We start from the raw sequence: 49,640 nt of genomic DNA on the forward strand, positions 1-49,640 counted from the left end.
CCACTGTCTGGGATCAGGGTGTCCGGTCCACAGGGGCAACCTCAGACGACCCGTTTAAGCCGCTTTGCGAGGCAGCTACAACGAACTAGCCAAGGACGAGAAGCAACTTCAGGCGAAGATCACCGCACTGGACGAGGCGGACTCGGCAACACCTCGGGGCCGGACAGCCGATGAACTGCCACTGATCGACGCGCTTCCCTTTGAGGACCACGGCTGCAAGAGCGGCCTGGTCTTCGAAGTCACGTTCCCGGGCCGGATGGCAGGTCGTTCAGCGTCTTGACGCGACTGGTTGAGGTATGGCGGCCTGCCGCCACCACGCCGACGTCCGGTCGGTTCGTGGGCGGCGGATGACGTTGGTGCCGCAGTGGATCGAGCCCAGTCGGATGTGGTAGTACCAGGCATCCACCCACTGGACGGTGAGCCCGAGTGACCTGGCCACTGCATCGGTCCACGCCTCGAACACGTCGACGGTGCCCTCCGGGATGGACAGTTTTCGCCAGCCTGATCGCAGGTTTCCGTTGGGGAAGAACGCGCCGGGGTTCGCCCTGATGATGCGCTTGCGCACCTCTTCCTGCGCAACGCCGGGAAAGCCGTCGGCAAAGGCGTCCGCCAGTGACGCCGCATGGTTGCCGCCGTTGCCGAGGATGAACGCGTCGCGTACCCAGATGTAGGTGCGGTCCAGGCGGCGGGTACGGAGGTCCTTATCGGTGAACGCGCTGGCCTCCACGTCACGGTGGGTCGCCGCGACGTCACGGAGCACCGCCACCGCGTCGGGCACCCGGGCGCGGGGGCCGTACGGGCGCGGCACCAGCAGCCGGTCCCCGACGACTTGCAGGTTCGCCAGGTCCGGAGTGAACGCCTTGGTCGTTCCGGTGGCCTTGTCGAGATTGTCGAAGATCACCGGCAGGCGGAGGATCGGCACGTTGCCGAACGCGTCGGTGAGCCGTTGCTCGATCTCGGTGAGTTGGTTCTCCTCCAGGTCGGCGTTGGTGCCGTCGTCGAAATGCGGCAACTCGAAGATGCTGATGTCCGCCGGGAACGGGCCGAAGCTCTCCCGCTGGGGCGGGTGTGGCAGCGGTATGCGGTGTGCCGAGATCTGGAATGCCGCGTCCGCCTTGGCCAGCTCGGTGTAGATCAACGGCGGCTCGATAGGGTTCATCAGGTCCGGCGAATCGTCGTGCAGCCATTCCTGGCCACGCATGAGCATGGTGACCGGGCTTGTGCCCTTGTCGGTCCGGCGCGGCAGGACCGCCGAGTAGCGGTACGGGTTCGGATACTGCGACCGTTCCAGGATGGACAGCCCGTCCCAGAACCGGTTCGCCAGCGCGTCGATCAGTGCGAACGCCACCGTCGGCGATGCACGCAGCGTGGCGGTGCCGAACCGGTTGCTCTGGGTCGGCACAAACGCCAGCACTTCGTCGACATGACCGACGTCCAACCAGCTGGTGTCGATCTCGACCAGCGGCTGCCCGCCATGCGCCTGGCCGCGCAGGAACGCGAGCAGGTGCGGGTCCATGTCGGTGACCGTCTGCCCCGCCTCGGTGCGGGTCACGTTGCCGACGACGACCTTGCCGAGCGGCGCGTCCCGGGTGGCAGGGCCCACCTCGATGTTGCCGCCGAAGTTGTGCGACGAGTGCAAGGTGCGCAGTCGCTGCGCGAGCCGGTCGGCTTCGGCGGCGGACAGGTCGATGTCGCGTCCCGGGCGATTCGCGGTGACGGGCAGGCGCAGCCGCACGGCAGGTGGCGCCGCCTGGACCACGACCGCCTGGGTGGCCGCGGTGACCTCGGCCTTGGCCAGCGTCTTGACCTGACTCAGCCCGGCCCGGTTGTTCTGCCACAACTGGCTGGTAGCCATCTCGTCGGCGGTTCGCTCCAGCTGGGTCAGCAGGCGTGGCAGGTGGTTGCGTGCGGTGAAGAAGTCCGAGCTGACGCCTGGCAGTTGTTCGTTGCGTGCCGCCGCGGCGGGACCCGTGAGGACGTACCGGATCAGCCTGAGGAGCTTGCGCTCGGCCAGGAAGACCCGCGTCATCACCGTCAATACCCGGTCCGAGTCGGAGAACGCGATCCGGCTCGTCGTGCCGTTCGCGGCGCGCACCTCCAGGTCACGGTGCCAGAACGCGTCGTACACGCCGACGTCGCGGGCCGGGAAGTGGCTGGTGACCAGCGTGCTGAGGTTCTGGTCGCGCAACGCGAGGCTGGTGTCGGCGCGGGTGCGCGGCAGGTGCAGGACCACATACATCCACCCGGCCGGCCCGTGCAGGTAGCCGAGTTGGTACTGGTCCTGGATCCATGCGTCGCCGCCGTGGACGTCGGTGGGCACAGTGACCAGCGGTACTCCGAGCGGGCGCAGGGCAGCGGCGACGTCCCGCACCGCCGGGGTGTTCTCGTGCAGGTGCGGCGCCGCTACCCGAGCGTCGGCGACCTCGCAGATGTACACCCGTCGGGTCTGCCCGCCGTTGTCCATGAACAGCAGCGGCGCGAGCGTGAACTGTCCGGCATCCTGCGGCCCGGCCGCGGAGTCGCAGTCCAGCCGCACCTCGATACCCGGCCCGGGCGGAGCGGCCTGACTCGGGGTGAGCCCGGACAGCGCGGGTGGCGCGCCTGCCAGGTCGGTCGCCTCGAACCGGAGCGCGCCGGGCCCGGTCAGCGGGAACCGGGCCTCACCGCCCGCGCTCGCCGGTGTTACCCGGTGGCTGCCTTCCCACACTGCGAGCCGGGCTGCGTCGGCTGCGTTCATCTTCAGCACGAGCGGACACGGACCACCGGCCGGCGCAGTCTCGACGACCCGAACGTCGCTCGGCTCGTTGTCGGTCGCTGCCTTGCTGGTGCGCGCGGCGTCCACCGTCACCGGTTGCCCAGGGCGCACCACTGTGGGCAGCATCCGGGCATCCACATCCAGGTTGGCCACGAGGATCGCGCCGCGCCCGGTGAGCCGCAGGTCGTGCTCGTCCGGGCGTCCGCTCACCCGCCCGTCACGGTCGTAGTCCGCGTCGAGCCGGTAGGTCACCACTGCACTACTCCTCGGTGGTGGCGTCGGTCGCCGCCAGGTTCACCTGCTTGTTCGACAGCGCGTCCCGCAGCGGCGGCACCTCGTCGACGTTCTGGACCAGCACCAGGTCTGTCGGCATGTTGACCTCCCACGGTTTCGAGCCCGCCGGGTAGGGCACGCCGTTGTCGAGCTTGCCGAGATTCTCGGTGATCTCCTTGACGATCGGCAGGTACAGCGGGTCGTTGACGCTGGGGACGTCGTTGCCGTCCCAGATCACCCCGGTCTGCGCGTAGTAGGCGACGGCCGCCTCGAAGCCCGGCCGGACCGGCACCTGTACCCGTGCGGCGCCGGCCCGCAGGAACGCCGCGAAGTCGGGATCCGGGTCGCTGAGGTTCAACGCGTTGATCCAGCGGGCTCGCCTGCCCCAGAGGTGCGGGTAGCAGATATAGAGGATGTTGTGCCACTCGAAGGCGTTCTCGAAGAACCGGATGAACTTGCCGTTGTCGTAGGCCGCCGGCAGGTTCAGCCTCGGGTCGGTGCCGGGGACCGAGGGCTGGAACGAGTCGAGGTTGAGGTCTGCGTTGCCGGTCAGCATCATGATCAGCCAGCGCTTCAGCTCATCGCGCACGATCCTGACGTTCACCAGCGGGTTGTTGCCGAAAGCCTTGGTGCCCTGTTGCAACTCCGTCTGCGCCTGCCGGTCCTGGTACTCGGCGAGCTGTTGCTGGTAGGCCTGGATGACCGCGTCGTAAACCTGGTGCTGCCACCTCGCGAAGCCCTCGTCGGTCAGCGTGCACTGGACGTCGATACCGATCGCGAACGCCCGGACGTGCAACAGTTTGAAGGCGATCGACAGCTCCTTCTGGTGGGCGTTGAGGGTCTTGCCCTCCGCCCCCCAGAACTCGGTCCGGTCGAAGGAACTGCCACCGACCACGACCCGGAAGGTGTGGCTCTCACCGTCCACCGGGAAGACGTAGTCGGTCTGCACGGTGGCATGGAACGTCTGGTACCCGGCGGGGACGTCCAGCTTGCCTGCCCGGCCGATGTTGACGGTGGCGTCGCTGCCGTCCTGCTTCTCGAAGAAGGCCACGGTCTGGAACTGGGGCGGCGGGGCTGGCACGTTCGCGACCCGGTAGCGGGCCACGTAGTCGTGGTAGTTGGTCCGGGTCAGGTGTGACGGTTTGAGGGCCTGCCCGAAGAAGTCCGGTGGCTGCGGCTTGACCAGGTCGCTGTTCTTCGGCGGGTTCTCCACCAGGGCGTGGAGGAAGTACGCGGCGGGCTCCGGCACGACGAAGTCGAACATCATCCGCTGGCCGTAGTTGAACACCTGGGCGTCGTAGACCTTGTTGAGCCAGCGGTAGATGCCCCGGATGTGCTTGAGCGGGTTGGAGTTGGCGAACGCGTGCCCGTTGGTCTCCTCGAACTCCTCCAGGGTCCGCAGGCGCACCAGACTGCGCACGCTCTCCCTGACCTTCTCCACGGTGCGCTGGGTGACCTCCTGGGAAAACGACGACGCCTTGCGCTGCGCTTCCTCGGTTGAGGACGAGAAGCCGGCCTTCAGGCTGGCAGTGAAGGAGACGGCTGGTCCGTACGACCCGGTCACCTGCAGACCTGCCTCGATCTCGGTTGAGGACTTGACGGTCTTCTGCGCCTCGTTCTGTAGCTCGTTGCGCTGGGTGCTGGAGAGGTCGCGTTCCTTCTCGGTTTCCGACTCCGACTCGGTCTCGGTGACCTGTTCTCTCTGGGAAAGCCGCCTGGTGTTGCGTTCCCGGGTCTCGCCCGACATCACGTTCTCGATGTGCGCGAACTCGCCGAGCTCGTACGCCTTGATCTTCTGCCGCAGGACCAACAGGTCGGCCACCCCGGCCTGGAAGCTGCCGGTGGGTGGGACAGCCTGGACCGCCATTGACTGCTTGAACTCCGCGACGTCCACCATCCCGCCGGTGAAGCTTACGACCGGACCTGTCGTGCGGGTACTTGCGGACTGGATCTCGGCCTCGATCAGTGCGATCGCGCGCACCGGATCCAGTACGTCTCGGGCGAGGCCGAGCCGCTCGGCCACCTCGCGCGTCGACTGGCTCAGTCCGGTCAGTGCATCGGGTGTCAACCGGAGTCCCGGCGTCGACGAGCGGCGTGTCGGCGAGCCAGGGGTGTCGGGTCCGTGGTCCGCCTCGGGTGCGGCGGCCTGATATCGGTCGTCCAGGACGAGTGCCGCGATCTCGCGGTGCGCGGTGTCCAGCGCCGAGAGCCAGTCCCGCTCCGGCTCAGCTCGGACCGTGGGAGGCGACACGGGGATCGGAGCGCGGCGAACCAGGTCGGGCAGCATGACCGGAGTCCGGGCGAGGTACTCCCGCACCGGCTCGCCGGGGGCCTGACCTTCGGTGACGGCCCGCGCCAGCGCGATCGCCTTGAGCGCGCGGGTGTCCGACTCGGCGCCCGGCTCACCGAGCAGCGCGCCGGCCACCAGCGCGTCCGCCGCCCGGGTCTCAGCGGCCCGGAACTCGTCGCTGGTCACCAGGTCGGCCAGCGACCTCCCGTAGACCTCCTGCGCGGTCGCATCGAGGTCGACGTCGGCCACCGTCCGGTCCTCGGCTTCGTCCAGCCTGGCGAGCAGCGGGCTCACGTCCACTTCGTCCGCCGGGTGTTCCGTGCCGTGCTCACGCGCCAACTGTGCCAACGACTCCCGGTCCTGGCCCGCGTCGGCGGCCTCCCTGAGCCGCTGGAACAACGGTGACTCCACGCCCGTCTCGCCGACCACCACACCCGCGGCCGTCGGCGGCGGAAGTTTCGCCGGCCGGACCATCACAAAGCGAAGAACACCCTCAGCAGCCACTTCGTCCTCCCTCAATCAGGGTGGGGCTCCGAACTCACGGTAAATCTGTGGTGATGGCGTGGACATGGCCAAAGGGGCGACCAGATGGGCAGGCTGAGCCGCCCCGAAGCTTCCGGACAGTGGATCGACCGAGGCCCACCCGCACTTCCCTAAGTGGCTGCAAACATCGCGGCCACAACTCTGCGAGACTGACAATCTATGAAAACATTCGATGTCTGGGTGAGAGCGCCATGAGCGCCCTAGTGGCACGTTTCTATAGTGGTGGCGTTTTTTAATTACCACTTCACCAAGGCGCTCAACGGCGAAGCCGACCCGCAGCCGCCACCAGCCTATTGCGGGAGCGCAATGCCTGCTACCGAACTCACATCGAGGCAGAAACGTTTTGCCTAAGAGATCGACGCCGACAAGTCACGCCCCGAATATCAGCGCTTACTCAAACGGCGATCAGGGCGAACTGGGAGCGAGAAGTATTTCGTCGAACTCCTCCCGAGAACGATCAGCGCGGCCGCAAACCCAGTTCGCCCTGCGCTGAATAGGCTCGACACCCACTGTCCGGTGTGGCCTGCGCCTCTTGTCCTCGATCTGACACGGGCAGCCCACATTCCACCTGATCCACTCTGGTGCGGGCGCCGGAGACTGACGCTAACGGCGAGATCCACCGGCGTCGCGACTCGGCTACCACGGCACAGCCGCGCCAAGCGCCTCACCACCACAGCAAGGCCGCTTCAACCTGGGCCCAGACCGGGCTTCCTCTGCGTGGTAGGGGTTCGCGTATGGCGCTGGTGCCCCATCGGTCCAGCGGCCAGTCATACCGCGTCAATTGAGGCGGTGGCCTGCACCACCCTCAACAACCGGCCCATAGCCATCACCGCCAGCTTGGACAGTACCGCCCAGGTGAGGGACCTCGTCACCGGCGAAAACGTCACCACCTTCACCCGCCACAACAATGCCGCAGCCGTTGCTTGCGGCATCCTCAACGACCAACCCATCGCCATCACCAGCGGATTGGATGACAGGGTAAGGTCTGGGACCCTGCCACCGGGCACGACATCGCCACCTTTGACTTCCGCGCAACCCGCGCCGCAGCTGTTGGGCCGTGCGGCGAACTCCTGTGTACAACGGGCTAGGATCTCGTCGTGTTCGACCGCATTGCACGATCCTGGTCGTCATAGTCGCCACAGAGGTACAACAAGTCATAGCTACCACCGCCGCCGAAGCCTGGAAGATTCAAAGTGGAGCCTTCGCTCCAACAGTCAGCCCTGGCCTCCGGTGCTCCGGTAATCGACTGCTTCTAGACAAACCTGCACGAGATCATGATCCGGCTCGGTCTCGGCGAGGTCGTCAGTCGCCAAACGCGCGAGGGCGAGCACCAGATAGCAGAGGACAAGTCGATCTCAGAAGTTCAGGCCATCGTGTCGTCGTGCTCGTCCCCGACCGGGAACGGCTGGGCAGACTCGACCCCAGACTGATCCGGGTACATGACCGCCGACACTGCGGTTTCGTAGGCATCGTTGAGGCTGGCTCCGCTTGTCCCCAGGATGGCTTCCCAGTCGAATCCCATGGCGGCAACTCTATCCGTACTCGTCCAGGATCCGAGCGACACGGGCGTTCACCTCATCCGCCCGGGCGAGGATGGCTGCCTCCTCGTCAGCCGTGATACCGCGTTGTCTGCCGACCGACTCTGACTCGGCGCGGCGATGCGGCGTGTCGCGACTCGCGATCAGAGTCACCATCGCCCGCACCAGGCCTGACAGCGACGACGGGTGCATTGAGCCGTACGGGTCGACGTAGCCCCACTGGTCGATCGCCGGCAGAAGATTCGCCTGTTCAGGCCAGGCCAGGCCAACCAGTCCGGGCTCGGATCGTCGAGCTCGTGACGGTGACGTTCCCCCGCCGGCGTGTCCCGCCGTTGCCCCAGCTCCCGGAGCGCCCCCTGCGACCAGCCGTTGTTCGTACCGATGATGTCCAGCCACGACCACACGGCACACGCCGGGCACGACGCTTCCTCGTCAGCCCGCCCGATATCCGGGCGCAGTTCGCGCAGCCGCTGTGCGGTGAGGTCGCGGACCTGGCCCCGGCTCAGCCCCAGGCCGCCCTGGTCCGGCGGCGCCAGCAGCACCGCGGAGAACAACAACCTGCGCAACCGCAGCCGCGCGATCCAGCCGGTGTCCGGATCGTTGATCCGGCTTGTGCCTCCGTGCACAAGCCGCTCGAGTGCGAACGCGTCGTCCCGCAGGGCGGGCGGCCAGGTCGGCGCGGCCGCCGGGGACCTCAGCGCGCTGAGCAGCTTTTGTGACGGCGCGGCCTGCCGGGCGAACTCCTCAAGTACAGCCTCGTCCCGAATGTCGACTCGGTTGCCGGTGACCACACACCAGTCGAGCCACAGATCAGGCAGCGCCGCGTCGGTCATCGTTCCAGCCTGCCAGCAGCCGGAACCTCGTAGTTCGATCTTGTGAGCGTTCCCGACCAGTCGTCAGGTTCGCCGACGAACAGGCCATTCAGGGCGCCGGATGGCACTCCCAAGCCGAATCCGACCTGGTCGCCGTCCCTGGCCCCGACGCACCGCCCGTATAAGAAGGGTGTCGCCCAGGCCGACGGCGACCCGGAGCTGCTGACATCACCCGACCCTGTGGCCGTTCGTGCTGGTCTTCCACATCGACAGCTCGCCGCGGACCGTCTCCTGCAGGTCGAGTCTATTCGAGATATCGCCTCTGGACTCGCCGACGGGGGTAGATCTGGCTGAGATTTACCCAGACCGAACGAGGAGGCCGGAAGCCCCGGAAGGTCTTCTCACCCAGCGCCCGTGGACTCGACATGGAGCCGGACGCGTCCTATGAACAACCGGTGCTCCTCGGCCAGATAGCGGTCCAGTTGATCGAAGTCGTCACCGGTCCACGGGTCCATCCCGCACGTGACCATGATGAATCCCTGTTCGACGGCCGCAGCTACCCATTCGGAGCCGACTGGGCGGTAGAGGTCACCGGACCCGCCGTAGAGCACATGCGCCACGTCGCCGACGAGTACAAGGCGCGTGAGGTGCTCCGCCACTGCGGGCGGCGAGCCGGGAAGATCAGCAACGGCCACCAGGCCCAGCGCCTCGGCGACTAGCGGTATCGCCTCACTGGTCGCGATGGTGGCGGGCGACAGGAGCAAATGTCCGACGTCGCGGTGATTGGTCGGGTGTGCGGCAACCCAAGGAGTGAGGTTCAGGCCGCGAGGATCTGCCGGAGGAAGGTCAGGGTGAGATCGATGCCCTCGACCTCACCAAGCCACGCTTCGTGCTGCGCGCGGGGGCGGCGAGCCAGCAGGTCATCCTCGATCTCATCCAGCCGAGGCAGCATTTTCGGTTTGATGTTGAGGAGCTCCCACCGCTCGTCTTCGCCCAGCCATGCCGATGAGCGGATAAGAAGCTGCGTAAAGAGGGCCCCGCGCGTAGGTTCATCGGGCTCGGTCGATCCGGTGGCAGGCGGAGCCTCAGCCCGACTGGCAGTTGGAGAAGGGTGACCGTGTGTCGGACGACGACCTATCAGCGCTGTGGCAGCAGCAGTGGCCCGGGTGCCCTCCCTTGTCCCACATGTTGAACCGCGCCTTCCCTGATCGGTGGGTACGTTTCCACAGCCTGCCGGAGTCCAAGCGTTATCCCGACCACGACGCCGAGTACGACGTCGTACTGCATCGCCACAACTCGATCCTCGACGAGCTGTTCCAAGGGCAAGACATACGAATCATCACCACCCACTGGTCCGACGATCCGGAGCCGCAGGCGATGTCGCCACGGCGCGCACGTCAGCTTCCAGGCGCTCGCCACTGGAGATCCCTGCTCGACGACGAAGACGACACCGACCCCCGCTACGCCCATCTGTACGTCGACCGCACGACCTGGCAGCCCGGTTTGCTGGATGACCTGCTCCGCGACGTGGCCGACGAAGTTGTCGCCGATGTGATGATCACCAATCTGTCCGTCGACCGGATACACGCACCCTACGACGGAGGCGCCGACGTCCTGCTGCCCACGACCGCCGAACGTGACATCGTGAAACGCCGACACATCGATTGGCTCTCCGTTCATTCCCACGGCTACTGACGGCCCGACGTCGGGAGTCGCGCTTCCCGCTGCGGTGGGGGTCGTCCTCGGCAGGTGTCCAGGAGGAGCGGCCGTACATCGGGCCTGCGCCGCTGTCATCGGCTGTCGTGTTCCATTTCCGGTATCCGGTCGGATCGTCGCTCATCGGCGTCCGGGCCAACTATTCGGTGCGTTCGTGAGGGGCTCGCCCTGGTTGTGGGTCACGCTGATCCGGTAGATGGTCACCTGCCCGTGGTTGCGGTCCGCGCATGGTGCCGAGTTGGTGCAGTTGGCCTGCGTGTACGCGCCCGCCTTGAAATAGCCGCCGGCGAACGCGGCGGGAAAACTCGCTTGCAGTGTCCCGTTGTAGTAGGCGTTGATCCGGTCGCCACGCACCACGTACTTCGCCTGGAAACGGGTGCCCAGCAGATAGTTCGCGGTGATGAGCCGGTAGTGCGGGTCGTCGCCCCTGGTGAGGTAGAGGTCGGTGCCCTCGAGCCGGAACGCGGAGAGGTCGTCGTCCGCGTCGTGGATCTGCGCGCCGACCACGTGGGGCTTGTCCGCGGGGAGACGGTCGAACGATTCGTCGACGGTCAGCGTATGTGTGCCTGTGGTGGACGACCAAGAGGCGGGCGTGGTGCCGCCGGTCATCTCGCGCAGTTCCGATCGGCCGTATCTGCTGTTGGGCGTGGTCGTCGCGGTGACGGCGCTGCGGAACCGGACGCCGCGGCACGCGGGTGTGGGGACGAACCATTCGTGGAGCCGGTAGGTGTTCAGCGCGGGCTGGGTGACGTCCAGCGGCTGGGTGCCGGGCTGGGCGGGGTCGTCGACCGGGACGGTGATCTTCCAGTTCTCCAGGTCCAGCACTTGGGCCGGATACACACAGCGGCCGGACGGGCTCGCGGCGGCGGTTCCCGGCGCGGCGACCGAGCCTGCCAAAACGACCAGCGCGGCGAGTACGCGGATTCGCCTCATGGCTTCACTCCAAGGGGCTTTGAGGGACGCTCGGCCCCTCGGACCGCGCGGTAGGAAACGGTGATGGTTCACGGCTCATGGGTCACGGTCAAACCGTAGACGATGGCCTCGCCGTAGTTGCCGGGATCGCAAGGCAAAGAGTCGCGGCAGTTCGCGAGTGTCTTGGCACCGGCGCGGAAATGCCCGGCGGTGAACTCCGCCGGGATCGTGTCCCACAGGTTTTCGTTGTAGTGTGCCTTGATCGTTCCGCCGCCGACCACGAACTTCAGCCGGAACCGGGTGCCGAGGCGGTAGTTGTCGGTGACGAGCTTGTACTTGGAATTGTCACCTCTGGTCAGGAAGAGCCTGGTGCCTTTCAACTGGAACGAGGTCAGGTCACCGTTGACGTCGTTGACCTGACCGGTGACCACGGCTTCCTTCGAGTTGGGCAGGTGGGTCACCGCCACGTCCATCGTCAGGGTGTGGGTTCCCGAGCCGGACGACCATGCGGCGGGTGCCTTTCCGTCGGCCGTCATCTCGTAGAGCTGTGACCTCGGGTGCTTGCTGGTGATGGGTTCCGGCACCCCGTCGACCGCGCTGCGGAACCGGAGGCCGTCGCACGCGGCGGTGGGGCCGAACCACCGATCGGTGTAGCCGTCGAGCGCGGGCTGGGTGATCTCGTTCGCCCGCTTGTCGGGGGTGCCGGGATCGGCGGTGGGCAGGACGAGTTTCCAGTTGGCGAGACCCAGCACCTTCCCGGGTGTGCACGGCGTGCTGCCGTGGACGTCGGCCTCGGTGAGGGAGTTCCACTCGTTCTCGTCGTTGCCGTGCCCGACGATGCGGACGTAGCGGGCTTGGACCTGCGAGATGAAGTACGGCAGTTGGCCCGGTTCGAGACGGCTCCGCACCCTGGCGGCCGCGGTGACCCAGCCGGTGCCGTCCATGGAGGTCTGGATGTCGAAGGTCGTGACCCGTGATTCGCCGAGAAGCCAGGCGATGCTCACCGCGGTGACGGTCTGCGGCGAGCCGAGGTCGTAGGTGATCGACTGCTGGTCGCCGGGTGCCGCCCACCTGGTGTCCGGATTGTCGTCGATGCTGTCGCCCGGCTGGTTCGTCCCGTCGCTGGTGGTCGCTCGCACGGCTTTCACCGCGAGGTTCGCCGCCGTCACGGCCGGGGTGGCAGGTGCCTCCGGTGTGTCCGGCGTCGTGGTCAGCGCCGCCACCGTGCCGGCGCCTGCCGCCAGAATCGCCACCGTGCCGAGAGTGGCGAGCTTGACCGCGTGCCGGGGCAGCGCGCGTTTCCCGTTCGCCTCTTTTCGCAGCCAGGCGGCGGTTTCCGAGGCGGACGGCCGGCAGGTCGGATCAAGGGCGGTCAGCTTGGCCAGTATGGCGGCGAATCGGTCGTCACCGCCGCGGACGGTTTCGCGCAGGGTGGCACCCAGTGAGTAGATGTCGGAGGCGGGGGAAACGGGAATCCCGTCCGCCAGTTCCGGTGCGAAGTACGCCGGTGTGCCCGCCACGTTTTCCGATCCGGTCACCGTGAGTCTCGACCACACCGCGACGCCCAGGTCGGCGAGTTTCGCGTTTCCGTCCTCGGTCACCAGGATGTTCCCCGGCTTGATGTCGCGGTGCACGATCGCCTTGGCGTGCATGGCCGCAAGCCCTGTCGCGACCTGCGCGCCGATATGGGCGGCGGCGCGTGGGGACAGCCTGCCGTCTTCGGTGAGGATCCTGGCCAGGCTCCGCGACGGCAGGTATTCCATGACCAGCCAGTGCTCACCGTCTTCGGAGATGACGTCGAAGACGGTCACCACGTTCGGATGCTGAAGGCCTGCCCCGATGCGCGCTTCGCGGCTCATCTGTTCACCGTCGCCCGTACTGGTCTGTTTCAGCGCGACCGTGCGGCGCAGTTCGAGATCGGCAGCGCGCCAGACGATGCCCATGCCGCCCGCGCCCACGTCTTCTTCGAGCCGGTACCTGCCGCCGATCACATCCCCACCCCGCATGACGATAACTCTATCGGTGATTGGGGCAGTGAATCGCAGGATACGACATTCGTGAAAGAACAACGGATTAGGCCAAATGTGTCAGGAAGAGCGACCGGTCGTCGATGGACGCGATCGCCAATGCCGGGGGCAGTCGGAAAGGATCGGTGGGTTCGCTGTGCGAGCACGCCGTTGGTAGCGCTGGTCCAGTGGGAAACTGGGTTGGCCCCGATGGTCTTCGTCTCGCTGGCCGACAGGCGGGTCGTATGTCGATTCCTCATTCTCGCCGCGGCTTCCTTAGAATGAGGTCCGCGGCCACCGCCGGTGCGGCGTCCCTCGGCATCGCGGGCACCGCACAAGCCGCCGAGCCGACGCGGATCAACCGGTGCGGAACCCCGCCCCCGCCGGGACCGCCGCCGGCTACCGGGCGGTGGCCGATTCCCAGGTTCTTTGATCTCTGTCGAGAACATCGCCGACCATGAGCCGAGCCGGTTGCTGATCATGCCGCCCGGACACTATTCCTTGAGCTGTACACGACACACGGACTTCGTCGTATCCCGGTGGTGTCGCCGCGGCCCAGTCGAGTGGGTCCCGATCACGGAGTGGCCGCGCGGCCGTCGGGCAGAGAGGTCGTCACAGTGGTCAAGATGGGCTGGGGCTGGTTGTCGCGCTGGCTGACGACGGCCCTGCAGCGAAGGCAAGCCACACGCCGCAACGACCCCGTTACCTTCTTCGTAGCTCCTGATCAAGGAGTTCGTGGTCGCCAGGCCCGGCATGACTTAAGTCCCCCTGTCGATTCCATGATCCGGGGGGTGGTGTCACCGGGTTTGGTGGCATCGAGGGACCGCTGATAGGGACACGGCCGCCCGTTGGGTAGGTCTCGTCGTAACGTGGCTGCCGGCTTTTGATGCTCGACTGGCGAACCACGCGCGACGATACGGAAGACACTTCACGTGAACTACAGCTACAGCGTGTTCCTCGGGCTCGACGTCGGCAAAGGTGAGTATCACGCCGTCGGCCTGGACCCCGCCGGCAAGCGGCTGCACGACGCGCCGCTGCCCAACACCGAACCCAAACTGCGGGCGATGTTCGACAAACTCGCCGCTCACGGGCCGATCCTGGTCGTCGTCGACCAGCCCGCGACCAACGGCGCCCTGCCAGTCGCGGTCGCCCGCGCCTGCGGCCACGACGTGGCTACCTGCCAGGATTGGCGATGCGCCGCATCGCCGACCTCTACCCTGGCAACGCCAAAACCGACGCCCGCGACGCCTACGTCATCGCCGACGCCGCGCGCACCCTGCCGCACACGCTGCGCCACCTCAACGTCGATGACGACGCACTGGCCGAGCTGGATGTGCTCATCGGCTACGACGATGATCTCGCCGCCGAGGCGACCCGGATCAGCAACCGCATCCGCGGGCTGCTCACCGGCATCCACCCCGCCCTCGAACGCGTCCTCGGCCCGAAAGTCAGCCACCCGGCCGTGCTGGAGATCCTGATCCGCTGCGGCGGGCCGATCGGGATCCGCAAGGCCGGGCGCCGCAAACTGGCCTCCATCGCGACCAAGAACGCCCCGCGCATGGGCGCCACACTGGTCGAGAACATCCTCGCCGCGCTGGACGAGCAGACCGTCACCGTCGCCGGAACCACCGCAGCGGACAAGATCCTCCCGCGTCTGGCTGAAAGCCTCAAAACCGTTCTGACACAACGAAAGAACGTCGCCAGCGAGGTCGAGGAGATCCTCGATGCGCACCCTCTCGCCCAGGTCCTGACCTCGATGCCCGGCATCGGAGTCAGGACCTCCGCCCGCATCCTGCTCGAGATCGGCGACGCCTCCGGCTTCAAATCCTCCGGACACCTCGCCGCCTACGCCGGGATCGCGCCGGTCACTCACCGATCTGGCAGCAGCATCCGCGGCGAACACCCGGCCAGAACAGGCAACCGCAAGCTCAAACGCGCGTTCTTCCTCGCCGCCTTCGCCGCCTTGTCCGACCCCACCAGCCGGGCCTACTACGACCACAAAAGAGCCGAAGGCAAGAAACACAACGCCGCCCTCATCTGCCTCGCCCGACGACGCTGCGACGTGCTATTCGCCATGCTCCACAACAAGACCCACTACCAGCACCCCGAACCCCAAGCGGCTTGACAACTTCCATAGGGACACCCCCCGGACCAGCGGAACGCCGTCCAGATCTGCATCCCGCAGGTCCTCACCAGCCACGTTGGTGAGCAGCGCGCACCCGATCGATCCCAACGACGAACCGCTCACGCTCCTCCGGGCCCGAAGAAGGCACCGGGACTGCCTGCGGCGCCGAAGCCAGCGCGGTACTGAGGGCACGAGAGAACTGGCTGATCACGTTGTTAACAAACGGCATGCCACTGACGGTTTCCAGGAGTCGGGAGACCGCGAACAGGCGTGCGTCGGCCTCCTCGCGAACACGCGTGCCGCGCGCCGCCAGCGCGTCGAGGTCGGCGAGACCAGGCCGAACTTCCAATCCACGACGCAACTCCGCGATCGGGCCCAGGTCAACTCTCATACGGAAGCCCAGCTCAGTTGCACGACGTGGGGCAGCGCGTGCCGCCACCAGGTGCCTGAACGCGGTCCATGCCTCCCGATAGAGACTGCTGGCCAGATCCCGCAGGAAGTCGATACCCTCCCTCGCCCTGATCCAGGTGCCCAGTCACAGCAGCCACTTGGAGCCTCTCATCCAATTCAGCCGCCGTCCGGTACACCGCCGCGGCCGCGTGCAGCGGGTCCAGCACACGGTCAGGCAGGAAACGACGGACTCCTAAGCGCTGCTTGGGCAGAAGACGTCAACTCGATGACCGTTCTCCGTTCCGGGCCGATGAACCGGTTCGTGCCGTTGGGTAACAGCTCTGGCCACGGCCTGGAGTTCGACGTCGAACCTGCGATAATGGTGCGCCTTCAGGGGAGGTGGCAGGTGCTTGCTTCGACGTGGGCCACTGTCGAGCTGCTCAGCCTGCCGCTCGTGACGCCGTCCGGTGCGGGACGGGGCACCGGATTCTTCGTGGCCCCAGGCCTGCTTCTCACCAGTGGAGATGTCATCGCGGAGGGACTCCCCCTGGTCGATGACGACCTCTTCCTGCGGACCGTGCCCCAAGCCACCGACTTCGACCTCATCAGCGATCCCGCTGATGAGGAGTTCGCGCTACTGCGTGCTTCTGACCGGCAGAGCGGACCGTACGCGGCGCTGTCGGACGACGTCGCCGTCGGCGACACTCTTCAGGTCTTCGGCTTCGCCGTCGGCGATCCCAGGAAGCTCCTCACCGCGTCTCTCCGATTGTCCGAGCCTTCCCAGTTCACCGTGGTGGACGGGAGGATCGAAGCAGGCTTCAGCGGCGGACCGGTGGTGAACGGGCGAACAGGTGCCGTATGCGGCGTGGCGCGGTACGAGAGCGGTACCGCCAGGGTGATGCCGATCAGCGATATGCTCCAGCGCTTCCCCGGCTTTTGTCCTGCTCCGCGCTTTTCCCATCGATGGCTGGAACTGCTCGACGACGAACAGCGTGAGGCTCTACGAAGCCGACGCCCCGGCGCGTCTCGGTTGGCTGAGTATCAAACAGCGATCGCGGGGTCTGGCGCGAGACCGTTGCTCGGAGACATGCTCGGGGTGACCGCTCCAGCCATCAAGATCCGGCTGCGCTCCGATGACCGACGGGATCCCGTGGTCACCGAGATCCAGCAGGACCACCTGATTCTCCATCCGGACGCCCAGCTCGTCGGCGGCAAGGGAGCGGGAAAATCCAGCATGCTCCGGCAACTCACAGTCATGCTGGCAGGTCAGCGAATCCGCGGTGAAGGCGAACTCGTGCCCGTTCCGGTAAAGGCCAAGGCACTGGCGACCCACGGCACGGTGCCCGAGCTTCTCGCCAAAGGGGTGGCCGACGGTGCCGATCTCGATCTGAGCCTGGACGCGCTGACCGCCTTGTTCGCGGAACCACCCTTCGACGGCGGCCGATGGTTCGTGCTCGTCGACGGATTCTCGGAGGTGCGCGACCCCCAATGGTCGAAGATGGTGCTGCAGCGGATCCGGCGAGAGCGCGACGACGGCAAGTACGCTTTCCTTCTGGCGGCGGATTCGCTGAGCCGGCACGAGCTGGACGCCATCTCCCGCGACGGGCGAGATCCGACGTACGCGCTCGGCGCTCTCGGCGATGGAGAGCTCTTGTCACTGGCCGAGAAGTGGCTGCGCGAGCTCGACGTACCCCGCGGAGCGGCCTCGGCGACAGGATTCCTCGAACGCGTCGCCGAAGCCAGGGCCAGTGAGCTGGCCGCGCTGCCGTTACCCGCGACCATGTTCGCCGTCCTGTACACGGCGGAGCCGGGCCGAGCCTTGCCACAGAACAAAGCTGCACTCTACGGCGCGTTCATCGGCCTACTCCTCGAACGCCGGCTGCCTGGACGGGAGTACCTGCTCGAGCCCATCGTCGAGGTGCTCAAGGAACTCGCCTGCGCGGGCCCAGAACCGGGTCGTCTGTCCGTTCCGGCCAACGACGATTTCGACCAGAACGCCCTGTCCACGAGACGGTGGCCGCACCTCGTGCACGACCTTCTGACCGGCAGCGGACTTATTGCCGACGTTCAAAACGAGTTCCTGGTCGATCGCCAGGCAGGCAGCGTGGTCTTCACCGACGAGACGGTCCGTGACTACCTGATGGCTTGCCGCCTCGCGGATCAGCACCCGAATCCGAGTCGTCTCAAGGCAAGCCGAGTCCTGGAGCCGTCGGGCGGCCTCGACACGGTCAAGGCGTTCCTTGTCGGCATCTGGGCCGCTGAAGAGAAGAACATTGCCAGACCCCTGCTGCGTCTGCTCAAACGCCGGAACCCGGTCGCGGCCTATCGATTCGTCGCCGATCTCCCCAGCCAGGGAATATCCCTTCCACCCACCGTTCGCAAGACCTTGAGCAAACGGCTTTCCGAGCGAGTCGCCAGTGTGCGCGCGGTGCATACCGAGCGGAGAGAAGCGGGAGCGATACTCCGCCGGTTGGACAAAAGCGCCGCCATCCGAGTGTACGAGACGCTCGCGAGATTGCAGCCAGAGGACGCGCGTGCCTACGAAGCGATCGATATCCTGCTGGAGCACGCCCCTTCCCTGGCTGTCTCGAGCCTGCTCTCCAAGTGCAAAGACCGCAGGATAAACGCCTGGCAGAAGCTGCTTTTCGCCAGGATGCTGTATGACGCGAACGCCGCACAAGGAATGCATTGGCTGACGCTTCTCGTGCGCAATGGCCCGGATGACGTCTGGCCCGAGGCCGTCCAGGTGGTCAGCACCTTCGATCGCGAGCACGGTATTCTTCTTCTGCAGGAGAAGATCGCCACGGCCGTCCGGGACTCGCAACGACTACAGGCAGCCCAGTTACTGATGTCTTTCGATCCTGACCTGGGCACCGCGGAGCTGTCTCAGCTCGCTCGGGGTCAAGGCATCGAGCCACAGGTGCGGTTGGCGGCGGCCGTCGTGGCCATGCCCCGCCTCCCGGACAATGGAGCCGGGCTCTTCGCCCATCTTGCCGGCGAAGACCGGCTGGACCCGGAAATCCGGATCAAAGCGTGCGAGCACTTGGGCGATGACGATCGAGCCGTCCGCGTGCTCGGCATCTTGGCGACGGACAGCACTGTCGAAGCCGCCATCCGCTGCACGGCCGCCGAGCTTCACTTCCGGCTCAGACCGGACAGTGGACTTCCGATGCTGCTGGATCTCATCGCCGATCCGCGACTGGGTCACAGCCGGATCGCGGCGGCACGAGCGGTGGGCCGCCAAGAGCGGGACCACGCAGCCGGTCTACTGGCCGGACTCGCCGCTGATCAGGCGAACGACGTGACACTACGGCGAGGTGCCGGGCTGGCCTTGGTGGAATTCGACAAGGCGGCCGCGGCGGCAGTGCTGACACGCTTGGCCAAGGCCGGGGGCGGAACTCACCGTCTCGCGACGGCGGTCGCGCTGGCCGGGGTCGACCAGCAGGCAGGCATCGACGTGCTCTGGGCGATCATCCGCAGCTTCGCTCAGCTCGAGACAAGGGAAAAGGCGGCCGCGGAACTCACCAAACTCGATCGCGGCGACGGGCAGGCGGCATACGGCTTGCTGGTGGACGACCTGCGGCTCCCCGTCGACACGAGGATTCGGCTTAGCAGGTTATTGGCACGCTACGACAAGGCAGCGGCGATCGCGGCCGTGCGAAGGATCGTGGACTCTCCGATAGCGACACAGAGACAGCGATCGGCCGCCTTGACGCAACTGGGGCAGTTCAGCCCCCGGGAAGCCATTGCGCTTCGGTCCAAGCAGGCGAACGCTTCTGCGGCGCCACCCACGAGCACACGCGAACTGGATAAGCTGGCGAAGCTCAGCAAGCCACGGCAGGTCAAGGCGTACAACGAGCGAATCGGCAACGCCAAACTCGATGCTTCCGACCGGTTGGAGGCCGCGGACCGACTCACCTCGTTGAGCCCCAAGGATGCGCGAGCCGGGTTCGAATTGATCGAGGCGGACCGAAAGGTGCCGAAGAAATTCAGGGACAAAGCGGCCAAGGCCGCGCGCAAGATTCGCTGAACTCAGATCCGCAGTGCGAGAATTCCTTGATTGGTCCCGACGATCAGCTTGTCGGCCGCCGCGAACGCTAGCGCCTTGATCTCGGCATCGAGGTAGACCGTACGAGGTTTGCCGTCCAGGTCCTCGATTTCGACAAAGTATGTACGCGCGATGGCGAAGCCGCGGCGCGCGTGGTAGGCGATCGCGGTTATGCTCTCCTTGCCGGATCTTTCCTCGAGCAGGCTCAACCCGGTACTCACCCGCAGACCGAACATACTCGTTTTCCCGTTCCCCAGCGTCCACAGCCGGAAAACACCGTCCTGACCACCTGCGGCCAGGACGTTCCTGCCGTCTGCCCTGGCGAAGACGGCCACCGCCGATTCCGGTTTCGCTTCGGTGAACGAACCGCGGACAGGGCCCCACAGGACACCGTGTTCACTTTCCGAACCGATGGGGAGACGTTCGACCCGGCCGGTCGCCCGCCCGACCGAGACGGCCAAGATCGGATAGAGATAGCCGACGAGTGGGCTGGTCATCCGAGCACCGGTCTCGAGATTCCACGCGTCGACCGAGCCGTCGCTGCCACCGCTGACCGCCACCAGCTGCTTGTCGGCGATCGTGCAGGCGACCGCCCGTACCGGATGACCGTGGTTCAACTGCCTCCTTCGCGCCTCGCCGGTCTCCAGGTCCCAGATGCGGATGACGCCGTCTTCGCTGCCGCTGAGCAGGATCGCCGTGCCCGCGACGCTGCCCACCGCGATCGCGCGTACTTCGGCCGAATGCCCCTCGAGCGGCTCACCGAGAGGTTTCCCGGTTTCGGCGTCCCACAACCGGATCGTCGCGTCGTCGCTACCGCTCACGACGACCACCCGGTTACGGACCCTGGCGATCGCGATGCACCGGAGGCCCCGGAGATGGCTGCTTTCGAAGGACTTGTCGCCGTTGTGGACGGCCAGGTCGTGTACCCGGACGGTGCGGTCGTCGCCGCCGCTGATCGCCAGAGGCTGGCCGTCGAGCCCGCCGAAACCCACCGCGTGGATACTGCTTTCGTGGCCCGCGAAGGAGTGGGCGAACTCGGAGCCGGTGTTCAGGTCCCAGGTGCGGATCTTCCGGTCGGTGTGGCCACAGACCACGATGAGCCGCCCATCCAGGTATCGTGCGGCGACGGCGCGGGCCGGATTGCTGCGGCTGTCGATGATTCTGCCGACCACCTCACCGGTCATCAGATCGAACGCGCCGATCGAGCCGTCCGAGCTGCTTGTCACGACGATCAGGCGCTCGGCGGTCTCGACGGTGTCCATCGCGACGACCGACGACTTTCCCCGGTTCCACTTGCGAGAACCCGCCTGGCCGCTGAGCAGGTCCCAGACCCGGATCCAGCCGTCGAGTGCGCCGCTGATGGCGAGCGGCCGCAGCCTGGTAGAGATCTTAACCGCCGTGATGCTGTCCTTGTGCCCCTCGAAGCAGGCCTTCGCTTGTCCGGTCGACAAGTCCCACGCCCGGACCGTTCGGTCGAACGAACCCGTGACGAGCGTGGGTACTCCGTCGACCTCGGCAAACGCCATCGCCCGGATCTGGTGTATGTGCCCGGTCAACGGCGCGCCGATGGGCATACCGCTGACATAGTCCCATAGGTGCACCTGCATATCGTCGCCGCCGCTGACCAGGATCGGCTTGCTCTCCAGCTCCCCGAGCACCACCGCGTGGACCGCGCCCCTGTTCGTTTCGATCGCTCGTTTGTCCGGAACCCCGGTGGCCAGATCCCACATCTTGATCGTGCCGTCCTCAGAACCGCTGACGACGACCGGATGACCGTAGGGATCACCTACGGCGATCGACGTCACCCGCGCCTGATGTGCTTTGACAGTCAGGTTTCGGCTGCGCCGTACCCACTGCGCCCACAAGGTACGCCAAGGTGGTTCCGGCCATTCCGCCGCGATGTTCTTCGCCAGAATGGTGGCGCGATGACAGTGTGCGGCCAGTTCGAGGTACGAGGCGTGCTCACCGACCGGTTTGTTCCACAGATGTTTAAGCGTCCTGCTGTAGGCCTGCGCCGCCGGACTTCGCATGGTGTCGTCGTCGGCGGCCAAGGCCGTCAGCAAGGGGGCGCGCTCGGCATTGAGCAGATACACCGGATCGGCCAGCAGGTTTTCGAGTGTCCCTGCCTTCTCCGCGTGGGTCGCGAGATGGCGCAGCGCGTAGGTGTGCGCTCGCCACCAGTCGACCTTCCCGTTCGCTGTCGTCGCACGGTCAATCCAGAACTCGAAGATGGCCTGATGCGAGGCCCGCTCGCCCCGGTCTTCTCGTAGATGCTCAGCCAGCGCTTCGTGGTAGAGCCGGTAAACCGAACGCTCTTTTTCCTCGGCCTCGATGACATAGAAGCCGGCTTTTTCGACAAGCCAATCGATATCCGCCATCGTGTAGCTCCGCCCGGCCAATACCGTGGCCTGCGCGGCCCAGACGTCTTCCCATGGCAAACCGCTACCCCGCGCATAGGCCAGTGGCGCCAGCAGGTCACGTGCCTTCGCCGCTTCGGCTCCGAGTCGCCCGTCGAGGTCCAAGCGCATTGCCTCGGCGGCGTAGCGGGGAAGCGCCGCTCTCCACCGATCGCTGTAGGGATTGGGGATGTCCTTGCGTAGCGCGAGACTTCGTCCGGTGATGAGTGCCACCAGAAAAGACTGTCCGGCTGCCGTTCCCACCGCTGTCGCGACCGCATCGAGCACATGCGGCGGAGCAGCGGAGTACGGCGAATCCGGGACCAGGTCGAGGAGACACCTCTTCACGTAGGTAGTGACACTCTCCGGATCGGCGTAGCGCTCGGAGTCGAGATCGAGCGCTTCGAACGGTCCGCCGAGCTTGCCGAGGAGAGGCGTACGGGTGCCGAGCAGCAACCGCAGCCTGCTGCGAGGCGCACCACGGAGAAGCGGGGAAAGTACCCGCATCACGAGTTCGTCGGCGTCGGTCGCTTCGTCGAGTGCGTCGATCACGGCGACGAACGGGCGTTGCCGATCCGCGAGTTCGGCGAGCAGGTCGCCCGGCGTGGTCGCTTCGATCTCGGCGTCCTGGCAAAGCTTGGCCAGTACCTGAGCGCTGGTCTGGCCACGGGCGTGGATGAAGGTGTCGATTCCCCTGCGCGGCGGAATGGTCTCAGGAGGCAACTGGTCCAACCGGGGTACCTTCTGCCGGTGCTGGGGATGCGCGAGCACGGTCAGCCGGGACAACAGCGCCGATTTCCCGGAGCCGGGTGCGCCATGGACCACTCGGCTGCGACCATCGCGATCGAGATCCCGCAACCAGTCGCAGAGATCCTTGAGTGCCTCGTGGCGACCTGTGAACAACCATTTGTCGGCCTGCGGACGGTCCAGCCCCTGTGCCCTGGGGAGAACATGGTCCTTCAGATCCCGATCACGTTCCTGCCGCCGTTCGTGGTCGAACTGTGTGCGGAGGTCGAGGCCGCGGAGCCAGGTGTTGAACCGCGGGTTGGGGAGGAACTTGCTCTCGCTTTCTCCCGCACCCAGCCGTTGCGCATGTTGCGACGGTGCCTTTTCAGGGTCCGAGTTGATCATCGAGACGACCGTGTCCAGTTTGAGGAACGGCACGTCGTGACCACCGCTGCCGCGATGCCTGATGGCGCGCTCCAGCGCTTGAGTGAAAGTCCCTGCCAGCGCCTCTTCGCTCGGCCGCGTCGCGGTCAAGATCTCGAAACCCGGCTGGTTCGCCAGTCCGCGAAGCCTGCCCAGCGCGGCGGTGCCGAACCTGCTAATCTCCGCGCCCGCCTTGCCTGCGTGGCAGGTGTCGAGAACGATGAGCAGTCGCTGTACTCGGCTGCCGACCCAAAGCCACCTGGCCAGGTCACCGGCCAGCAACCCGGTGCCGACCAGATCTTCTGTGGTGTCGACGAGCGGGAACAGGAACTCGCCGCTGTCATCCACTTGGCCATGCCCGGTGTAGTAGAAGACGACGTGGTCTTCGGACGTCATCGCCTTCGAGGTGACGACCTCCCTGATCCCCGCGCGGAGATCCGCGAAACGCATATCCGCCGTGAAACCGGAGGCCTGCCGGTACCCGAGCCCGGACTCGGGTGCCGTGAACAACCGCACCATCCGGTCGATCTCTCCCGAAAGCTCTGGTCGGTCACCGAGGTCGGGGCAATGCGGGTGCCGGGTGGTTCCGGTCGCGATCAGGATCCGCCGCGGCGGCCGGTCAGACATGACGGAAGGCCGCCGCGATCGCGCGGCCGGTGGCTTCGCTCGTCAGGTACCGCGTTGCGTCATGGGCTCGAGCCCCGCAATGGACGACCGTCGTCGAGACCCGATCACCGAAGAGGGGTCGCAAATCCTTACGCAGTGCCACGATGTCGCCGTCATCGACTATGTTCGACCATCCCGCCGCCGACCCGGGCCATCGACCCAGACCGTGTTCGTCGGCAGGCGGCCGCAATCGGTCGAAGACCAGGTTCCGGATGCCGAGCGGCGATCCCAGTGTGACCAGGGTGTGCACCGGCCATTCAGGGTGGGCACAGAGTGCTTCGTAGGCGACCACGGATCCCAGCGAATGGCCGACCAGAACCCGGGTGTCCGTGCCGACCGCGTCGGCGACTCGCTCGATGGCGGCTTTTCGGACGTGTTCATCGGTGAAATAGTTTCTGACCTGCTTGAGCGAGAAGATCATCGCTCGTTCCGCGATCCCGGCAAAGAATTTCGAATTGCTCAGCGCGTCAAGTGCCCGTTGGACCGACCTGGGCGTACGGGCCAGCGTCCGCTCCTCCGGGCCGACGAGCGCGGTGTCGTGGCATGCCGCGTGTTCCCACCAGGTCTCCAAGAGGCCGAGTTCGATCTCGTCTCGGACGTCATCAGCCTCATACCAAGGTATTTCGCTGGACAAGGTCCGTGAGGCAGGCCGGAACACATCGCCGTAGAAGGCGCAGATCAGATCGGCCGGCTCGAGACCGGCCCCCGCTCGTCGCAAGCCATCGAGCATGGCGGGGAACCAATTCGAATGCATGACCGCTTCCCCACGATATTCGTTGCCGATGCCGTGGACGCCAACCACCAGTGCCAAGATCCCTCATTCCTGACCGCGACGTGCTCCCAGACACCCTAGCGATAACTTCGTTGGCACGTCGACGGTCTCGACGAAGGGCGTCACCCACGACGCCGTCGGCATTCTTCACCTGGATGACGAGGTCGGCGTCGTGGACCATGTCGGGTGGGGGTGGGGTGGATGCCGCGTGAGGAAAACCCGTTGGCCGCCGGGAACGGGCCGTTGGTGGAGTTCGCACGAGATTTGCGGCTATTTCGGGAAAAAGCGGGTAAGCCGACCTATCGGGTGCTCTGTGCGCGAGCGCATTACTCGGAGGCCGCGCTGTCGCAGGCCGCCGCGGGGCGGAAGCTCCCCAGCCTCGACGTGACGCTGGCATACGTGCGTGCGTGCGACGGGGACACCGAAGAGTGGGAGCGTCGGTGGCGCGAGTTGTCGGTCGCTCTTCAGCCGCCCGCGCCGCCGGACCTGGAAGAGTCGCCGTACACGGGGCTCCCGCCGTTCCGGGCCGAGGACGCGGCTCAGTTCTTCGGCAGGGAAGCGCTGGTGGAGGAAGTGCTCGACCGGCTGACCCGGCATCGGGTCGTGGTGGTCGTCGGCGCGTCGGGCACCGGCAAGACCTCGGTGCTGCGAGCGGGGGTGACGCCGTAGCTGGCCGGGCCCACCGTCGTGCTGACGCCGGGGCCGCATCCGCTCGAGGAGTGCCTCATCCGGCTGGCGCGCCTGGCGGACACGCCGGTCGCACGGCCGACGGATGAACCGCGGGGACTACACCACGTCGTCCGGCGGATCGCCCCCGAAGAGCGCGAACTGGTGCTGGTCGTCGACCAGTTCGAAGAGGTGTTTACGCTCTGCGCCGACCGCTGTGTGTCAGCAGCCGCTTGTCGGGGCTGAGCGCCAGGTCGGCGCTGTCGCCCTCGGCGGTGTAGGACAGGAGCACGTTGGTCACGGTGTCGCCCTGGGACGCGGCACGCTGCGTGACGCGGTCAGTGGCATCCCGCACGTAGGCGACATCAGCGGCATCAGGGCCGACAGTGCGGGCTGTGAGGCGGCGTTCGGTGCTGTCCCAGCCGAGGTAGGTGGTGGACCCGCCGGTGGTGAACTCGACGGTGTTGCCGTGGGAGTCGTATTTGATCCCGGTTGTGGCGTTGGCTCCTGTGGTGGAGAGGAGCCGGTCCGCTGCGTCGTAGCAGTACGCGGTTTCAGCCGTGCCCGCGGCGGTCTGGTCGAGCAGGCGGACGCGGTTGGTGTTGAGGCCGGCGTTGGCTTGTGTGCCAGCGGGGCAGGCTGCGGAGGGCGAGGTGAAATCGTAGGTGTAGTGGTGGCCGGGGACGTAGGCTTCCACGAGCCTGCCGGCGCTGTCGTAGCTGTAGTTCGGGCCATCGGGCCGTGCGTCGGTGCGGCCCTGTGATTCGTCGACGATGGTCCCCGCCCGTGTCCGGGTTACTTCGGACGTGATGGTGCGGTTGTCGCTGGTTTTCCAGGTCAGGGAGCTGGTCTTCCCTGCTGGGTCCGCTCCGATCCCTGTCAGGTTGGCGCCGTTGGCTTAGGCCACGGTCGCCGCCTCTCCCGCGTTGTCGTAGGTCGCTGTGGCGAGGGTGGTGGTGCCCAGTTTGACGGTGAGGAGGCGTGTGGGTGCCGAAAATTACGTCCATGCATGTCAAGCGGCATGCATGTACTCATGGAGGACTCCGCCGAGTCGGTCCTGCCGGCGTATCACGAGGCGTTCGATCCGGTCGGGTTGAAGGGCTTGCGGCCGGGCTCGCAGGGGTGCCGCGGCGGCCAGCGATCGGTGGGTTCGATGCTGGTTGCAGTGCTGCTCGTACTCGCGCAACGCGTGCCGGAGGTGGGTCTCGTTCCAGATCAGCGTGCGGTCCAGCAATTCGGCTCGCAGCGTCTTCACCCAGCGCTCCATGATCGCGTTCATGCGAGGCATCCGGACACCGGTCAGCACAGGGGCGATCTTGGCGCCGCTGAGGATCTCATCGATCAACGCACGGTACTTGGCATCGCGGTCGCGGTTGAGGAACCTCGCTTGCGCAACGCGCCCAGCATCCGCTAGGTCCATCAACATATCGCGGACAGCCTGCGCTACCCAGGCATGGGTAGGACGCGCGGTGGTACCGATAACACGGACCTGCCGGCCAGCGTGGTGGACGGCAGCCAGGATGTACTGCCGCTGCCCGGTAAGGGTGACGGTTTCGATGAAATCCATCGCCAGGATCGCCTCCGCCTGGGACCGCAGGAAGTCAGCCCACCTGACGGTCGCCCGTAGCGGGGCCGGATCGACACCGTCGGCCTTGAGGATCTCCCATACAGTGGAGGCTGCGACCTTGACACCGAGCAGGGCGAGTTCGCCGTGGATGCGCCGGTGCCCCACGAGGGGTTCTCGGCCGCCTGACGGAGGACAAGGCGACGGATCGAGGCAAGAGCACGCGGACGCCCAGGCCCACGATTCACGCTCACACGGGCATGACGGTGTTTCACCAGATCGCGATGCCACCGCAGCACCGTGTCCGGGCTGACCACAAGCCGAAGCCGACGCAACACCCCGCGCGACAGCGGCACCAGCAACGCTGAAAGGAACATCCTGTCCTCAGGCCGAAGTCGCGGGCGCTGGTCACCGAGGTGTCGTTGCAAGATGGTCAGTTAGTGGCGCAGGGCAAGGATCTCAACGTCCCTCTCGCGGTCGGTCATCGACAGCAGCCGCAGCACGGCGAACACGTGGACAACGACGAGATAGACGAAGCGAACCAGCACAAGACGCGATCATGCCGGACCGCGAGCAGTCATCCACCGACAGCGCTTGACCTGCACTGACGCATTTGTCGGCACGTACAGTGCTCGGTTCTGGCGGTGAGCACGAACCGCTCGACGGGCAGTTCGCCCGTGGGCAACGCAGACGAATCCTTACCGTATCGATGCCCACGTCGGCCAGGCCGGCATCGCACGAGGCCGCGAACTGGCCGACACGGTCGCGGATCAGCAATCTGAACTCATCGACTCGATCACCGAGATCCATTACGAGGCCGCGGATCTACTGGTTAGTCAACCGCCGTCCGGTTCGTGGCCGTGCCGAGGACTTGGCCATAGCGGCTGCCGACCTCCAGAACGGCGAACTGTCGGACCTAGCTGGCAATCTGGTGAGATGACAACGAATTCGAACGCTTCAGCCGACGGAGCAGGTCAGCGCAAGCAACTACCAGCCGCGACACTCGCCGCGCTTTGGACCGTCAGCAATGGTCAGTGTTATGCGCCGGGATGCTTGATCCCTGTGGTACTTGAGGTCCGCCCCGGAATCTACAGAAAGAACTCCCAGGTAGCCCACGTTTATGGCGTCAAGCCGGGCGCAGCCCGTTACCGGAAGAACATGCCCACACACGAACGAGATGCGTTCAAGAACCTGCTGTTACTCTGCCTAGTGTTCCGTGATCCTCTTTGGTTTACGTGGTGTTGACGGGGCGTGGTGTTGGCTGGCCCGGTGGAGTTGACGATGGGCCAGCGGGACGAGTTGCAGGGTTTGGTGAACAGCCCGGATGTGGCGGCCACGGTGGGCACCAGAGCACGGATTGTGCTCTGGTGGGCCGAAGGGCGACTGAAGAAGGACATCGCCGCCCTGGCGGGGGTGTCGCGGCCAACGGTGGATCTGTGGCTTGCCCGCTATGCCGCAGGCGGGCTTGCCGGGTTGCTGGACCATCGCCGTGGTGCGGGCCGTGAACAGGTGTCCGCGTCAGTCCGCGCGCGGGTACTGGCCCTGTCCCGGACCAGTCCGCCGGCGGAGACCGGGTTGTCGCACTGGTCGTCGCGGGAGCTGGCCGCCTACGTCGCCCGCACTGAGGGCGTGTCCATCTCGCATCACTACGTGGCGAAACTGTGGCGGGACAACAAGCTCACGCCGCACCGGCAAGGCACGTTCAAGATCAGCAAGGATCCCGAGTTCGCGGAGAAAGTCGCCGACATCGTCGGGCTCTACCTGGAGCCACCGGGCGGGGCGGTGGTGCTCAGTGTCGACGAGAAGACCCAGGTGCAAGCCCTGGACCGGACTCAGCCACTGCTGCCGATCACCTTCGCCGCGACCGAGAAACGCACTTATGACTATGTCCGTCACGGCGTGACCAACTTGTTCGCGGCGTTGAACGTCGGCACCGGTGAAGTGTTCGGCGAGTGCTACCCGGTCCGCGACGGCGCGGCCTTCCTGGCTTTTCTGAAGGCCGCCGTGAAACCCCATGCGGGCAAGGAAATTCACGTGGTGCTGGACAACCTCTCCACCCACACCACTCCCGATATCCAGAGCTGGCTGGCCGCGAACCCGGACGTGCGGTTCCACTTCACTCCAAAGGGGGCCTCGTGGATCAACCAGATCGAGACCTGGTTCGGCAACATCACCCGTCAGTCGATCCGGCGTGGCACCTTCACCAGCGTCACAGTGCTGATCAAGCAGATCCGCGACTACATCGCGCACTGGAACACCAATCCCGCGCCGTTCACCTGGACCGCTACCGCCGACGAGATCCTGGCCAAGGTCCGACTCGTCCAAGCCAACATCAAGAAACTGGTCGACAACAACGGGAAGTAAAAGCATCAGGATTACGAGACACTAGCACATCACACCGAGGTCGACGACGACGAGAAACGCTACCCACCCGAAACACTCCATAGGTGGAAGACCATTCACGAAGGTGCCGACAATGCCATTCTTGGAAAACTGACCGTAAATAACCCGGAAGCGCTCCTAAATTACTTGACGGAGATTGCAGAGCCGCCACTCTCTCGCCTAGAAGCCATTACTGACCGACTGGAACAAACTGGCACTGCCAGCAGTGAAACAGTCGAGGAACTTAAGCAGATTGTCGCCACAATGTCCGGCTCGACGGGCGGCATCGACACTGTCGCAGCCCGCAACCTGGCCTTTGCTGCCGAACTCCTCGGCACAAGCGACTTCAGTCGAAGCGCCACACTACTTGCTTCTGCTGCTGAACATCTTCCCGATGTCGCCACTCGGATAATGAACGCCGCAGACCGCCTGAGTTCGCTCCAATAGGGCTACGATGCACTCGCTCGACGAGAGTTAAACCTTCGTCTATCCAGTTCACACCAATCCGACCATCCGGTACACCGATGCGAGAGCAGGCACCGACGGCGCTCCGACGAAGGAACATCCAAGCTCCTCCAACTGAATGAAACGGCAGCTACGGAATGGAGAAACGGCAGCTCTGGACTACCGCACATGCTTCAGCGGACGGCAAACTCGACGAACAGAAGTGGCCGGCCGGTCCACGAGTCGAACCATCGACGTGGCCGTGGCGTTCGCCGGGGCGGCCACCCAGCCGGGAGTGATGGTGCATCTGGGCCAATCGCCTGGCTGACGAACCACTTCGTGTCCTCGATTGATGCGGAGGCCGGGCTTCCGGTGGCTCCCATGAGGCCGCTTGACCATGACCACCGCCTTCTGACAGGCAGATTTGGCGGTATAGCCCCAAGGCCCGGACAAACACTACAACTCCACGGACAGCCGCGGTCGGTACAGCATCCGGATGTACAACGGCTCCTCGTGCAACGGTCAGTCATTCGCGCTCTGCTCGGGCACGCAGGTCGCGAAGACCAAGTTCGTGGTGTACAGCTTCCGTCGCTCCTGATTGCGAGACCGCGCGGTCTGCGGGTCCACGCGGCCTTGTCGGGTCAGCCGGCGCCGGACGACATCAGTTCGCGCCACCTCTCCAGTCTTCTTTCCCGCCATCGGGCAACGGAACCCTCACGGTCTCCGGGTACGCCATGGTGAACCCACAACGTGATGTCACCGACCGTGAAACTGAACTTTCCGGTTCCTGGAGGCTGCTCTTCGGACGGCACGACGGGTCCCCCCTCGTCGCTGACCAAGCTCGCCGCGCGAACCGCGGTACGGATCTCCGCTCGCGTGGGGCGACGTCCCAGTTCTTCGTCCAGCTCGCCGCCGAAGAACATTTCGGTATTGGAGATGTCCTCGAAGTCGTGCGCAAAGTCAGGGCAATCAGTGCTGACTTCCTTTACTGCGTCGTCCAGGTCGACCCCGGCTTCGGCCAGCTCCCTCTGTCGCTGACGACGCCACTTGTCCCCTGCCGCGAACTTCGGGATATCCTCTCGTGCCGCGATCTTGGGCGGCAGGCTGGTGTCATAGATCGCGACGTATCCGCAGAGTCTGCATCGAATCGGTTGCATGCCCTGATATCGGCCGCGTACCCAACCGCGACAGCGCACGTTCAGGTGAAATCAGCGTCGCCGCCGAAGCCCGCCGGTAGCCAGCCAGCGACGTGCTTCACGCAGAGCAGGAGCGGGGAGGTCCTGGCCGGCCACCGCGCTTGTGGGCTTCCAGAGGAAGACCAAGGTGGCCAGCAGCCCGAAGAGACCGCTACCACTCGTGGCCACGACGGCGTTCGCGGCCATGGTCCCGTCGATCATCTCACTGCCCTCCCCCGGCGGTGTGGTCGGCGGACTTTTCTATGCCCGTCGAGCGGCGCAACCCGAGGTCCCGGCGACGTCCTCTCGGCTGAACCGGCTGTGCTTGCCGAACCGGCGATGCGGGAAACGCTGCGGGTACCGAAAACTGTGTCAACTCATGCCACCTGCTGATATTCGTGCACCAGTCCGCCAAGTCGATCACGCCGACGAACCCGTCCGATGCCAGTCGTCTGGTCGGGGACCTGCCCTCAGTCGGGCGATTGTTGGTCCTGGAGCGATGGGGCCGATGGTGGTTGAAGTTGGTCGCACTGAGTGGTGGCTCCACACCCGTGAAGCCACCACCTGAAGTGCACTAGCCGCCCCTCGCGTGGCATATCGCCGAGAAATCGCAAGTCGGAACCCGGGCGTTCAGAATCCGCTGTGCGGATGCCCAACGGGGTTACATCGGGGGCGCCCTGGTACGGATGATCGGGCAGGGTCACCCAGCCGGTCGCGGTGAGCTCCTTGACCTCGACCTGCACCGGACGCCAGGTCGTCGGTGCTGCACCCGGAGCGTGACGGACGACATCATCGAACAGCCAATCAGACGCGATCGCCGACAACACCCCCGGCGAGGCGGCGAGCGCAGCCTTTAACGGCGGAGCGTCGCACAGCCGGAACGCCAGCGTCATCGACGACGTGACACCCGTGCTCGTCGTAATAGATCTCACCTGCGTGCAAAGCGATCCGCAACCGGATCCGCTGTACGTCCGGATGGGTGGCGTTGTGAATCCGCAACCGGGTCACCAACGCGGGCAGCACCGACTCGATGAACGCCGCCTTGTCTACACCTCCTGGCGCGAGCAAAAACAACCCATCCCCGCGATCCTCCCTATAGCAGTTTTTCCACACCGCCCCGGACGCGGCGAACGCCATCTCCATGACCTTGTAGAGCCCCTCGCGGACAGCCCGCTGATCCGGCCCGGTCCGACTCCGATCCCCAAATCCCTCCACATCGACGACCACTATCAAGCCCGCCGAGTCGATCACGTCGACGAACCCCGTCCGTCATCCGGTCGGGAACCTGCCCTCGGTCGGGCGGGTGTTGGTCCAATGAGCAATGGGGTCGATGCTTGTTGAAGTGATCGACATATTCGGCCAGACTTGCCGCCTGGCATCCCGTCGGCGTTGCTCGAACGGCTCTTCCTTACCGGGTTCGGAGCTCCGTCGAACCGAGCGACCAGGTTGCCAATCTCTACCCTCAAAGCCAAAGCGCGACTCTAACCGAGTCACCTAGTCCTGGATGGGCATGGAGGAAGGAAGGTTGGCTGCCAGAATGTCGAAGTGGCGGCACTCCGACCACGCCCGCCGGTCACCGATGACATACAGGCGCCGCTTCGCGCGGCTGACCGCGACATTGAGCAGGTTGGGTTTACTGGAGGCCCAGTTACGGGCGCCGGGACGGTCAGGCGCACTGCCGAGGACGAGAATGACGATGTCGGCCTGCTTACCCTGAGAGGTGTGGACGGTGCCGGCCACCAGGCCATGATGCCGCCGAGCCTTGGAGCCGACCTGACGGGCGATGTCGCGAAACGGGCCGATAACCATCACCTCGGACATGTCGAACTTCAGCGCGCTGAGTGTGTCGAGGATGCGGTCGAGCTGACGACCTTCATCAGGGATCCAGTGACCGCGAGCTTCGTTGGAAAGCACGTCGATCCACTTCGACTCCGGCAACGTCGGGTAGGCCTCGGTGAACCTCTGGCCCGCGGCCCCGGCCGTGCCGTTAATCATAAGTCCGTCATAGGCGACGGCGTTGACGATGTCGAACATCGGCTGGTCACAGCGGCGGTGGACCGTCAAGGGGACACCAACCCAGGTTTCACCTTCGTCGTCGGGGATCGAGGTACCCAACGCGGTGAGGCGGTCGGCCAGACGCTGGACCGAAGTCGTGCTGGTCGACCACCGCTCCTCGACACCGAACTCGAGACGAATGGCTTGCTCGGCGCGGAAGGGCAAGGCGGTGATCGGCTCCAGCTGGAGTGGGTCGCCGACCACCACGGCGCGCTGCGTACGCCACAACGCGCCAACGGCATCTTGCGGTTTCGCCTGCCCAGCCTCATCGATGAGCAGCCAGCCCAGAGCTTCCTTGCCGAGATGCCCGAACAGCCGTGCATACGACGCGAATGTCGTGGAAACCACGGGAACCACGAAGAACAAGCTCTGCCACGCGGCCAGCACGGCCTGGTCAGGTGCGTCGCGGGGCACCTCACCGCTGAGCACATCCATCGCGGCTTGGAGGTTGCGTCGCATGGCCGTGGCGGCATGCCACAGAAACGCTTTGTGTAATGCCAAAGCCGCGAAGAACAGTTCGGTGCGTTCGGTGTTCCACTCAGCGTCTGTCCATAGCGCGGTCAGTTCTCGGCGACGACGGTCGCCCCACCAGGTGCTGTCGGGGTAGTGATCGCCGAGAGCCGAAGAAGCTTCATTCAGGCGGTCGTCGAGAATTGCCAGTTCCCGCTCAGAAGCCAACAATGCACGCTCGGTCTCGGCCTGTACCTGCCCGGCCATGGTGATTTCCTGCTCGGCCAGTGCGACCAAGCGGCGGGCCTGCACAAGTGGCTCGTAGTGGACCTCTCGCAGAGGAATACCGGCTGACACCGCCCGTCGAGCCGACTCCAGTTCCACAAGTGCCGCGTCGACGGCCCGCTGCGCGACCAGAATCTCCTGCTGGGCCGCGTCCCAGCCCCGTTGTGCGGTATTGACCGCATGGCTGGCGTTCTTGACCTCCATCGCCAACCAGTGGTCCTTCAGCGACCATTTCCGCCTCGCGGCACCGAAGGTGCTTATCTGTTCCCACAGCCCCGGCCGAGTCGCCTGGTGCGCGTCGCGCGCCCGCCACCGGCCGTCCAGCTCGCTTTCCCTGGACCTCAGCGCACGCTCGGCGCTGGCCTCACCGCCAGGGCCCAACCGGTCAAGTTCGGCACGCCGCTGCTGGAAGAATGACTCAGCGACTGCCACGCGTTCGTGGGCGGCCTGTTCGGCCGCGGCCTGGTGTTCCCGGGCAACCTGGGCCGCTTCGTGCGCCCGTTCCCGTTCCAAGATGACCGCGGCTTCGCGATTCCTCCGGGCCTTGGCACCTCGTTCGATGGCTGCCCGCACTGAGCTCCGCCGGACTACCAGCTCGCGCTCCACGTCCACTCTGCGTTGGATCGTCTCGTACACCTCGGCCCGTTTGGCCCTGGCGGCTTCCACTCTGAATTCGACGGCCCGGAAATCTGCCACCGCATCCGACCATGATCGGTCCAGCGTGGTCTGTTCGTAGCCCTTCAGCACCGCCAGGAGACCGTGCCATGTGCCGTCCTCTTCCGGCTTCTCTGGAGTGTGGTACCAGAAGGTGTTGACGAATCGGCTGCGGTTGGCTTTCTTCCCCAGCCGGGCCGCCACCAATGCCCACCCCTCGATGCCCGGGTCGTCGGCCTGCCCGCTGTCCTTGTCAGGTGCGAGCAACGCAGTGGCGATCTCGGGAAAGTAGTCGACGCCGGCTGCGACTTCCCGCCAAACCTCATCGATCGCGTCCGCAGCCGGAATCTCATCGGTGACGTTCTGCACGGCACCGTTGTTCGCCGAAGCGACCACCATCTCGAAACCTGTCAGCTCAGGTCGCCAGATACTCAGCACTCGTTTCCGCTGCTGGGTCCGCCAGCTCAATCGCTCGCTGGTAAACGCTTTGCCAGGCTCCGGCAGGTCTGCCAACCTTCGTGCTCGCTCCACCACAAGACCGGCCACGAGGTCACGCAGCATAGTGGTCTTGCCAGTACCGGGCGGACCGTTGACCCCCACGATCCCTGACGTGCCTGTCATCTCAAGCGCCGTGCTCACCGCCAGTTGCTGGTTCAACGCGAGAGCATGCTCAGGCTGACTCGGCCAGCGCCCAGCGGCGACTTTGCCCGGAGCTGTCTCATCCAGCACCACCTCGACCTGTTTACGCACATCGACACGTCGATCGACAGGGAGTTGCGCTTCCGGCCGCAGGTACTCGCGGAGTACGGCTCCGGCGTTCCCCTTAGCCGTTTCCTCCGCGACCATCCCCAGGTCACTCATGATGAAGCTGTTGAGAAACTCGTGGCCTGCAGGATTCTCCGCGTTGCGTTTGGCCACGATCTGGCTACTGATGCGAATCTCCTCCACCGACAGTGCCTTGTCGGTCCCCGCCGCGGTAATCGCCGCCGCCAGGCAGTCGGCGAGGGCAGTCCTGTCGAGGAGGCGAGGGATGTACTGCGGTGGTGCGTCGACATCACCAATGCTGACTTCGTCGGTCACCACGTCTCGCAATAGCTGCGAGAAACCCAACGTCGCGTCCTGGAGTTCCGCCAGCCACTCTTGACCACAACCTTGGTCACGCACCACTTGCCCCGTGGCCCAGGCGCAGCTCGATAGCACCTCCGAGTCCAGCAGAGCGCGTCCGTCCTGACCGACCATGAACGCGGCGACCGCAGTGTCACCAGCCGGGCGCTCGTCATAGCTGTCCTGATCTGGCTCGAAAACTCTCGAGAGCACCTCGAAAACCTCGTCTAGGCGGTAGATACCCAGGTAGACGACGTGTCGCCAGGCTTGGTTCGGACGTAGTTCCCACTGGGCTAGAGCGTGGTCTGGTTCCCAGGGCAACGGCTGCCCTGGCTGGACCGCGAACACCAACCGCTCGCGGTCGACCTTGTCCACCTTCTGCGGGCTGAACATCTCCACTGTCCGCCAGTACTCGACCACCGCCGCACGCCTGGCATCCTCCCCCGGCCCCAACTCAGACTCCGTTCGTCAGACACGTCACTTGCCACCGTCGAAGATCGTAGCGGTCCCGCTCCGGCGAAAGTCGGTTTAACTTCCCGACGTAGCGATCATCTGGGACAGCGAGGAGAACTTGGTGTTCTCGCATCGACAAACCGCTCCGACCTCTACAATCTCACCAGCCCGCCGACGAGCTCGGCGCCGCCCGGGTCCCCGCCGTCGAGTTCTCACCTGAAACCTGAATAAGGCGGCGCCGCGCAGTACAGGAAATGGCCACTGAGCCATTCCAGCACCTCCACCGAAAGCGTCGACGGGCTCGTCACAAGTGCCTCTGTGAGCTGGCAGATGGACTGCACCTGAGGTGGCATCTCGGCGAGAGCTTGCCTCCCCCGGCCGCTTCTTCTCCAGGCAGGATGGTCTGGATTCGAGAGGAGGAGACCGATCCGTCCGACGACAAGAGGCCAAGCAGGCATCCCCTTGTGGTCGGCTCCATACATCACTGCCTTACGCACAAGGTATGGCTGGAGCGGGTCGTCTACGCACGTATGATCACCCAAGCCCATCAACGCGTTTGTCCTGTCCTTGGCATGTCGCGCATATTGCCCCAGGAATCCGTACCCGAGATCCTGTAACGTCCGGCCGGCCGCACCTGCCCACGGCCGCGCACGATCCAGGACATGCTCCTCGAAGTCGATAAGGCCGAAGTTCCGATTCTCGGCGGTCAGCGCAGCGACCGCCACATCGTGGAGCGCAGTCGATTCGGCGAACATTACCGCGTCGCTCGGTCCTCGGCGGCCGGCATGCATGTCCTCGACGGGACCATTCCGCCACACTTCGATCACCAGGCCCACAGCCATCGCACACACAATTGCCTCGCCATCGGTAATGCCTGCTTCTTCGCAGCGTGAAGCATGATCTTCGCCGAGGCGCGCGAGCATCTGACAGTTGTCTCGGTTGCCACGGCAGGAAAGACCTGCGAGCGGATTCTCCACTCTGTCAGACTCGTTGGTCACGTTCCTGGTTCTCCTGCAGGTTTCAACGGATGGGGATGTGGCCTTGGGCTCTGAGGACTGCCTCGCTGAGCAACTCGCGTTCGCGAGGGCTGGCCGCGAACTCGACCAACATGCCGGGGTGGCTGTTGTCGAACTTCGCAACCCATTCCCCGAACCCAGGTTGCTGAAACGATGGTGCCAGCTGCCAAAAGCCATCCTTGATCGGCGCCGCAAGTTTGTCCGGCAGGGTCTCTGCCAGAAACTCCATCAAGTTGTCAAGATCGACGAGCATCGCGGTTGCAACCCTTAGCTCGCCGGGATTCGAGTTCCGGATGGCACTGAGGAGCCGGCTGGTCGCAGCGCTGCCTGCTTCGAAGCTCCGCGTCAGCTCGCTGAACAGCTCGTCGGCATCGAGCTTGCTCAAGTTCCGATGATCCCACCGCAGACGGCGCCACGCAGCGCTGTTACTCCACTGTCGTTTGGAAATGGACACAAAAAAGGCGAACACCGCGACCAGGACCAAGACGCCGTGAATGTTCTCTCTCGCGGCTGCGGGCGCAGGGACGCCGATGGCGACGGTAAGGAGCAAGATGCCGCAGGTAACGCCTGCGATCACACGGCGTGGCCACAACCACCGAGCCACCCATCGCCGCACATCGGCTGCTCGCCGAGCAGCCATCACACCTTCCGTCCACGCCACCTGGAGCAGTCCGATGTGGGGCAACCACATGAGTCTCGAGGTGGCACCGAACGCAGCAATGTAGCCGATAGCCGCTGCCGGCCAGGTCAAGAGCCAGGAAGCCACTGCCGCGGTGAACCCGACCGCGAAGTCGAAGGTGATGATCCCCGCGACCACCTCGCGGAGCCCAGTAATACCGTTTGCCGCAACCAGCACCACGGCGATCAGGAACAACACGACGACCACGCGCGCGAACCGGCCTCGTGACCGATCGGGCCTGAGTCCATACCTCAGGAACACGACCGAAGCGACGATCAATGCGGCAGAGAAGGGCGTCCGCACGGGTTCCCGCACAGAGATCGCGACAGCAAAGACAACAGCGCCGTATGCCGCGATCCGAAATACCTTTGCGAGAGCAGCCGTCGCGTTCACCAGGTCTCTGTCGTATCCAGGCCGAGACGCCCCCAGTAGCACCCCTGGAGTGTGACCATAGAAGACCATGCACACCAGCACAGCCAGCCGCGCCGTAAACGTCAACTGCGAGAAGACGCCCGCACATACCAGTAAACGTTCCACAGCGAGACGAGTGGAGGAGCTGTCACCCGCCAGTACCAGTCGATCGGCCGCTACACGGGCGGTTTCCATGTCCGCAACTTGGAGCACAGATGCCGCAGCCCGCTGCTGCGCCTTACCTCCACTGAAGACGGCCCGCCGGATGAGGCGGCCAGCAGCCGCGCGCAATTCTTCAGAAAGGCGAGCCGCTTCCCTGTCAACGGGAACTCCGCACCGCAATACCTCCAAAGCCCGCAGAGTCTGCTGCGCCCACCGAAAAGTACCGGACACCTCACGCCCGTCATGGTCACTTGCTGCTGGATCTAGGAGAACAACAGTCTCGATCGCCGCCATCAGCGATGCCGAAAATTCGGCCGACTGACGACGCAGCGCCGTCGACAGTACCGCGAGCCATTGCGGAGAATCGAGAATGGATACGACGTCCAATGTCGCATGAGTCTTGACCAGGTATCCCGCTGCGAGATGCTCCTGGATGACACCGGCCCGAAAATCGAACCTTCCACGGAAAACAGTTCCGATACCGACACGCGTCAGCGACTGAGTTATTTCACCCTCGCCGACAACTTCTCCGTTTTGCACACGAAAGGCAATCCACTCGGCCGCTTGACGAATCTCGACTGCATCATCAAGCTCGTCAAAGCTTGCCTGAATGAGCAAATCGATGAAATCGTCGTGCGACGGTGCCGCAATCCTTGAAAGCGCAGAGCGATGACGAGCAACCATCGCTAGGATGGCCGGCAGGTCTGCGATTTGCGCCAGTTCTGGATCACCATCCAGCCTGGCCATCAGTTCGCCATACTCAACCTTTGTCATTCCGTGACGGCGCAACAGACGTTCGCGATGGCGCCGGTTCGGCCGCCCCACCTCGACGATCAGATCCGCCATCTCAAGACTTGACCTGGAGGCAATCACCGCATGGTTGCGCGAGTGCCGTCGCACCAAGCGCATTACTTCGTCCATATAAGACTTCATGGATTCCGAAGGCGACGCCGCTCCGAAATCCAGGACGAATATGCATCGGATCCGTGGATCAGCTCGCTCGAGCAGCCCTGCCACTGCGGCACGGAGGTGGATATCGTTATCAAACGACGACAGAAGGTGATCACGAACGATCTCAGCTGTTACAGGGCCGGCGAAGTCGCCCATTTCCGCGAGATCTACGTACAGCACGACGGTTTCCGGCCTCCGACTGCGCTGTGTGCGTCGCCAATAATCGCGAGCAAGCGCTCGGAGCGCCATGCTCTTACCGGATCCCGCCGGACCGCAGACGACCGTTAGATCGGTCTCGGCCACCATCTGCACGTTGAGCGGCCTTGTCCGCCGAGTTGGTCGAGCAACCGAACGGACCCCAAGGTCTGCATACTGATCGACGGTGAACCCATCACGGCGATCACATTGCTGTACCACCTGGTCAGCCACCCGCGCGATGCGAGCCAGCAGGCGCCGATCGGGACTGGGTACCAGAATCGCCAACGCCAAGCCACCAAGCAGAAGCACAGCGCCTGCCCCGCCGACGATCGCCCACACGCGCCCATGCTCACTCAACGGCGAGATCCGCTTGACCAGCAGCGTCCCGACCGCCGTCGCACACAACACCACCCCAAGGAGCGCGACGGTTAGTCCGACCACCGGCCGGAATGACCTATCAGTGGCCCTCCCGCGCCGCGTGATCTCCAAGGCCAATGCAAGAACCCCGGCTACCGAGGACAGAACTGCGAGTACCTGCGCTGCCGCCTCCCCGACATCCGTCAAACCCAGCAGTCCCCTCTTCCAGTTTGCCGTCGAGCAACCTGACGTTACCTCTTTTCGGTCGATAAATTGTTGATCCTTGTTTCGACGACCTGCCCTGACTACCACTTCTTGTGCATCATCCGGGCGGAAACCACGTCAGGAGATGCGGAAATCGCATGTTCTGTTCTGTGATGCATATGAAAGCGCAACCGGGCTAGCTGCCAGAACATCGGCGTGTCACCCCTGACCAACCAGCGGGCGCCCTTTGAACAACTCGGCTTCGCCGCCAGACGTACGCCCGCTCAGGCCTGCAAACCGCCGCGCGGCTTGTGCGGCCAGCAGACGATTACCGTCGGTACTGGGCCTTGCCGCGCGGTCGATAGACCGCGGGCAGCGCCATCGCCCCGGTGCAGTGCAGGAACCGCGGCCCCCGACCGAGCTCGGGCGGCTGGACGAGTGCACGGCGGACAGGAGGTCATCGGTCTCGGAGACGAGTCGCGTGTGTCCGGCTCGGGCGAGCTTCCTTCAGGTGACCGAAGCGGCCATGTTGCACACACGCTGCCCGACGATCACGCCGCGCTCTCCGGCGTGCGCCTCGGCCGTCTGCCATCACGTCGTGGACGCGGTTCGCCAGCTCGGAGCCGGGCAGCAGGCCTCGGCGGAAGCCGCAGCCCCTGTAGTCGGCGAGCCAGGAGAAGATCCGCATCGAGCCTCCTTGGATGCAAGGGATGCGCGATACTTCGCGGCATGAAGTTCGGAAAGCTCGATGCGCGCATCCTTGGCGCGATACTGGCGCTCGCGTTCGTCTTGTTGATCATCATGAGCGTCGTGCTGAAGCAAGGCGCTGACTGGTGGTCCGCCTGGGGCCAGTGGGTCGGCGGCATCGGCTCGATCGGCGCCGCTGCCGTCGCCGTATGGATCGCAGTCGAGGGATGGCGCAAGTCCGAGCAACACGCTGAGCAGCAGGCGCAAGAACTGAAAGAGCTCCAAGCCCGCGAACTGGCATCGAAGTTTGGCGTCTGGGTCGAGCAGATTGCATTGCCAATAGCTGGCCCACCAGCACGAGCTGTCAAGGTAGAACTGGCCTACACCAGACCACGAGGCTTCGCCGGAGAGACATACGCGTACGCGCTCAGATACATCAACAGCGGGCCGCAGCCGGTCTACAGGGTGCGCGTAGGCATTGTCATTCCTAACGAGAACTACGAAACAACCGTTCCATTTCTAGGGCCATCCTCAGGGCCGATGTACCTGGAAACCAAGCAAGACACCTTCAACAAGTACTTTTTGGATCGCATGCAGAACATCGTGGACGATGTCAACAGCTCGCCGGACATCGGGGAGGAACTAGAGGTCGACGTACTGCGCGAAGCCTTCTTCAAGTTCCTAGCGCTGACTGTCGATTTCACAGATGGCAACGGAATGCGATGGAGAAGGAACTCTTTTGGAGACCTCACCCCGCTGGGGCCAGACGAAGACAACAGCGGCCTGCGCGATATCATTACGGAGCCGGAGCGAATACTCCGCAACGCAGCGGTGCACAAGCAATACGGCACCCGAAATTAGCTGAAGCTGCACGACTAGCCTACGTCGTCTCTGACCTCGGTACGCCGGGCCCGTTGCGCTCTTGCGCCTGCCGTAACAAACTCGGCGACGTCGGCGGGCACTTCGGTCACGACGACGTTGTGGTTGCCTTCGACCTTCTGCGGCGCTGTGCGTGCCGAAAACCACGTCCACGCATGTCAGGCAGCAGCATGTCTGTGCTCATGGAGGACTCCGCCCAGGCGATCCCGTCGACGTATGACAAGTCGTTCGATCTGGTCAGGATCGCGGGCCTGGGGCAGGGCTCGAAGAGGTGCCGCGGCGACAAGCGAACGAGGTAGCACGTACCCGATAAAGCTAATATCGGCACAAATGAGAGCAGTGGTGGTTCAGCAGTACTCGCGTCAATTGTTCACCCCGGATGGCCAAGAGATTCAGCTCGGCCGCCTCCATCGCCTTGAAATTGGTCGGATAGCCCACGACTGCCGCCCGAGGTACGTGGTCAGCGAGCGGGATCGGCAGCTTGTCGTCCGGCATCGCGAGGTAGGCGTGCACGACTCCGCGAAGCTGCCCGGATGCAGCCGCCAAGTTGAGTTGCGCGCGTGTGCCATCCTGCGCTTTGGCGTAGGCGATGTCGAAGCTTCGCTTCAAGCGACCAGGAAGGTAGAAAGGCTCCATCCTCGGAGTTCGTCCGCGTCCTGCGTCCACGGCGATGAGGTGGTCCAGGTCGTAGACGTGGCTCGTGTGCGTGACTGATCGACCGGGCAGTAGGGGTGATAGCCCGAGGTTGTCGTAGACACCTCCGTCGGTCATGGTCAGTGTGTGCCGCCCGCGCTGCCCCTGACCGTTCTGGAAGTCGTACTTCCTGTTCAGTGCTGGCAACAACGCCGGGAATGCGGCCGAGGCCGCGACTGCGTCCGCCACCGGAACACGGTCGGTGATGCGCCCGTAGGCGGAGCAGGAGCTGACTGTGCTGCCGAACCGCACCGCGTTGGTCGTCGTGAGATCCGTGGCCGAGATGACCGTGGTCAAATCCTGGTGGGTGACTTCGGAGAGGTCTCGCGAGCCGAACAGCCGGTCGCGCAACACCCGGGCAAGGATATCGGTCCGGGTGAAGGCGCGTGGACGCCGCCCGAGCAAACCGGACATCGCACGGACTGCGCCGATGGCACCGCGTGCAAGAGCCGGGGGCGTGAGCGCCCGTTTCACGAGATCGCGTTGCAGTCCGGTTCTGAGCAGTTCCGTGACGGCTTCGTCGAACTCGATGAAGCAGGGCGGGCCGTAGGCCCACATCGCCGCGAGCACGCTGCCACCGCTGATACCCGAGACGACCCGCACGTGGCGCAGCACGTCACAGTCATGGAGCGCTCGCAGGCATCCCAGCCCGAAGGCGACTGCCCGGAATCCACCCCCGGACAGGGCAAGGCCGACTGCGGGTGCCGTGCTCACCGTTTGCCCCACCACAGCCATCGACGACGACGCCGAACAGGGACGCCTGCAGGCGCGGCGGAGAATCCGCCTGGGAAATAGGTGCCGGCGGGTGGGGCTTCTTGCACTCGGGCAGTCGTGCCGGAGGGTGTCGCGGCCGGGTCGCGTGCGACCACCCGTACGTGGACGTCGGGCTGTCCGCCTCCTTCGGTCCACGCTGTCCATACTTGCGACGAGCCGCCGAGGATCACCATCAGCGCCTTGTTGGCGACACCCGCGAAGGTCGTCAACGCCGCCATTCCGGCCAGGTCGGTCGGGCTGGGGGCGGCGACGCCACAGGGGTGCGTGTGCCAGATTCCGAGAAATCCCGTGATACCGCCGGTCCGGCGGGTGTGGTGGTCGACGAGCTCCTGGGTCCCGGCCGTGCCATGGTCGAAGTAGGCGCTGGAGAGTGTGCTGTCGGGCGAGGGCCCGGTAGCGAGGTCGACGCTGACCACCCCGGTTGATTCGTCGATCGCCCCCAGCAGCATGCCACCGGTCTCGACGTCTCGGCCCCGAACCCGGCCACCGCGGCGGACTTCCGCCCGGATCTCGGCCATCGCCTCGGCGGAAATCCGGACGTCGTACCCGATGCCCGGATCGGTCCGAACGACGTCATTGGGCCAGGAAAGAGCCTTGACGGCAGATTGTCGAGCATCCGTCAGGCAAGGTCGACGTACGGCGATCGCGGACATCGTCTCCTCGCCGGTCGGCTCTGCAGCAAGGTCTTGGACCGCCGCAGTGAACAGTGCAGCCGCGAGCGCTGTTACATCGGCAGCCGAGCCGACGAACGTCGGCTCGGAACAGCCGGGTTCGGGGAAGAACATTCCACTGCGGGGCGGGTTGGGGAAGAAGTCGGCGATGACGTCCTGCCACTCGGGCAGATCGGTGCGGCGGGAGCGAAGCAGTACGCGTCGCAGTATGTCGTGACCTGTCCCGGTGGCGCCCGACCGTGCAACGGTGACGAGCCCCAGATCGGCTTGATGCCCGATGATCATTGTCACTGTCGGTGGCCAGGGACCACGGGCGGCTGGGAGGGGGCGGCGGACCCGCTCGATGGCGGCGCGTGTACCGCTGTCCGCGGTCGCGTCCACGATTAGGTCGAACGCGGTGGGATCGAGGTCGTTGAGCACGAACTTGATGGCGTTGTTGACCACGCTGCAGGCTGTCCCTTTGCGGGTGATCGCGTTCAGGCGGCCGGCCAGCACAACGGCCTTGTGATGCCCGATGTCACCGTCGGAGTACGGCTGACGAACCAGGATGCCCGGCGTGACGACCCCGCGATCGAGCACCGTCACAGACCGTGCGCCGGCGCGCACGCAGTATTCGGCAACGGGAGCACCCAACGCGCCACACCCCAGTACGAGCACGCGGGCTCGGCGAAGCGTGGAGGTCGCAGTCTGATCGTCACGGCGTTGCGTGATCTCGGTCCGCTGGTCGAACACCGGCATCCACTGCACGTCGGCAGTACCCAGCCAGCCCCGCGCTGCGGCTTGAAGTTGTTCGTCGGTCTTCTTGGTGAATGTGCCAGGGCGCCTGGCCAGCAGCCCGGTGATGTTCTCACCGAATTGGTCCAGTTTCCACGCGACCAGGTGAGCCAGCCTCGCACTGCCGCTGGTCCGCCGAGAGGGCGTACCGAGCAGCATGACCACCGGATCTTTGTCGGTATTCGCCGCACGGAACCGCAGGACCTGGTTCGCCTGGCTCGTCCATGCCAGATCGCCGAGCAACGCCTCACGAGGGTATCCGGCCTGGGACAGACCTTCGGCGAGTTCAGCCGCTGTGTTCGGGTACTCCCAGCCCAGTTCGTCGGTAAGGAGGACGTTAAGCGCGAAGAAATACGGCTTGCCCTGCGGATTCGTAGGCGAAGCACCTTCGGAATTCGCTCGGTCGACGACCTGGTCTTCGGTGAGCCAGGCCAGCACGTCGACGCGGTCGACGTCCCGAACGCACCAGGCGAACTGACGCACCACTCCGCTGTCTGTTCCCCTCGACCACGGCGCCCGGTCGCCGAGGTTGGGTTCGACGACCGCGCAGCCGGGCGCGGTGGGATAGGCGACCGGCGGGTGCAGCGGTCGACTGTCCGGGTCGAGCGTGCCGGCAGCAGCGTGTTCAAGCCAGGTGAGCAGCCGGTCGAGAAGGCCGCGCATGCCGTCCGCCGGTACCCATTCGACTGAGGGCGCCGCGTAAAGGCAGAGCAGGCTGCTCTGCTGGACGTGCCGCGAGCCCGCCCACCGTCGGTGTTCGGCCAGCACCGACGGTGGTTCGTACGGGAACGTTTCGGGCACCAAGATCCGGAAACGTTCCCGAGCACGCACCCGCACCCCGGCACCGGCGCCGCTGACGCCCGTGTCGATCGAGATCACGAAGCGGCCGCCAGCGCCACCGTTACCGCCAGGTCGGTCCAGGACCTCCAGGGCACCGCCGCTCAGCGCCTCCAGGTCCGTGAGCTGGGCGGCCGCCAGTTCGACCGCCGCCTCCGTCACCGCCCGAACCCGACCGGGCTCGCGGGCGCTGCGCCGCCTCGCCCGACGTCGATCGCCCTGCGCAGCCGATCTGCCCCTGCTCCATCACCGCGAGCCTCGGCCCTCGTCTGGGCGGCCGCGAACGCGGTCGCAACCGCCGCCGCGGCGGCGGCAACAGCAGCTAGGCGGCGGCCCGACCGAGGTGCGGCGGCCTTCGTTGCCGCTTCGTGGGCCAGCTCGACCGTGTCCTCGCGAACGAGGTGGGCCCCCGAGGCGTCCACTGCGAAGACTACGGGGACCGGCGCGTCGACGTCCGGCCACGACATCGTGCATACGAACTCGTCCGCAATCTCGGCGTACCGGTTGGCCGCCTTGCGGTGGGGCGGGTTCTTGCCGGGCTCGTCGCGGGCCGGGATCACCCGGCTGCTCGAAACGATCACCGACTCGTCCGCCGCATAGCGGGAAAACGCGTCCAGCACGTCCTGCTGCAGGACATCCGTGCCGTCGAAGTCGGAGATGTACATGACCTTCTTCGAGCAGTGGTGCGGCGCCAGCAGCAGATCCCACTCCAGGTACTGCTCGTGCTGCTTCGCCTCGCTGGTGTCGAAGATCTTCATGATCGTGTCGTGGGCGAGGTCACCAAAGAGGAGCATCCGTCCCGACTGGCCGCTGCCGTCGGTCAGCGTGATCTGCATGGCCAGAGAGGTCTCGTTCCGGGCCGAGGCGCAGTCGTCGGCGAACGGCGCGTGGATGAAGGCGTGGAACCGGCCTTCGCACGACTGCCCGTCCAGCACGGTGATTGACTTCCCGGGGCCTGACTTGTACTCCTCGGGCAGCTCGTCATAGGCGTGCCTGGTGTGCTCGGTGTCGTAGCCGAACACCATGACGCGATCGCCGCTGTCCGGCTCCCGCCCCTCCGCCACCGCCTTGAGCACGGCGGCGACCCGGCGCTCCGCCTCATTTTGGAACGCCTTCGCGTCGTCGCACAGCTTCTCGTCCGGGTCCTGCTCGTACTCCCGCCACAGCCGTGGCGTGGCCCAGAGCTCCCCGATGGTTACCCGATCGAGCAGCTCCGCGAACCCCAGACAGTGGTCCTGGTCAGCGTGCGTCAGCGCGAACACGGCCAGGTAGGGATCGCCGTCCTCGTTCGTCGGCAGAGCGTCCACCAGCCGGTCGACGACCGGCGTCTCGGGGTTGTCCTCTACATCCGACTTGGCCATGTCCCGCAGGTCCACCTGCATGACCAACTGGTCCGACACGACCACCGTTGTGCTGTCCCCCGACCCGACCGGCCAGAACAGCACCCATCGCGGGCAGCTCCACGTCCATGCGACACCTCTTCCCAGCCGACCCGAAACGGGTGTTCTCGGCCGAAACCTATCTGTTCTTGATCGAGAACCCTACATGATGTGTTCTCGATCGTGAACGGGGTATCCTTCACAGCGAACCCGAGGAGAAGCGCATGGTGTCTGACCTCGAGCGGGCCCGGCTCACCCGGCCGGGAGCAGCCGACGACGAGTTGCTCATCGAGTTGGCGGAGTGCGTGCTCGAGGAACTCGACCTATCCCCCGCCGTTGACCACGCGATCGTCGCGTCGTTCCGGGACGTCGTCCGGATCGAGGAGGCGGACATCGACTGGTCCGGGCACATCTCCTGGACCTCCGACGGCTTGGTGATCACCGTCAACGCAGCCCATCCGCGACCACGGCAGCGCTTCACCGCGTTGCATGAGGTCGTGCACACCTTCTTCCCGGGCTTCAGCATGCAAACGCAGTACCGGTGCCTTCCCAGCATCGCTAACGGCTTGGTTCACCCCGGCGACCCCGCTGTCGAGAAGCTGTGCGACGCCGGCGCCGCCGAACTGCTTTTCCCTCGCCGGCCGTTCCTCAACGACCTGACAGGCAACACGATGACCTCGAGCCTACTGAGGGGCCTGGCAACCCGCTACGAGGCAAGCCTCGAAGCCACCGCGCGCCGCATAGTCACCCTCAATTCCGAACCGACGTTATTCATAGCTTTCGAGGTTTCCCGCAAGCCCAGCCAGCCCAACAATTCGCCCGCACTGCGAATTCAATATCATTACAGCTCCGGCCAATGGCCATTCATCCCCAAGTACAAGGCGGCTCCCGACGACAGCGTCTTTTACCGCGCAATACTCGACGGAGCGTCAGATGAGGTGACATCACTTGCAAGTTTGGGAATGCCGCAAATCGACAATGCCCACGTGAGTGCCATTTATTCGCCATACTACGACAACAACGGAGACCTTCACATGCGCGTCCTCGCCGTGATCACTCGTCCAGTACACACGGGAGAGCGTCGTGGCTGATAACGCAGACAACCTGCCACAAGCCGAGTCAGGCAACTCCAACATGGGAACACGGATACGAAGGTACCGCCAAGAACGAAACCTCAGCCTGAATCAGCTGGCCGAATCCACCGGAGTAAGCAAAGGATATCTATCCGCGCTAGAGAACGAGCAGACATCCACAACGAAGAGCCGACGCCCGTCCGCCGAGACGCTCTACTCCATCGCCAAAGCTCTCGGCGTCACGATGTCCGATCTATTAGGACGCAAACTTCTCGCGACAGCAATAACTAGCCCCCCACCGGAAAGTCTTCAAAAGTTCGCAGAAGCAGACAACTTACCTCAAGCTGATATTGAAATGCTGAATGCAATTCAGTTCCGCGGCGAGCACCCCAAGACGATCGAACGTTGGCGCTACATCTACACCGCGATCAGAGTTAGCGAGTCGATGGACAACCATTGAGCGCAGACCAGAGTTCACCATGAACTCCCGCCTGCGGGGTTCAATAACTCTGCCATACCGTTTAGCTGGGATTAGGCTGCATCGTCATATTCGTTGATCAGACCATCGAAGATCTTCGCTCGGACGATCCGTTGAGCCGGGAACGGGGATGAGGTCCGCGACATCCATCAGCGCTCGTAGATTCAGGCCCTGGGTACGTCCGGCCAGAGTTACGCCCGTAGACGGGAGCAGCAACCAGCGCGCGGGGGTCCTGCGGCGCACTGACAGCGCCGACCGCGGTGAGCAACCTGTACCTCGCTTCGCCCTTTACGACGATCTGACGGGACCGAACCGGGACCTGCGGAGCCGCCGGGTTCGCGAGCTCGTCCTCCTCGCCACCCACGCCATTACCTCGCCGTTCAGCTACTAACAGGCGTCGTGCCTGCTTGACCTGGCGTTACGCGCGACACCGCTAGGCTTCGACGTGCTGGCCCCGACGGGACCGCTTCGACGAATTGGCGCTTGGAGGGCCTGCTCATGGGCGAGCTAGGTGTTATCCGGAGTTACGCGTACTGGTCGGATCGCCGTATCCGGGACATCGCGTCGGCAAACGGCATCGCCCTCGAACGGCGCGTGAGTTGGAAGGCCAAGACGGCGTCGATGCCCTTGATCGGTGGGCTCGAATTTGCGCAGGAGGCCCGCTCGCTGGACCGTGCCGAGGTGGCGCGCCGAATCGAAACGGCGATCGGCGACCTCGCAGTCAAGGACTTCGTCACCCCGCCGCCGGCGGCGTTCGCCAAGGGCGTCGGCCGTGTCGAGTTCGCCCAGTTCACGGGCGGTGTTGAGAAGCGACAGGGCGTCGTGATGCACACCAGCACTCGCAGCAGCTCGGGCGTCCGCGTTGACGTGTGCCTGTTCGGCAGCCTGGAGAACACCGCCGACTACGTCGGCGGCTCGGACCGGCCGCTGGAAGGCTGGTCGTCCTCTGCAGCTCGGGCGATTGCTCTGTACATCCGGAGCCGAGGAACGATCAACAACTCGCAGTGGGACGACCCGGAGTCCCTCGCGGTCGAAGCCCTGAAGATCGCGACCGAGCAGGGCGTGACCGGAACCTGGGACGAACACGAGGACAAGCCCTGGACGCGGGGCTTCACGCTCGGCCACGCGACCGAATCCGAGTGGTTCGCACAGATCTATAGCGACGTCGTGCTCGACAAAGGCCGGTGGACCTTTGACCGCGACGACGGCATCAGCCCAGACGTCGAGCGCATTCTCATCGGCGCTCCACTGTGGGTACGGACTCCGGGCGCACACGCCGTCACCCGCTACCGGGACCTACGCCGAGGGAGCGACGGGCAATATGACGGGCCGCTCCTGCCTGGCCTGGATGGCCAACGCCTACGTCGTCGACGGGACACAATGATCGAGTGAGCGATGACTGGGAGCTGCGCTGGGCATCGGGAGCCCGGCGGTTCTACGTCGCGGAGTTCGTACGGCAGGCGAGTTGTGCCCTGGCCGCGGTGCAACAGGCTCTCAGTCTCAGTCGGGATCCGCAGGGGTGTGCCGAGGCGTGGCCGGCGGTCCAGTCGTTCCTCACCGCGACCGCCATCATCAGCAAGCTGTTGTGGCCCGTCAGAGCCGAGGGAGCCGATCTCAAGTCCCGTTGACGGCGCTTCCGCGCCGATCGACTACGGGCAGAGCTGATGATCAGCGACACCTCGGCCCTCCGGGACAGGAAGGTCCGGGACTCCGCCGATCACTTCGACGAACGCATCGACGGCTCCAGTATTTAGAGCTTGTCTCATGTGGTGAGTTTGCGGAGTTTCTTGTAGC

General features: G+C 65.0%; 32 protein-coding genes and 2 pseudogenes. 11 read left to right on the forward strand and 23 right to left on the reverse strand.

All coding sequences use genetic code 11. The annotated features are described in order from the left end of the window. Nucleotides 1-268: 268 nt before the first annotated feature. The 7 genes from BS329_RS35775 to BS329_RS45280 form a co-directional block, all read right to left on the reverse strand. Nucleotides 269-3,010: a protein-arginine deiminase family protein gene (locus tag BS329_RS35775; RefSeq protein ID WP_076167267.1), complete on the reverse strand. Its 2,742-nt coding sequence runs from the start codon at nt 3,008-3,010 to the stop codon at nt 269-271. Between the two features lie 4 nt (nt 3,011-3,014). Continuing rightward, complete coding sequence (locus BS329_RS35780; RefSeq protein WP_143253331.1) at nt 3,015-5,822, reverse strand: hypothetical protein; 2,808 nt, start codon at nt 5,820-5,822, stop codon at nt 3,015-3,017. Nucleotides 5,823-6,628: 806 nt separating this feature from the next. Then, complete coding sequence (locus tag BS329_RS35785; RefSeq protein WP_076167271.1) at nt 6,629-6,868, reverse strand: hypothetical protein; 240 nt, start codon at nt 6,866-6,868, stop codon at nt 6,629-6,631. 356 nt (nt 6,869-7,224) lie between these two features. Beyond that, nucleotides 7,225-7,383: a hypothetical protein gene (locus BS329_RS44035; protein WP_167480055.1), complete on the reverse strand. Its 159-nt coding sequence runs from the start codon at nt 7,381-7,383 to the stop codon at nt 7,225-7,227. Between the two features lie 165 nt (nt 7,384-7,548). After that, complete coding sequence (locus tag BS329_RS35790; RefSeq protein WP_076167273.1) at nt 7,549-8,232, reverse strand: hypothetical protein; 684 nt, start codon at nt 8,230-8,232, stop codon at nt 7,549-7,551. Between the two features lie 380 nt (nt 8,233-8,612). Continuing rightward, a complete protein-coding gene (locus tag BS329_RS42990; RefSeq protein WP_143253332.1) occupies nt 8,613-8,975 on the reverse strand; it encodes a hypothetical protein in 363 nt (120 codons plus the stop codon). Between the two features lie 53 nt (nt 8,976-9,028). Next, nucleotides 9,029-9,163: a hypothetical protein gene (locus BS329_RS45280; protein ID WP_279628244.1), complete on the reverse strand. Its 135-nt coding sequence runs from the start codon at nt 9,161-9,163 to the stop codon at nt 9,029-9,031. Between the two features lie 167 nt (nt 9,164-9,330). On the opposite strand from BS329_RS45280, the gene BS329_RS35800 reads away from it, so the two are divergent. Further along, nucleotides 9,331-9,906 carry a DUF3885 domain-containing protein gene (locus BS329_RS35800; RefSeq protein WP_076167276.1) on the forward strand — a complete coding sequence of 192 codons (576 nt, stop codon included), beginning with the start codon at nt 9,331-9,333 and terminating at the stop codon, nt 9,904-9,906. Nucleotides 9,907-10,047: 141 nt separating this feature from the next. Here BS329_RS35800 and BS329_RS35805 read toward each other — a convergent pair whose 3' ends face one another. Together BS329_RS35805 and BS329_RS42130 are read right to left on the reverse strand one after the other, a co-directional pair. Beyond that, nucleotides 10,048-10,860 carry a polysaccharide lyase family 7 protein gene (locus BS329_RS35805; protein ID WP_076167278.1) on the reverse strand — a complete coding sequence of 271 codons (813 nt, stop codon included), beginning with the start codon at nt 10,858-10,860 and terminating at the stop codon, nt 10,048-10,050. A 68-nt stretch (nt 10,861-10,928) separates the two neighbouring features. Then, the gene (locus BS329_RS42130) at nt 10,929-12,845 is read right to left on the reverse strand and encodes a protein kinase domain-containing protein (RefSeq protein ID WP_084750602.1); all 1,917 of its coding nucleotides are present in this window, start codon (nt 12,843-12,845) and stop codon (nt 10,929-10,931) included. A gap of 932 nt (nt 12,846-13,777) precedes the next feature. On the opposite strand from BS329_RS42130, the pseudogene BS329_RS35820 reads away from it, so the two are divergent. After that, a pseudogene (locus tag BS329_RS35820) lies at nt 13,778-14,970 on the forward strand (IS110 family RNA-guided transposase). A 64-nt stretch (nt 14,971-15,034) separates the two neighbouring features. Here the strand turns inward: BS329_RS35820 and BS329_RS35825 are convergent. Further along, nucleotides 15,035-15,361, reverse strand: coding sequence for a hypothetical protein (locus BS329_RS35825; protein WP_076167279.1), 327 nt, complete (start codon nt 15,359-15,361; stop codon nt 15,035-15,037). Nucleotides 15,362-15,646: 285 nt separating this feature from the next. Between BS329_RS35825 and BS329_RS35830 the strand changes: the two genes are divergently transcribed. Further along, the gene (locus tag BS329_RS35830; protein ID WP_076167281.1) at nt 15,647-19,390 is read left to right on the forward strand and encodes a S1 family peptidase; all 3,744 of its coding nucleotides are present in this window, start codon (nt 15,647-15,649) and stop codon (nt 19,388-19,390) included. 2 nt (nt 19,391-19,392) lie between these two features. On the opposite strand, the gene BS329_RS35835 is transcribed toward BS329_RS35830, so the two are convergent. Beyond that, nucleotides 19,393-23,580, reverse strand: coding sequence for an AAA family ATPase (locus BS329_RS35835; protein ID WP_076167286.1), 4,188 nt, complete (start codon nt 23,578-23,580; stop codon nt 19,393-19,395). Beyond that, the gene (locus tag BS329_RS35840; protein WP_208619331.1) at nt 23,573-24,430 is read right to left on the reverse strand and encodes an alpha/beta fold hydrolase; all 858 of its coding nucleotides are present in this window, start codon (nt 24,428-24,430) and stop codon (nt 23,573-23,575) included. Before BS329_RS35840 ends, BS329_RS35835 begins: the two co-directional genes overlap by 8 nt. Nucleotides 24,431-24,592: 162 nt before the next feature. On the opposite strand from BS329_RS35840, the pseudogene BS329_RS35845 reads away from it, so the two are divergent. Beyond that, nucleotides 24,593-25,303, forward strand: a pseudogene (locus BS329_RS35845) (nSTAND1 domain-containing NTPase). Here the strand turns inward: BS329_RS35845 and BS329_RS44890 are convergent. Both BS329_RS44890 and BS329_RS44895 read right to left on the reverse strand, forming a co-directional pair. Beyond that, nucleotides 25,254-25,754, reverse strand: a complete 501-nt coding sequence (locus tag BS329_RS44890) for a hypothetical protein (protein WP_076167289.1) — start codon at nt 25,752-25,754, stop codon at nt 25,254-25,256. The pseudogene BS329_RS35845 and the gene BS329_RS44890 overlap by 50 nt on opposite strands. A 315-nt stretch (nt 25,755-26,069) precedes the next feature. Continuing rightward, nucleotides 26,070-26,789 carry an integrase core domain-containing protein gene (locus BS329_RS44895; RefSeq protein WP_244197425.1) on the reverse strand — a complete coding sequence of 240 codons (720 nt, stop codon included), beginning with the start codon at nt 26,787-26,789 and terminating at the stop codon, nt 26,070-26,072. A gap of 1,113 nt (nt 26,790-27,902) precedes the next feature. Between BS329_RS44895 and BS329_RS35860 the strand changes: the two genes are divergently transcribed. Together BS329_RS35860 and BS329_RS43005 are read left to right on the forward strand one after the other, a co-directional pair. Next, nucleotides 27,903-28,985, forward strand: a complete 1,083-nt coding sequence (locus BS329_RS35860; RefSeq protein WP_208619332.1) for an IS630 family transposase — start codon at nt 27,903-27,905, stop codon at nt 28,983-28,985. A gap of 165 nt (nt 28,986-29,150) precedes the next feature. Beyond that, nucleotides 29,151-29,450, forward strand: a complete 300-nt coding sequence (locus BS329_RS43005) for a hypothetical protein (protein WP_143253335.1) — start codon at nt 29,151-29,153, stop codon at nt 29,448-29,450. 638 nt (nt 29,451-30,088) lie between these two features. On the opposite strand, the gene BS329_RS35865 is transcribed toward BS329_RS43005, so the two are convergent. The 6 genes from BS329_RS35865 to BS329_RS35890 form a co-directional block, all read right to left on the reverse strand. Continuing rightward, nucleotides 30,089-30,604, reverse strand: a complete 516-nt coding sequence (locus tag BS329_RS35865; protein WP_076167292.1) for a hypothetical protein — start codon at nt 30,602-30,604, stop codon at nt 30,089-30,091. A 51-nt stretch (nt 30,605-30,655) separates the two neighbouring features. Next, nucleotides 30,656-30,844, reverse strand: a complete 189-nt coding sequence (locus BS329_RS35870; RefSeq protein ID WP_076167293.1) for a hypothetical protein — start codon at nt 30,842-30,844, stop codon at nt 30,656-30,658. A gap of 582 nt (nt 30,845-31,426) precedes the next feature. After that, nucleotides 31,427-31,873, reverse strand: coding sequence for a hypothetical protein (locus BS329_RS35875; protein WP_076167294.1), 447 nt, complete (start codon nt 31,871-31,873; stop codon nt 31,427-31,429). A 243-nt stretch (nt 31,874-32,116) separates the two neighbouring features. Then, nucleotides 32,117-35,590: a DEAD/DEAH box helicase gene (locus BS329_RS35880; protein WP_244197426.1), complete on the reverse strand. Its 3,474-nt coding sequence runs from the start codon at nt 35,588-35,590 to the stop codon at nt 32,117-32,119. Nucleotides 35,591-35,835: 245 nt separating this feature from the next. Next, the gene (locus BS329_RS35885; RefSeq protein ID WP_143253336.1) at nt 35,836-36,621 is read right to left on the reverse strand and encodes a hypothetical protein; all 786 of its coding nucleotides are present in this window, start codon (nt 36,619-36,621) and stop codon (nt 35,836-35,838) included. 22 nt (nt 36,622-36,643) lie between these two features. Then, nucleotides 36,644-39,481 carry an ATP-binding protein gene (locus tag BS329_RS35890; protein ID WP_143253337.1) on the reverse strand — a complete coding sequence of 946 codons (2,838 nt, stop codon included), beginning with the start codon at nt 39,479-39,481 and terminating at the stop codon, nt 36,644-36,646. Nucleotides 39,482-40,330: 849 nt separating this feature from the next. On the opposite strand from BS329_RS35890, the gene BS329_RS35895 reads away from it, so the two are divergent. Next, nucleotides 40,331-41,149 (forward strand): hypothetical protein, encoded by an 819-nt coding sequence (locus tag BS329_RS35895; protein ID WP_076167297.1) that lies wholly within the window; start codon nt 40,331-40,333, stop codon nt 41,147-41,149. A gap of 333 nt (nt 41,150-41,482) precedes the next feature. Here the strand turns inward: BS329_RS35895 and BS329_RS35900 are convergent, their stop codons facing one another. From BS329_RS35900 to BS329_RS35910, 3 genes are read right to left on the reverse strand one after another with little or no spacing between them, the layout of a single operon-like run. Then, entirely contained in the window at nt 41,483-42,595 is a 1,113-nt protein-coding gene (locus BS329_RS35900; protein ID WP_076167299.1) for a patatin-like phospholipase family protein, read from the reverse strand. After that, the gene (locus BS329_RS35905; RefSeq protein ID WP_076167301.1) at nt 42,571-45,078 is read right to left on the reverse strand and encodes a ThiF family adenylyltransferase; all 2,508 of its coding nucleotides are present in this window, start codon (nt 45,076-45,078) and stop codon (nt 42,571-42,573) included. Before BS329_RS35905 ends, BS329_RS35900 begins: the two co-directional genes overlap by 25 nt. Beyond that, nucleotides 45,075-46,316, reverse strand: a complete 1,242-nt coding sequence (locus BS329_RS35910; RefSeq protein ID WP_143253338.1) for a ComEC/Rec2 family competence protein — start codon at nt 46,314-46,316, stop codon at nt 45,075-45,077. The genes BS329_RS35905 and BS329_RS35910 overlap by 4 nt, the downstream gene beginning before the upstream one ends. A gap of 203 nt (nt 46,317-46,519) precedes the next feature. Between BS329_RS35910 and BS329_RS35915 the strand changes: the two genes are divergently transcribed. The 4 genes from BS329_RS35915 (at nt 46,520) to BS329_RS35930 (ending at nt 49,474) form a co-directional block, all read left to right on the forward strand. After that, a complete protein-coding gene (locus BS329_RS35915; RefSeq protein WP_076167305.1) occupies nt 46,520-47,386 on the forward strand; it encodes an ImmA/IrrE family metallo-endopeptidase in 867 nt (288 codons plus the stop codon). Further along, nucleotides 47,379-47,828: a helix-turn-helix domain-containing protein gene (locus tag BS329_RS35920; protein ID WP_076167307.1), complete on the forward strand. Its 450-nt coding sequence runs from the start codon at nt 47,379-47,381 to the stop codon at nt 47,826-47,828. Before BS329_RS35915 ends, BS329_RS35920 begins: the two co-directional genes overlap by 8 nt. Nucleotides 47,829-48,329: 501 nt before the next feature. Further along, nucleotides 48,330-49,238, forward strand: coding sequence for a hypothetical protein (locus BS329_RS35925; RefSeq protein WP_076167308.1), 909 nt, complete (start codon nt 48,330-48,332; stop codon nt 49,236-49,238). Beyond that, on the forward strand, nt 49,235-49,474 hold the full coding sequence (locus BS329_RS35930) for a hypothetical protein (protein ID WP_076167310.1): 240 nt from the start codon (nt 49,235-49,237) through the stop codon (nt 49,472-49,474). Before BS329_RS35925 ends, BS329_RS35930 begins: the two co-directional genes overlap by 4 nt. Nucleotides 49,475-49,640 lie beyond the last annotated feature (166 nt).

Origin of the sequence: Amycolatopsis coloradensis, assembly GCF_001953865.1 — a bacterium.
Lineage (GTDB): Bacteria > Actinomycetota > Actinomycetes > Mycobacteriales > Pseudonocardiaceae > Amycolatopsis > Amycolatopsis coloradensis.

Bases quoted from the DNA above. Each gene is read 5' to 3' on its own strand.
- BS329_RS35835 (WP_076167286.1), bottom strand. From the start codon at position 23,580: ATGTCTGACCGGCCGCCGCGGCGGATCCTGATCGCGACCGGAACCACC.
- BS329_RS35915 (WP_076167305.1), top strand. From the start codon at position 46,520: ATGGTGTCTGACCTCGAGCGGGCCCGGCTCACCCGGCCGGGAGCAGCC.
- BS329_RS35805 (WP_076167278.1), bottom strand. From the start codon at position 10,860: ATGAGGCGAATCCGCGTACTCGCCGCGCTGGTCGTTTTGGCAGGCTCG.
- BS329_RS35830 (WP_076167281.1), top strand. From the start codon at position 15,647: ATGACCGTTCTCCGTTCCGGGCCGATGAACCGGTTCGTGCCGTTGGGT.
- BS329_RS35825 (WP_076167279.1), bottom strand. From the start codon at position 15,361: ATGAGAGTTGACCTGGGCCCGATCGCGGAGTTGCGTCGTGGATTGGAA.
- BS329_RS35860 (WP_208619332.1), top strand. From the start codon at position 27,903: ATGGGCCAGCGGGACGAGTTGCAGGGTTTGGTGAACAGCCCGGATGTG.
- BS329_RS45280 (WP_279628244.1), bottom strand. From the start codon at position 9,163: ATGCTGCCTCGGCTGGATGAGATCGAGGATGACCTGCTGGCTCGCCGC.
- BS329_RS42130 (WP_084750602.1), bottom strand. From the start codon at position 12,845: ATGCGGGGTGGGGATGTGATCGGCGGCAGGTACCGGCTCGAAGAAGAC.
- BS329_RS35895 (WP_076167297.1), top strand. From the start codon at position 40,331: ATGAAGTTCGGAAAGCTCGATGCGCGCATCCTTGGCGCGATACTGGCG.
- BS329_RS35870 (WP_076167293.1), bottom strand. From the start codon at position 30,844: ATGATCGACGGGACCATGGCCGCGAACGCCGTCGTGGCCACGAGTGGT.
- BS329_RS35900 (WP_076167299.1), bottom strand. From the start codon at position 42,595: ATGGCTGTGGTGGGGCAAACGGTGAGCACGGCACCCGCAGTCGGCCTT.
- BS329_RS35865 (WP_076167292.1), bottom strand. From the start codon at position 30,604: ATGCAACCGATTCGATGCAGACTCTGCGGATACGTCGCGATCTATGAC.
- BS329_RS44035 (WP_167480055.1), bottom strand. From the start codon at position 7,383: ATGGGATTCGACTGGGAAGCCATCCTGGGGACAAGCGGAGCCAGCCTC.
- BS329_RS35790 (WP_076167273.1), bottom strand. From the start codon at position 8,232: ATGACCGACGCGGCGCTGCCTGATCTGTGGCTCGACTGGTGTGTGGTC.